Source organism: Paenibacillus sp. B2(2019) (assembly GCF_008370385.1).
Taxonomy (GTDB): domain Bacteria; phylum Bacillota; class Bacilli; order Paenibacillales; family Paenibacillaceae; genus Paenibacillus_AQ.
Window position 1 is genome coordinate 1 of sequence record NZ_VTZR01000027.1, and the last position, 55,423, is coordinate 55,423.

Below are 55,423 nucleotides of genomic sequence, written 5' to 3' on the forward strand. Positions count from 1 at the left end.
ACACGACCGTTAAGCCCTCCAGCGCCGATGGTACTTGGACCGAAGGGTCCTGGGAGAGTAGGACGTTGCCAAGCACACGAAGCCATTGTTGATTTATCAACAATGGCTTTTTTGTTCCCTTTATCGCTTAATTTAAATAATGTGGATAAGTCATGGGGAAATAACGAAAAAATAAAAGTTACTAACATGTGGATGAAATAATAAAATATATTCAAAAATGAAAGTAGTCCCCAATTTATGTGGATAGAGCAGTGGTATATGTGGATACTTCAAGTAAATGCAAGGATATTTTGCATGGCAGGAGGATAAACAATGGACAACAGTAGTAATCTTGTGTGGATAGAAGATTTTTCTGTACATGCGAGCGACACGGATTATCGTTCACAGGGTAAGTTATCCTTTATTCTGGATATCATGCAATGTGCGGCAGACTTCGCAGTGGGTAATTTGGGGATAAGTGTGGAAGAAATTCTGAGTGCAGGAATGGGCTGGATGATGATTACGTTAGATCTTGATTTTAAGCGTATTCCTCGCCCAAATGATGTGCTTAGCGTACATACCTGGAGTAAAGGTACTAAAGGGGCTTTATGGCAACGGGATTATCGTATTTTCGATGCAGATCATATAGAGATTGCCACAGCGCGTTCTATATGGGCTTTAGTAGATATTGAGAAGAGAAAGATACTCAGACCGAACGCTCTTCCAGTTCAGGTTAAGCACTATAATGGCGATTCAGTAGGGGATATGCCTGTTAAGGTAACGATCCCTACTGATATTACTATGGAAGAAGCTTATCGGTATCAGGTAAGATATAGTGGGCTGGATAGCAACGGACATCTGAATAATGCCCGATACGGAGATTTATGTTGTGATGCACTCAGTTTAGCGGAATGGGATAATGCAGAGTTCACACGCTTCCGGATTACTTATCTACAAGAAGCTAAGTTTGGGGATGAACTGACTATTTTACGCTCAGCTGTAACGGATGATGGTATATATGTCCGTGGCCAGAATAGTGATATTGTATTTTTTGAAGCATGTATTGAGTTGAAAAACATAAATAAGTAAAAAGTTTATAAATATGGAATATTATTATAAAAGTGATTTCTCCGAGCATCAATCGGGGTAGTCGCTTTTTTTGTTGAAAAACAGATGGTGTTTATAACATATTTGGAAAAATTTTTGAGCCTGTCACAATTAAAGGGATCACAATCGTTATATAGTTGTAGTCAATAACAAGGAGGTGATTCTTTGGAACGTCGCAGCCCCGGGGTCCAAGTGAATCAAACAATAATTGAAGAGGCTATTGATCAGGTTCTTGCGGGTAACCGCGAAGCCTATAGAACTATAATACAAGCCTATGAAAGAAAGATTTATACGTATTGCTATTATATTTTGAGAAGTCATGAAGAAGCAGAGGATGCTGTGCAAGATATATTTGTAAAAGTGTATCAGGAACTCAGACGTTATGAGAAACGAGTCTCTTTTAATTCATGGCTGTATAAAGTGGCCTATCATCATTGTTTGGATCAGGTTCGCAAACGCAAACGAAGAAACCGTCTGTTGTCGCTATATAAAGAGCAGCAGCCGAAAGCCTATTATAATCCTAACGATGAGGAGCCATTGCAGAAGTTATTTATGGATGATCTGACAGCTGAAGAGAGCAATCTTCTGATTCTTAAGGTAGTAGAGCAGTACAGTTTTGAAGAAATGGGTCAGATTATGGATTGTAATTCAGCTACTTTACGCAAGAAATTTGAACGTCTACGCAAAAAGTTAGTCCGGCAAAGAATGAATGAAGGAGGAAGCCCTCATGGAGAAATGGCAAGATCCAACTGAAAGTCAGAAGATGGAGCACATTCGTCAAACATTCCAAAATCATGAAATGCCGGTAGACAGTTTCAGCGATTCAATTATGAAGCGAATAGGAGACGAGGGAATGGAAAAGCGAGCGTCAAGAAAAAGTGGGAATAAGTTTCTGAAAAAATCATTGGTGGCTGCCGCGGCAGCAGCAGTGTTGGGTGCGGGAATAATCGGTAGCGGATTTATATCCCCAGTCATGGCTGAAACGTTGAAGCAGATTCCTGTTGTAGGAAGTATTTTTAAGGGGATTGACGATAAAGGTCTAAATGCTGCTGAAGAAAAAGGATTATCTACTGCGCCTAACCAAAGCGTTACCCATGATGGAGTGACCTTGAAGGTTACCGATGCCTATTATGACGGCTCGCGGTTGGCTTTTGCGATTGAACGGGAAGGCATTGATAAGGATAAGATGATGGCAGAAATGATTATTGAACCGATTGAATTCGATCCAGCGGTAAAAGAACAGCAGTATGCGAAAGTGACAATGAACCAGTCCGAAAAAGGGTTGTTGGGTTCAGCAGAAGTGAAATTGCCGAATGGAAAGAATCTGGAGAGCCAAATGTCGTCTTTTGGCGATGTTGAGGGTAAAAAGAATGCTATTTTATACGATTATAGAAATCTAAATAATGTAGAGGCTTTGGGGAATGAATTTGAATTAAGCATCACTGTGCCGGTTACACAAATCGCAGAGCCTTTTGAAATCAAGGTGCCGGTGAAAAAAGTAACGGAAGGAATTATCAAGCTTGATCTGAACCAAACAAAAGAGGCAGAAGAATTCAGTTATACGATTACCAAGCTGGAATTAACTCCAGCCACAAGCAGATTACAGCTCAGCGAAGAAGGTAAAGCGCCAACTGTGAAAGAAAAGGATGGATACACAACCTCTGAAATGTTCTATGAAATTGTTGATGAACTAGGCAATGCATTTTCTTCGAGTGGGTCATTCAACTTGCCGGCTATAGTCTATCCCATGGTAGACAAAGATTTCAGTCGGTTCCCACAAACACCAAAAACAATTACTGTTAAGCCGTTTACTTACTCCATTGATGAGAGCCATAAAGCATTAAGAGATGAAGAAGGAAAACAAGTTAAACATTATTATCCGGAGCTTGAACAAACGATTCAGGTGGAGCAAGAGTAACTATTAATCCCATAAGCAAAAAAAGTCCGTGTCTGCATAGCAGATACGGGCTTTTCTAATGGAATGAAGATTTCACTCACTGAGTTTTCGTTGTTTAATTTATTTAGTGTATAACGGAGTGACCCGGTAAAGCCTGACGATATTTGCTAACATTCATTTAATGATATAATGAAATTTGATGTGGAAAGGGGAGCATTATGAAGACATTAGTATTGGCGGAGAAGCCGTCTGTTGCACGCGAGATCGCACGAGTCATGGGATGTAATAATAAACAGAAGAGCTATATTGAAGGTCCAAAATATGTGGTTACCTGGGCACTGGGTCATTTAGTCGGCCTGGCAGAGCCTGAAGATTATAATAAAAAGTTTGCAACTTGGGCCTTGGAGGATTTGCCGATTTTGCCGGAGAAGACCAAGCTGAAGGTGCTGCGTGAGACCAACCAGCAATATAAAGCTGTTCAGCATCTAATGAAGCGTCAGGACATTGAGGAGCTTATTGTTGCTACAGATGCTGCCCGTGAAGGGGAGCTACTGGCTCGCTGGATTATGAATATGGCAGGGTGGAAAAAGCCGTTCCGGCGGCTGTGGATATCCTCGCAGACTGATAAGGCGATTAAAGAGGGATTCGCAAAGCTCCGCCCAGGTCGCGATTTTGATCGTCTGTATGAATCTGCACGTTGCCGCGCAGAGGCGGATTGGATGATTGGACTGAATGTCACGAGAGCTTTAACATGTAAGTTCGGTTCGCCGCTCTCCGCAGGGCGGGTACAAACGCCGACATTAGGGATGATCATGGATCGTGAACAGGAGATTACGGGTTTCCGTTCCGTTGATTTTGAGACGCTGACTGCTGATTTTGGAGATTTCCAAGCGGCATGGCGGGCCAGTAACGGCGATGGTCGGATATTTGAAAAGGATAAGACGGCAAGTCTAAAGGATAAGCTTACTGGACGCAGCGGCCGTATTATTAAGGTACAGAAGAGTGAGAAGAGCGAACCTCATCCACTCGCTTATGATCTGACTGAATTGCAGCGCGATGCGAACCGGAAGTTCGGCTTCTCCGCGAAGCAGACCTCCAGTGTGCTTCAGCGGTTATATGAGCAGCATAAGCTTGTCACTTACCCGCGTACGGACAGTCGTTACTTAACATCAGATATGACGGGCACACTCAAGGAAAGATTGGACAGTGTAGCTGTCGGCCCATATGCTGCGTTGGCACGTCCACTGCTTCGCAAACCGCTGCCGATTACGAAGCGAATCGTGGATGATAGCAAAGTAAGCGATCACCATGCTATTATTCCGACAGAGCAGACCGTTTTGTTAAATGGTCTGAGTACTGAGGAACGTAAGCTGTATGATCTGATTGTACGGCGTTTTATTAGCTTGTTCTACCCACCAGCTCGCTATGATGCGGTAGCTGTCACCGTCAATGTGGAAGGCGAAAGCTTCCATGTCAAAGGGACGACGGTAAAAGATGCCGGTTGGCGTGAAGTGTACGGCGGAGATATGAGTAACGATGACGACGAGGAGCCATCGGACGAGCCAGCAGCTGGGACTGTGAAGCTACCTGAGCTGCGCGAAGGAGCAACTGTCACGATTGGCCGCTGCATGGTTCGTCCTGGACGAACACAGCCACCGAAGCGTTATAATGAAGCTTCGCTGTTGACGCAAATGGAGAAGCACGGCCTTGGAACCCCGGCAACCCGCGCGGATATTATCGAGAAGCTGGTTAGCTCCGATACCATTGAACGCCAAGGGAATCTGCTGCATCCGACTGGTAAAGGCAAGCAGCTTATTGAGTTGGTATCCACACAGCTACGGACACCAGATCTAACCGCGCGCTGGGAAGCCGAGCTGGAGAAAATAGCGCGTGGTCAAGGCAAGCCGGAGCTCTTCTTGCAAGGCATCCGCAGTATGGCACAGGAGCTGGTAACTGGCGTCAAAACTAGTGGAGCAGAATATAAACCGCATAATGTCTCGAACAGTAATTGTCCGGAATGTGGTACAAGACTGCTGGAGAAAAAGAGCAAACGTGGCAAGCTGCTTGTATGCCCTGCAGATAACTGTGGTTATACCCGTGCCGGAGAGAAAAGACTATCGAATCGCCGCTGTCCACAGTGCCATAAGAAAATGGAGCTCAAAGAGGGTAAAGCAGGCATGTTCGTACAATGTTTGGGCTGTGGAATCACAGAAACCTTGGATAAGGATCATAAGCATGTGAATAAACGCGAACAGCAAAAGCTGGTACAGCAATACAGTAAGCAAGAAAGCATTGGTTCTAACCTTGGGGAACTGCTGAAAGCAGCGCTTGAAGGGCAAAAGAAGGATAAGTAAAAAGGTTCGCATGTATCGTAATAAAAAGGCTGCTGAGTGTGCTCAGTAGCCTTTTTTCTGTCCACGTAAGTTTTTGTGGTCTACAGATAGGCTTTGAATTAGAATGTTAAGCAAATACATAGAGCAGGTGATTAGGGTGGCAGCTGAACAACAAGTGGATCAACTAAAAGCAGCAGGTAGCCCACAGGGGCAGGGAGGCAGTAAGTTTTTCTTTCTCGTTATTGTATTTATGTTCTGGTTCTCTTCTTATATTTATGTTCCTGTGCTTTCCCCTTATGTGGAGCATTTGGGAGCATCATATTTTATGGTGGGCATGGTGCTTGGCGTATATGGGCTAATGCAGATTCTGTTCCGACTGCCAATTGGCATCGGTTCGGATTATTTGAATCGGCGTCGTCCGTTTATCTACCTGGGACTGATTGCGAGCGGAGCCAGCTGCTTTCTTTTTATGTGGGGAGCACAGCCTGGGTGGGCATTGGCAGCACGTGCAGTATCCGGTATAGCGGCTTCCGCATGGGTTGTGTACACTGTGATGTTCGCGGGATATTTCCCGAAAGAGGAAGCTGGAAAAGCGATGGGCATGCTGCAATTCACTATGGTAATCGCCCAATTGACCAGTATGATGATCAGTGGGTATATGGTGGAGCATTGGGGCTGGAATACTCCGTTTCTGATTGGTGGATTTGTAGCGATTGCGGCACTGCTGCTTGCGTTGCGGTTGCCTGAACAAAAACAGGAGAAACGGCAAAGTGCGATCCAGATCAAAGACTTAGCAGGTGTTATGAAGGAGCCACTTCTGGTAAGAGTTTCTCTGCTGTCAGTGTTGGCACACTGTGTGCTATTCATAACGATGTTCGGATATACGCCAAACCAAGCTCTGAATATCGGAGCAAGTAAAGAAAGCTTAGGCTGGCTGACGCTCGCTTTTATGATTCCGCATGCTGTCGCGACCCTCTATGGCTCACGGACATTTGGTAGGCTGCTAGGAGACCGGGGCACGCTTCTCTTAGGCTTCGCGGGAAGTGCATTGTTTACACTTCTTATTCCTTCAATGCCGACGCTAGCGACGCTCTGTCTGACTCAGGTAGGAAACGGATTTATGCAGGGACTGATTTTTCCATTGTTGCTAGGCAAGTCGGTGTCAGAAGTAGATCCGTATAAGCGTGCAACAGCTATGGGCTTCTATCAGGCGGTTTATGCAATAGGTATGTCGGCGGGGCCGTTCGTGGCAGGCTGGATGAGCGCTCTTTATGGCTTGACCGGAGGGTTCTGGCTGGGTGGAATTGCGGCGGCGCTGGCTGCGGTGTTGTCATGGATATGGATGAAGGATGCGAAGCAGTGAAAAGAAAGAGGCAGGTAGCGAAGTTATCAGAGCGTGTAAGGATGATTGGTTTTTTGTGAAAAAGAGGAATATAATAGAGATAGATAGGAAGCAAGGAGGAGAGCCCGGGAGAATGGTCAAGGTTATAATGTTGTGGTTTGTGGTAATTAATATTATCGGATATGTAGTGATGTCCGAAGACAAGAACAAAGCCCGTAAACGGCGAGAACGTGTACCTGAGAAGACACTTTTTCTGCTGGCAGCTATGGGCGGGGCACTAGGCGTGCTGATTGCCATGTATCGTAAGCGCCACAAGACGCGACATATGTCCTTTAGGATCGGAATTCCGTTACTTCTGTTGCTGAATATCTTTTTGTACAGCTATTTTTTAAGGTGATAGTCTTAATGATTACAAACTAGAAAAAGAGGTGGCGTACATGTTATTCTCTAAAATTTTACTCGCCTATGATGGATCTAAGGCTTCTAATCAAGCATTGGAGCGCGCAATTGAACTCGCAAAAGTAACTCCGGGCTCTACGATGCATGTTGTACACGCATTTGAATTTCCAAGATTTTTTATCGGAGAAGCTCTAGCACCACTACCGGCTTCAGTAAATAAAGAATATTATGATTTAGCAGTGCAGACTACGGAAGAAGTCAAGGGACGCCTTGAGGCTGAAGGCTTGAATGCTGAGGTTGAGCTATTACAAGGATCTCCCGCTGAAGTGATTTTGAAATATGCTAAAGAACATGCTATAGATGTAATTGTTATCGGCAGCCGCGGACTTGGCGGAATACGTGAGTTTGTTCTGGGAAGTGTGAGCCACAATGTAGTACAAAGCGCCCGCATTCCAGTGCTAGTAGTAAAATAATATAAAGTTAAAAGGGACGCTTATGGCGTTCCTTTTTTCAAATATAAGAAAGTATATGTTTCAAACTATACTTTATCCTTATATTTCTCGCATAAACGCTAACCGTCATACAGGGACGCCAAAGGCGTTTATACTTGATTATTAAGAAACGAAATGACTAAATTCATATCCAATAAAGGAATTATATGTATTTCCATGAAGCCTATTCTACAGTTAATATAACATCTGTTGTTAGAGCTAATAGTGTACGGAAAGAAGTCTTTATCATCAAAATAAGTGGTTATTGAGAAATTAAATACGCCTAAAAGCGAACGATTATTAATCGGAATTTACCAATGTTCGTGTTTGAGTTGACATCCTGTGTAGGGGATTGTTAAACTGATGTCATGAGCAACTCGTATAAAACCGGGGATATGGCCCGGAAGTTTCTACCCGGGAACCGTAAATTACCGGACTACGAGGAAATAGGATGATAGAATGCGGCAATGCGGTCCGGGTAACGGAATGATGCATTATGCCATTTTCCGCGCTTAATGCAGCCTAATGATAGGCACGCGGATTATTTTTTCCTAATTTCTTTACTAGTCCGATCCTCCCGCAGCAAAATGCGTCTGGTCATCGGGCTTTTTTTATTCGAATTTACAAGATAAAGATATCCATACTAGTGACTGGAAGGTAGGTCGAATCATGACTGTGCAGGTAGCTGTTATCATGGGCAGTAAATCGGATTGGGATACGATGGAGCACGCTTGTGCGGTGCTTGAAGAGCTGGGATTATCTTATGAGAAGAAGGTAGTATCTGCGCACCGGACGCCGGACTTGATGTTCAGCTATGCGGAGGAAGCCGCGGGCCGGGGTATTCGCGTCATTATTGCAGGAGCGGGTGGTGCAGCGCATTTGCCGGGTATGGTGGCTGCAAAGACGATCCTGCCTGTGATTGGAGTGCCAGTGCAGTCGAAGGCGCTTAATGGGCTGGATTCGCTTCTCTCCATCGTGCAGATGCCAGGAGGCATTCCAGTGGCAACGGTAGCCATTGGTAAGGCAGGAGCCATTAATGCAGGCCTCCTGGCTGCACAGATTATCGGAGCATTCGATCCAGAAGTGCAGCAGCGCGCGCAGCTGCGGCGGGATGCGATCCGCGACGAAGTCCTTGAAAGCAGCGACAGCTTATGAGACCGGAGGAGCTGAAGCTGCAGGAGGCTGGCGGCGTTACTTCGCCAGCCGCTATGGATGCGTCCGGCACGGACACCGTCCGGACGCTGCTGCCCGGCGCGACCGTCGGCGTGCTCGGCGGCGGGCAGCTCGGGCGCATGATGGCGCTGGCTGGCAGCGCCATGGGGTACCGCTTCGTGGCGCTGGACCCTGCGCCGGATGCGCCTAGCGGTCAAGTCACGCCGCAGATTACAGCGGCGTATAACGACCGGGACGCGGCGCGGGAGCTAGCCCGCCGCTCGGACGTCATCACGTACGAGTTCGAGAACGTTGACGCGGGCGTTGCCGCGCTGCTGACGGAGGAATCGTACGTGCCGCAGGGCAGCGCGCTGCTGTATACGACGCAGCATCGGCTGCGCGAAAAAGCCGCCATCGAGGCGGCAGGCGTACCCGTCGCCCCGTACCTGAAGGTAGACAGCCTTGCGGAGTTGAAAGTGGCGGCGGCTGAGCTTGGACTACCTTGTGTGCTGAAGACAGCCACAGGCGGTTATGACGGCAAGGGACAAGCCGTGATCCGTCAGGAAGAAGAGCTGGAAGAAGCCTTCCGGCAAGTAGCACCCGGAGCCGTTGTGCCGGAGCTGGTGCTTGAGAAGTTTGTAGCTTATAAGTGTGAAATATCCGTTGTTGCTGCACGCAGTGCTTCTGGTGAGGTTAAGAGCTTCCCACCGTCGGAAAATATTCATGTGAATAATATTTTGCATCTGTCCATTGTGCCTGCAAGAGTGGCAGAGGACATTCAGCGGAGAGCATGCGAATTGGCAGAGACATTAATCGCTGGACTTGATGCGGTTGGACTGCTGGCAGTAGAAATGTTCGTCACAGAGGACGGACAATTGTACGTCAATGAGTTAGCACCAAGGCCGCATAACTCCGGGCATTACACCATGGACGCTTGCGCGACTTCACAGTTCGAGCAGCATGTCCGGGCGATTTGTAATCTGCCGCTAGGCGATACAACGCTTTTGACACCTGTAGTTATGGTAAATGTGCTAGGCCAGCATTTGGATGGCGCGATTAAAGCGACCTGTACACAGGACGAAAAAGATAATAAGCTGGGTGTTGTACCTAAGCTTCATATATATGGCAAGACTGAGAGTAAGACCGGCCGCAAGATGGGCCATATCAATCTGCTCTGCAAGGATACCGGAGACGGCTTGTCCTGGGTGGAGCAATCTAAACTTTGGAGGAACTAAAGAATATGATCGAACGTTACAGCAGACCTGAGATGCGAGCTATTTGGACGGAGGAAAATAAATTCAAAGCGTGGCTGGAAGTTGAAATTTGCGCTTGTGAAGCATGGGCTGAGCTGGGAGTCATCCCGCACGAAGACGCAGCTAAACTGCGTAAAGACGCTAAATTCGACATCGCACGCATTGATGAAATAGAACAAGAGACACGTCATGACGTTATCGCATTTACACGCGCGGTTTCCGAAAGCCTAGGCGCAGAACGCAAATGGGTTCACTACGGTCTTACTTCTACTGACGTGGTAGATACGGCGCTAGGTTACTTGCTGCGTCAAGCGAATGAAATTCTAGAGAAGGATATCATCAACTTTATTGAGATCCTTAAAGATAAAGCTATTGCTTACAAGGATACGCCGATGATGGGCCGTACGCATGGTGTTCATGCCGAGCCAACTACCTTTGGTCTGAAAATGGCTCTATGGTACGAAGAAATGAAACGTAATCTGGAGCGTTTCCGCCATGCTGCGAACGGTGTGCAGTTTGGTAAAATCTCCGGTGCCGTTGGTACGTACGCGAACATCGATCCTTTCGTAGAAGAATTCGTGTGCCGCAAGCTCGGCACAAGCCCAGCTCCAATCTCAACACAAACGCTGCAACGTGACCGTCATGCTGAATACATGGCTGCTCTTGCTTTGGTAGCGACATCGTTAGACAAATTCGCTACTGAAATCCGCGCCCTGCAAAAGAGTGAGATTCGTGAAGTGGAAGAAGCCTTTGCCAAAGGTCAAAAGGGTTCCTCCGCTATGCCTCACAAACGGAACCCCATTGGTTGTGAGAACATTTCCGGTCTGTCCCGCGTCATTCGCGGACATATGGTTACAGCTTACGAGAACGTGCCACTCTGGCATGAACGCGATATTTCGCACTCCTCTGTGGAACGTATCATCCTTCCGGATGCGACAATGCTGCTTAACTATATGCTGAACCGTTTCGGTAACATCGTGAAGAACCTGACTGTATTCCCAGAGAATATGAAGCGTAACATGAACCGTACGTTCGGTGTTCCTTTCTCCGGTCGGATCTTGACTAAACTGATCGACAAAGGCCTTAGCCGTGAGCAAGCGTACGATACCGTTCAACCGCGTGCTATGCAAGCATGGGAAGAGCAAAAACAATTCCGCGATATCGTGGAAGCTACACCTGAGATCACTAACGTTCTTACCCCAGAAGAAATTGAAGATGCATTTAACCCTTCTTGGCACCTTAAGCATGTGGACACCATCTTCCGCAAGCTAGAGCTTATCTAAAAAATAGGTGCGTTAATGGTTGGGTCGATAAGGAACGAATTCCTCGGAATGAGACCTTAGAGATCCTAAAAAGATAAGTTAGTGGTGAACTAAGGAACGCTGCAATAAATGCAAAGCTGGATGGGGGAGCACTGTAGAGGAAGTTTGGAACTGTAGAAGCGTAGCGTTCGCCTTTATCCTTGGATTTCTACCGCGAGAAGCGGTTCAAATCAAGAAATCTGAGGATAACAGCGATCGGAAGTCCAAACATTCCTCGGAAGTGCTTCCTCCTAGACCAGCCCAACTTAGGAAGATCATTAGTTCAAGGGAGGAAAGGTCATGACATCGTCGGCCGTATCCACAGCCGTGGAACTCATCAATGCGCCGCTGCTCTATAAAGGGAAGGTTCGTGAGCTATACGATTTAGGGGAGAATGTACTGATCGTCGTCACGGATCGGATATCTGCTTTTGACTATGTGCTGGACCCAGCGGTACCTGAAAAGGGCAATGTGCTTAACCGTCTGAGTGCGTTCTGGTTCGGAAAGACCAAAGAGCTAATGGAGAATCATGTCGTTCATATCGATGTGGATCTGCTCGGAGATATCGTTAAGGACAAGGAAGCTCTCAGAAACCGTGTTATGGTAGTACGCAAAGCGGAGCGCATCGATATCGAATGTGTTGTGCGTGGGTGCATCACCGGTGGGGGCTGGAGACAATATCAAGAAACTGGCAAAGTGAATGGTATTGAGCTTCCTAAGAACTTGCGCAAAAATGCGCTGCTGGCCCAGCCAATCTTTACCCCTGCGGCTAAAAACGATGTAGGTCATGATGAGGATATTCCTTTTGAAAAGATGCAGGAGCTAATCGGTGCTGATCTGGCACTCGAGCTGCAGGAGAAGAGCTTGCAATTGTTCTCTTTTGCCAGAGAGTATTGTGCTGAGCGGGGAATCATTCTAGCAGATTGCAAATTTGAATTCGGCTTGCTGGATGGCAAGGTGATTCTGATTGATGAGATTTTTACGCCGGATGCTTCACGTTTCTGGGCCAAGGACAAATACGCTCTTGATATCGAAATTGATAGTATGGATAAAGAACCTGTTCGTACGTATCTATCTGCATCCTCCTGGGATAAAAATAGCAAACCTGATCCACTTCCACTAGAAGTAGTTGAAGAAACAACGCGCCGTTATCTGGACATTTATCATCGTCTTACTGGCAAGTCTTTATAGCTCAACATTGTGTGTTTACTCATGGGAATAAATGAAGTGTATGTTTTTAAAGCTAGAGTTACTTTTAGTAGAGTTTCAGCTTTCAGAAAGTATATACACATAAAAATTTAGGAGGAACTACAAGCATATGTTAAAAGCGACGGTATATGTCACCATTAAGAAGAGCGTTCTCGATCCACAAGGTGTAGCAGTGCAAGGAGCACTTCATTCGGTAGGTTTTCAAGAAGTTGAAAGTTTGCGTATTGGGAAATATATGGAGCTGACTTTGGATACGGATAACCGTGCTGAAGCAGAAGTGCGTCTCAAGGAAATGTGCGAAAAGCTACTTGCCAACACGGTGATCGAGGATTACCGCTACGAATTGGAGGACTAAACGACATGAAATTTGCTGTACTTGTCTTCCCAGGCTCTAACTGTGATATTGATTGCTACAAGGCGGTAGAGGACAGTCTCGGCGAACCAGTCGATTATGTGTGGCATACAGCGACAGATTTGTCGGCGTATGATTGCATTTTGGTTCCAGGCGGATTCTCATATGGTGATTACCTGCGCTGCGGCGCGATTTCAAGATTTGCTCCTGTAATGGCTGAAGTTGCTAAAGCAGCAGAGCAAGGTAAATTCGTGCTAGGCATTTGCAATGGGTTCCAAATTCTTACTGAGGCTGGTTTGTTGCCAGGCGCGCTGCGTCGTAACATGTCCATGAAGTTCCGTTGTCATGATACAGTGCTTAAGGTTGTTAATAACGAAACCCCATTTACTATTGATTATGCTAAGGATGAAGAAATCATCATCCCAATCGCTCACGGCGAAGGAAACTATTACTGTGATGAAGAGACTTTAGCAGAACTGAAAGCTAACAATCAGATTGTGTTCACATATAGCGATAATCCTAACGGCTCTGTAGCTGATATTGCGGGTGTTAGTAATGTGCAGGGGAATGTAGTCGGCATGATGCCTCACCCTGAGCGTGCAGCTAACAGCTTGCTCGGATCTGAAGATGGCAAACGAATGTTCACATCTATACTGAAGACTTGGAGGGATCGTCATGATGCAGCAAGTATCCGTTAAGGAACCGACCGCAGAACAGATCGCAGAGCAGAAAATTTACAGCCAATTCGGTGTGTCGGACAGCGAATATGAGCTCATCAAGTCTTTTATGGGACGTTTGCCGAACTATACTGAAATCGGCGTATTCAGCGTAATGTGGTCCGAACACTGTGCATACAAGAACTCTAAGCCATTGTTGAAACGTTTCCCAGTTACTGGACCACGTGTCCTGATGGGACCTGGCGAGGGCGCAGGGATTGTAGATATCGGAGACAACCAAGCGGTTGTGTTCAAAATCGAAAGTCATAACCACCCCTCTGCGGTAGAACCTTTTCAAGGAGCGGCAACAGGTGTAGGTGGTATCATTCGTGATATTTTTTCCATGGGCTCAAGACCTATCGCACTGCTGAATTCCTTGCGTTTCGGCAAGCTGGAAAGCGATCGCGTGAAATATTTGTTCGAGCATGTCGTGTCTGGTATTGCTGGTTATGGTAACTGTATCGGGATTCCAACCGTGGGCGGCGAAATCATGTTCGATGATAGCTATGACGGTAACCCGCTTGTTAACGCAATGTGTGTCGGTCTGATTGATCATGATAAAATCCAGCGTGGTGTCGCTAAAGGTGTAGGGAACCCAGTCTTCTACGTAGGTCCTCCTACTGGACGTGATGGGATTCATGGGGCTACTTTTGCATCCGTTGAACTAAGTGAAGAGTCAGAAGCTAAACGTACAGCTGTACAAGTAGGCGATCCATTTATGGAGAAGCTCGTTATGGAATCTTGTCTAGAGTTAATCGACAGCGGCATCGTTATTGGGATTCAGGATATGGGTGCGGCTGGACTTACCTGCTCTAGTGCAGAGATGGCAAGTAAAGCTGGTAATGGTTTGGAGCTGTATCTTGATCAGGTGCCACAACGTGAAGACGGCATGACCCCTTATGAAATGATGCTTTCGGAATCGCAAGAACGGATGTTGTTTGTAGTAGAGCCGAAGGATGAAGCTCAAGCGCAAGAGATTTTTGATCGCTGGGGTGTAATCTGCTGTAAGGTCGGTAAAGTAACGGATGATGGTCGCTTGAAGCTGTATCATCACGGTGAGGTTGTTGGCGACATGCCTGTAACAGCGCTCGTGGATGAGTGTCCAGTGTATAACAAACCATCTGAGGTTCCTGCTTATTATGTAGAAAATGAATCGGTAGATACGCTTCGTTACGCGGAAGTTACAGATCTGGGCAGCGCACTGCGTACAGTGCTTGGATCACCAACCGTAGCAAGCAAAGCTTGGGTATACAACCAATATGATTACATGGTTCGGACTAGTACGGCTGTTCGACCTGGATCTGATGCGGCTGTAGTTACCATTCATGGTACACGTAAAGGACTTGCGATGACCACGGACTGTAACGGGCGTTATGTTTATCTTGATCCTGAAGTGGGTGGACGGATTGCAGTCAGCGAAGCGGCTCGTAACATCGTTTGTTCGGGTGCTGAACCGCTTGCTATTACCGATAACCTAAACTTCGGAAACCCTGAGAAACCTGATGTGTTCTGGCAAATGGAGCGTGCGGTTGATGGTATGGCTGAAGCTTGCCGTGTGCTGGATACTCCGGTTATCGGCGGGAATGTCAGTCTTTATAACGAAAATACGACGGGATCCATCTACCCAACACCGGTTGTCGGCATGGTTGGTTTAGTAACGGATACGGATCATATTACGACTCAAGGCTTCAAACAAGAAGGAGATTCCATCCTTTTGCTAGGCGTAACAAAAGCTGAGCTTGGTGGTAGTGAATTTCAATATGCCGTTCATGGTGTAACGGAAGGCCGTCCTCCAGCATTGGATTTGGCTACTGAGAAAAAACTGCTGAGCGCAGTGCTTAGCTCGATTCGCGGTGGTCTGGTGCGTTCGGCACATGACTTGTCCGAAGGCGGCCTTGCTGTAGCACTTGCAGAGAGCTGTATCAGCGGTGGCGTTGGTGCGAACGTTGAACTATCTGCTAATGGACTTAGATCCGATGTAGCATTGTTCAGCGAAAGCCAATCACGTATCGTGCTGACGGCAGCGCCTGAACGTGCGGAAGAGCTGAAAGCAGCGATTGCTGCCAGCGGCGTTCCAGTGGAAATCATCGGAACTGTAGGTGGAGACAGACTGCGCGTAAATCTGGACGGTGCATCCGTATTAGATGAAGCTGTAGCAGAATTGAAATTCGTTTGGGAGGATGCTATTCCATGTCTTATGAAATAAAGACCGGGAAAGAGCAGGAGACTCCTATCCTGTGGACTGGTGACTTTTACAATGAAGGAACGGGCTCGGGAGATATTTTTGACACATTAAAAGAAGAATGCGGCGTTTTCGGGGTCTTCGGACACCCGGAAGCGGCGTCCATGTCTTATTACGGCTTGCACGCCTTACAGCACCGTGGGGAAGAAAGTGCGGGCATCTGCGTAGCAGATGGTCGTGATTTCAACTATCACCGCGGGATGGGGTTAGTAAAAGAAGTATTCGACAAGGACAAAATTGCCTCACTGGTTGGAGACATGTCCATCGGGCATGTACGTTATTCCACCAGTGGAGACAGCCGCTTAACTAATGCACAGCCGCTCGTATTCAAATATCGTGACGGTGATTTGGCGATTGCTACGAACGGTAACATAGTAAATGAACCGTTGATTCGTAAACAGCTTGAGCAAAGCGGATCGATCTTCCAAACCACAAGTGATACAGAAGTGCTGGCGCATCTGATTGCGCGTTCGTCTAAGGATTTTGTTGAAGCGGCTAAGGATGCGCTAAAACAACTGGTTGGCGGATTTGCTTTTCTGCTTATGACGAATGACAAATTAATTGTCGCTTCGGATTCCCATGGTTTGCGTCCGCTTGTAATGGGACGGATCGGCGACGCCTATATTTTTGCTTCCGAATCTTGCGCCTTAGAAGTTATCGGAGCACAGTTAGTCCGCGATATCGAACCTGGCGAACTGCTCGTGCTTGATAAAAATGGCCTGTTAGAGGACCGTTTTACCGAGCCAAAACGTAAAGCGCTATGCGCGATGGAGTATATTTACTTCTCTCGCCCAGACAGTGATATGAATGGCGCTAACCTGCACACCGCCCGTAAGCGGATGGGTAGCCGAATGGCATTAGAAGCTTTCGTAGATGCTGACCTCGTAACTGGTGTACCGGATTCTAGTATCTCGGCAGCGATTGGATTTGCGGAGCAGACGGGCATTCCTTATGAGCTTGGGCTCATCAAGAATAAGTATACAGGCCGGACCTTCATCCAGCCGAGCCAAGAGCTGCGTGAGCAAGGTGTGAAAATGAAGCTAAGCGCCGTGCGCAGTGTGGTCGATGGCAAACGTGTTGTCATGATCGATGATTCCATCGTGCGTGGAACAACTTCACGGCGGATCGTCAATTTGCTCCGCGAAGCGGGAGCCGTAGAGGTTCACGTGCGGATTACATCGCCACCCTTCAAGAATCCTTGCTTCTACGGCATTGATACCCCAGACCGCCGCGATCTCATCGCGTCGTACAAGTCCATTGCGGAAATGTGCGAAGAGATTAATGCCGATTCCTTGGCATTCTTGTCACCGGAGGGCTTAATCACTTCCATTGGTGGTCACAACAAAGATGATTACAAAGGCGGGCTATGCCTTTCCTGCTTCGATAATGATTACCCGACGCAGGTTGATTTTGGCGGGGCGGAGAAAGATGGCTGCAGCTGCTAGTTAGGGGTCATCCCCCTAAGTCCCCCTTGCAAAGTGTGGGTACTCGCTTGTTTCGCTAGAAGAGGTTGCATGGCGCAGCTCATGCACCGAGGTCTTGAGGTCCGTGTGAAAGGCGCGCACTGCGGCTTGCAGTAGGGTGAAAGCGGTGGTTGGAGGGAGTTATGGAGAGGAAGTTTGGAACTGTAGAAGCGTTAGCGTTCGCCTTTATGCTCGAATTTCTACCGCTCAGCGGTAACAAATTCAAAGGAATTCGAGCATAACAGCGATCGGAAGTCCAAACATTCCTCGCAATAACTCCAATAACCACCACTGGTCCCGAATGCGCCCAAACGCGCTCTAAACTATTAAAAAGATGAGGTGTCCCAAGTGTCGGAAGCTTATAAAAACGCCGGAGTGGATATTGCGGCTGGTAATGAAGCGGTAGAACGCATGAAAAAGCACGTAAAACGTACTTACCGTCCAGAAGTAATGACGGATCTTGGTGGGTTCGGAGCGCTGTTTGGCCTCAATAAAGATAAATATGAAGAGCCAGTGCTCGTATCGGGAACTGATGGTGTAGGCACGAAGCTTAAGATCGCGTTTGCTGCGGATCGCCATGACACGATTGGGATCGACGCTGTAGCTATGTGCGTGAACGACATTGTAGTGCAAGGCGCGGAGCCGCTATTTTTCCTCGATTATCTGGCTTGCGACAAAGTCGTACCGGAGAAAATCGAAGCGATCGTAGCAGGAATCGCAGAGGGCTGTCACCAAGCAGGTTGTGCGCTGATTGGCGGCGAAACGGCTGAAATGCCGGGCATGTATTCAGCGGGTGAGTATGATATCGCTGGATTCACAGTTGGCGTTGCTGACAAAGCGAAGCTGGTAACAGGCGCTAACATCGCTGCTGGAGACACAGTGATTGGTTTAGCTTCTAGCGGCGTGCACAGCAACGGCTTCTCACTGGTGCGTAAGCTTTTGCTTGAGGAAGATGGCTATGGCCTGAATGATGTGCTTCCGGAGCTTGGAGCTCCGCTTGTGGATGTACTTCTTGCACCAACTAAGATTTATGTGAAGCCTTTGCTGGCGCTCTTGGAGCAGCTTCCGGTGAAAGGGATGGCACATATTACGGGTGGCGGATTCATCGAGAATATCCCGCGCGTATTGCCTGACGGTGTAGATGTGGAGATTAATTACGGATCGTGGCCGATTCTGCCGATCTTCGGATTGATGCAGAACAAAGGAAACGTAAGCAACCGTGATATGTTTACTACTTTTAATATGGGAATTGGACTTGTTCTGGTAGTAAGTAGCGCTGATGGAGAACATGCTCTTGAACTGCTCAAAGCGAGCGGAGAAGAGGCTTTTATCATTGGTAAAGTGACAGAAGGGGAACGCAAAGTAACCTTTACTGGAGCTGAAGTGTGATGCAATGGAGTCGAATCGCTGTTTTTGCTTCTGGGCAAGGCAGTAATTTTGCTGCACTGATCGATGCACAGAGAGCTGGCTTGCTTGGTGAGGGCAATATTGAGTTGCTTGTATCCGACAAGCCAGAGGCACCTGTAGCTAAGCGTGCAGAGGATGCGGGCATTCCCGCCCTCTTGCTGCGGCCAAAAGACTTCGCCAGCCGTGAACTCTACGAAGCAGAGATTGTAGCAGAGCTTCAGCGGCGGGAAATCGGGCTGGTTGTGCTGGCAGGATACATGCGTCTTATTACGCCAGTGCTTTTAACGCCGTATGCTGGACGAATTATTAACATTCATCCATCGCTGCTGCCTGCTTTTGCAGGAAAAGATGCAATCGGACAAGCGCTGGATTATGGCGTGAAGCTGACGGGTGTTACTGTGCATTTTGTCGATGGAGGTATGGATACCGGGCCTGTTATTGCTCAGCGCAGCGTAGCCCTGCAGGATAACGACACGGCCGATTCATTGGCAGAACGTATTCATAAGGTTGAGTATGAGCTGTATCCCGAAGTGGTTGGCGCTTTTGCCAGCGGGAAAGTGGAACTGAGTGGAAGAAAGACGATTATCCGCGAAAAGTAAGCTGCACCGCAGCCATTCGAAGTTTTGGATCGACATTTGGTGACAGACCGAGATGTTTCAGGGTATTTCTCGGGAAATATTGCATAAGCGGCGTTATGTGTCGCGTTGTGGGTTTTCTTCATATTAAATCGCACGTACAACCTGAAGGAGGACTATTCAAAGTGAGTATCAAAAGAGCGCTAGTCAGCGTATCGGATAAACAAGGTATCGTGGATTTTTGCCGCGAGTTGTCTGCATTAGGCGTAGAAATTATCTCTACAGGTGGAACAAGCACGCTTTTGGCTAAAGAAGGTGTTCCAGTTATCGGGATTTCCGATGTGACAGGATTCCCAGAAATCATGGACGGACGTGTCAAAACCTTGCACCCTGCTGTACACAGTGGATTGCTTGCGGTTCGTGATAACGAGGAGCACACGCGTCAAATGAAGGAGCTTGGTCTGGACTACATCGATCTGGTTGTTGTGAATTTGTATCCGTTCGCGGAAACTATCGCAAAACCTGACGTATCCTACGAGGAAGCCATCGAGAATATCGATATCGGCGGACCTACGATGCTGCGTTCTGCGGCGAAGAACCATGCTTTTGTGAGTGTAGTGGTGGATGCTAATGACTACGCTACTGTACTTGAAGAGGTTCGCGCAGGTGGAGATACAACGCTAGAAACACGCAAACGTCTTGCGGCAAAAGTGTTCCGTCATACGGCGGCTTACGATGCCTTGATTTCCGATTATTTGGCTAACGTTACTGGCGAGCCTCTGCCAGAGCGCTACACCGTGACTTATGAGAAAATTCAGGATCTGCGTTATGGCGAGAATCCGCATCAAAAAGCAGCGTTCTATCGCAAGCCATTAGCGGCACTGGATACACTCACTGCGGCTGAACAATTGCACGGCAAAGAGTTGTCTTATAACAATATCAACGATGCTAACGCAGCACTGCAAATCGTGAAAGAATTTGAAGAGCCTGCTGTCGTAGCGGTTAAACATATGAACCCTTGTGGTGTAGGTGTGGGTCAAAGTGTATACGAAGCTTATCAAAAAGCTTACAACGCAGATCCAACTTCTATCTTTGGTGGGATTGTAGCAGCAAACCGCATTATTGATGCAGACACAGCGAACCTGCTGAAAGATATTTTCCTAGAAATCGTGTTGGCACCAGGCTTTACGGAAGAAGCACTGGAAATCCTTACGAAGAAAAAGAATCTCCGTTTGCTTAAAATCGGTAATCTTAGTACGGCTAGTGCGCGTAAGAGCAGCTTCGTAGTAACCTCCATCGATGGAGGAATGGTTGTACAGGAGAGCGATGTGCACTCTGTGAATCCAGATGATCTACAAGTCGTTACGGACCGTAAACCAACCGAAGAAGAATTGAAACAATTGTTGTTCGGATGGAAAGTAGTTAAGCATGTGAAATCTAATGCGATTGTGCTGGCTGCTGATGATATGACTGTTGGCGTAGGTGCAGGACAGATGAACCGCGTTGGTGCAGCTAAAATTGCAATCGAACAAGCCGGTGAAAAATCTAAGGGAGCCGTACTCGCTTCCGACGCGTTCTTCCCAATGGGCGATACGCTTGAAATGGCAGCAAAAGCAGGAATCACTGCAGTGATTCAGCCAGGCGGATCCATTAAAGACGAAGAGTCGATTAAGGTCGCTAATGAGTATGGTATTGCTATGGTCTTCACAGGCGTCCGTCATTTCAAACACTAGAGCACTGGGAGGATCATATTCGGATGGATATTTTGGTAGTTGGCGGCGGCGGCCGGGAACATGCGATGATTTGGAGTCTATCCCAAAGCCCCAAGGCAGGTAAAATCTATTGCGCACCCGGCAACGCCGGGATTGCGCAGTTAGCCGAATGTGTGCCGATCGGAGTATTTGAGTTCGATCGTCTGACGGCTTTTGCGAAAGAGAAGGAAGTAGGTCTTGTTGTAATCGGTCCAGATGATCCACTCGCTGCTGGGATTGTGGATGCTTTTGAAGCACAGGATATTCCTGTGTTTGGCCCACGCAAGAATGCAGCGGAGATCGAAGGCAGCAAAACCTTTATGAAGGATCTTTTGCATAAATATAATATTCCGACAGCAGCCTATGAGAAGTTCGACGACTATGAAGCTGCGCTAACTTATTTGCGGGAACAGCCGCTGCCGATCGTAATCAAGGCAGATGGTCTGGCTGCAGGAAAAGGCGTGACGGTTGCTTATTCGTTGGAAGAAGCAGAGCAAGCGCTCGCTGATATTATGGTCACTAAGGTATTCGGTGAGGCAGGCGCTCAGGTTGTTATTGAGGAATTTCTAGCTGGACAGGAAATGTCGATTCTGGCTTTTGTCGATGGAGAGACGGTACGTCCTATGGCTGCTGCCCAGGATCATAAGCCCGTATTTGATGGGGATAAAGGTCCTAATACCGGCGGAATGGGTACCTATTCGCCTTTACCACATATTGATGAGGCTATTATCCAAGAAGCGATCGAGACCATCATTAAGCCGACGGCAAAAGCTATGGTGGACGAAGGTCGTCCCTTTAGCGGTGTACTATTTGCGGGACTGATGATTTCTCCTGAAGGGAAACCAAAGACGATTGAGTTTAATGCTCGTTTCGGTGATCCTGAGACTCAGGTCGTGTTGCCTAGACTCAAGAGCGACTTGCTAGAAATCTTTCTGGCGGTCACAGAGGGCAGACTTGCAGATATCGACATTGAATGGAGCGACGAAGCGGCTGTATGCGTAGTTCTCGCTTCGGGAGGATATCCAGGCCCTTATCCAAAGGGTGTACCGATTGAAGGTCTTGAAGACAGCCAAGGAGGGCTGATCTTCCATGCTGGTACGGCGCGTGGTGAAGACGGAAGCTGGGTGACGAATGGTGGTCGGGTACTAGGCGTGGTAGGCCTAGGTGCTACGATTGCTGAAGCTCGTGTTGCAGCTTACGCTAGAGCCGAAGGAATTTCTTTTTCCGGAAAACAAAGCCGCAGCGACATCGCTATGAAAGCTTTGGTATAAGGATAAAGAACTGTATCTAGCATTTTTTGCGCTTAAAGTCCTAAAAAAGGACTGACAAGTGATAGAAGAAGTGCTATAATACTACACGTACGGGGGAAAATGTGCGGATATATACAGATAAGGGTCTTTCCGATCATGGGAAGGCCCTTTTAAATCGGAGTCCTTCAGACTTTGTGAAGTAACCTTATAAAGGATGCCTCGTGCCTGGAAATGATGATACTTATAGTGCATACTAGCGATACGCTTATGGCGAATGGCTACTCACAGATTTAAGGAGGAATTCGTTTTGAGTAAGATTGGAAGAAATGACTTGTGTCCTTGCGGAAGCGGGAAAAAATATAAGAAATGCTGCCTTGGTAAAGAAACTTCTGCAGTAGAGTCCATCATGCAACTTGTAAACAAGGAAGAAGCGGCAGCTAGCGAGACTGTGGCTGAGAAACAGGAACCCGTAGCACAACCTGAAGTGAAGCTAACTCTTGCTACGCTCAGAAAAAAAGTGTCACGTGATCTGAATTGGGAGCATCCAGCACATGAACAATTGGCGCTGCACCTTATTGAGAGCATGAGAGAAAGCTATGATAGAGAGCTTATTTGGGAAGCTCTAGTTCTGTGGAATGGTTATTCCCGTAAGACTAAGCCTGCTGTGAAGAAAATGGGCTCTTTCTGCGCGGCGATCGAATTTATTTTGTCTGAAGAATATGGTTTCTCCCTAACACAAGCGGATCTTGCTACCAAACATGAGGTTACTACGCCTACCATCTCTAGAAAAGTCAAAGAGATGCTCAATTACATTGAGGAATACGGCATGGGTGGTGCGGAAGAAGAATTACTTTTGCTGAATATCTCAGGCAGTCCGAAGGATCAGGAGCAAGCACTATTACAAAAGGCTATGCAAACCAATTCATCCAACCGCCGGATACAGTTAGCTGAAGCCGCATTAGAGGTTTATCCGGACAGTCCGGATGCTTATCTCATTTTGGCTGAGGAAGCAGAGAATGAAGCAGATGCTCGTGCTTTTCTAAAAGCAGGGATGGATGCAGGTGAACGTGAGCTTGGAGAAGCCTTTTTCGCTGAGAACAAAGGACATTTCTGGGACCTCCACGAGACTCGTCCATACATTCGAATTTGCAAAAGCTACGCCGACTCTTGTTGGTTTAGCGGAAATGCAGAAGAAGCACAAAAAGTACTTGAGCACATTTTAGAGCTGAATCCTGAAGATAACACTGGTGCGCGTTACCTTTTAACGGCTGCGTATCTCTACACCAACAAGCTCAAGAAGACAGAAAAGGTGCTGGAAAAGTTCGGCAATGATGCAGCGGCGACAGTAGCTTACGACCGGATGGTCTTAGAATATAAGAAGAATGGGATTACTTCCCAACTGAAAATGTTGTACCGCGTAGCGCGGAATGTGAACAAGCATGTGCCGGATTATTTGTTAGGGATCAAAAGATTGCCGCATAACCTTCCGGATTTTGTGGGAATGGGCGACGCTAATGAAGCTATCGAATATGTGATTGTACACTCGCGTTTGTGGACAAGCCTACCTGATCTGCTGAAGTGGATGCTGAAGCAACAGGATTAGTAGAATTCAGATCTTGGACGGACATGAACTTAAAGAGGCTATGGGAGATTCCTGTAGTCTCTTTTTTTTAAATATAAGAATTTATTTGTTCCACGTTATAAATTACCTTATATTTCTCGCATAAACGCTTACCGTCCTTATAGGGACGATGAAGGCGTTTTTGCATGTATAAGAAAGTATAAGATTTGCATCAATAATTGTATTGCATACAGCGGACAATGCTTGAAAAAATGTCTTTGGGAGAGTATGTTTACAAGAAGTAGAATGAATAGATGATAGTGAGGCGAGAGGGTTATGAGAGAAGAGGAAGACCGAATCGTAGGAATGGAAGATATCGTACGGGCTCATCACGTACTGCGGGAGGTCATCATCCGGACTCCACTACAGCGTGACGCCGTACTATCGGCCAAGTATGATTGCGATGTATATTTGAAGCGCGAAGATTTGCAGATTGTCCGTTCTTTTAAAATCCGCGGAGCTTATAATATGATTCGTAGTCTATCCGCAGAAGATAGAGCCAAAGGTATTGTCTGCGCGAGTGCAGGAAATCACGCACAAGGTGTAGCCTATTCCTGTAAGGCACTTGGAATTAAGGGCAAGGTCTATATGCCAAGCACAACACCTAATCAGAAGGTCAAACAAGTACGGCGGTTCGGTGGCGAGTTTGTTGAGGTCATTCTGAAGGGCGATACCTTCGATGATGCTTATGATGAAGCTCTGCAAGCTTGTATAGACCATGGTATGACGTTGATCCACCCGTTTGATGAGCCGAGAATTATTGCAGGCAATGGAACGATAGCGATGGAAGTGATGGAGAACCTGGATCACCCTGCGGATTTTATGTTCGTAACGATTGGTGGGGGCGGTTTGGCAGCAGGAATAGCCACTTATGTGAAGACGGTGAGTCCATCCACTAAGTTGATTGGTGTGGAACCGCTTGGTGCTGCTTCAATGACTGAAGCGATCAAGCTTGGAGAAGTGGTAACGCTAAAAGAAATTAACAAGTTCGTGGATGGAGCGGCTGTAAAGCGCGTTGGCGGACTGACTTATGATATTTGTTCCCGGCATCTGGATGACATCGTGATGGTGCCTGAAGGCAAGGCTTGTACCACCATTCTGGAGCTGTATAACGAGAATGCTATAGTGGTTGAGCCAGCGGGATCCTTACCTATCGCAGCACTTGATCAGTACCGTGATCAAATCCGCGGGAAGACGGTCGTCTGTATCATTAGTGGGGGTAACAACGATATTGACCGTATGCAGGAGATCAAAGAGCGGTCACTGATTTACGAAGGCTTAAAGCACTACTTCATGGTGAACTTCCCACAACGGGCAGGTGCCCTGCGTGAGTTCTTGGACGAAATTCTCGGTCCAGAGGATGACATTACCCGTTTCGAGTACATCAAGAAGCATGATAAAGAGAATGGTCCCGCGCTTGTAGGCATAGAGCTATTGTCCATTGAAGCTTATGAACCACTTATCGAACGGATGCAGCAGAAGGGTGTAGATTATGTAGAAATCAATAAGGATTCCAATCTCTTTAACATCCTTATTTAATTTCTTTCATCACTTTAATCATTTCGTTAATGAATATAGAAAGGCCCGTCCCAGAATGAATGGGGACGGGCCTTTTGTATATCATACTAGAGAGGTAATTCAGTCTTACGGTATTGCTCGACTTCATCTGTTAATTTATAATCTTTGTCCTTCATCAATTTCATGAAGCCATCTAGTTTCTGCAGGAAAGGACTGTTGTCTTTATTCTTGGTGAGAATGCTAGAGTAGGCTTTCTGCGCCTCCAAGTCCATTTCAAGATTGTCATAATGGAAAAGGGGCGTGTTATTCTGGCCGTAAAACGTATTGTTAACATAGATAGAATATAAGGATTTCACGGCTGAAATTCGGTTCGATTTCGGATGATTTTGAATAAATTGCTCTTGAGATAGTGCTCGCGCAGCTACATCGGTCCAACCAATGACCAGCCCGTTATCCTTGGAGGAGGGCAGATCAGACTCCGTAGCCATAATGGATAGATACGCGCTGATATCGTCAGTGACATAAAGCTTATATTTGCGGTAAGCCTCATAATCGATCACCGGGAAAAAAGTGCCTTCCGCGGTCTCCAGTTTATATCCATTTTCGCTGGCACTCTTCAGCAGTGTGCGCAGAGTGAGATCTTCTGTGGCATCAGCAAGGGTCTTCATACTAGCGCCAGCCTTATAGATAGTGGTGAGCTTCCGCTGGACATTGCTGGTACTGAATTTGCTCTCCCACGCCGGAAGCGCCGCCTTGTGCAAATTCTCAAGCTTCAGTGTCATTATCGTGGCACGATACGAACCTACCGCATACATATTGGCGTTCAAATATTTAATAGCTTCGGGTAACTTGTTAGAGGAAGACAACAGCGGCAATGCTGCTTTATAGATAGCCTCCGCATGATTATTGTTTGCTGTCATAGGATTTGCCTTAGTGCCTCCCACAGGAGGGCTGGCAGCGCCTTCAGCTTGAATCGTTCCTATAGGTACCGCGCCTAGTCCCAATGTTACTGCTAGAACAGAATAGAGAATATATTGCTTCTTATTCATGAAAGTTCCCCCTGTCTATCGGATGAAATATGGGTGGAGCATGACTTTTATTTTCTAAAAAATATAAACTTTAGTCCAATTGCCCCAATCAGGGAAACAATTAAGCTTACCCACGGGGATAAAGTAATGACCGGAAACAATCGGTCGAGGTACAAGCCAATGAATACGGCAACTACGGCGATTCCGATATAGACGCCAAGGCCTTTGATATCAAAGGGTTTGGCTTTAGGTGCATCCCCCTCAGACAAGGAGGTTAACCATTTCATAATAAGTTCGATCAAGATAATGGAACCTGCCCCCACAGCGAAGAGTGTGAAGAGGCTAATCTCTCCGAACATCCCAGGTGATCCGTTAGTCCATTGCAAGAAGAGTCCACCTATAGCAAAGATCCCGAACAAACAGGTTAGAGCCGCGCAGGGAATCATCAAGTAATAGTTCCATTTGCTGCGTGCTGAGCGTGTGGGAACGCTGTCTATGATTTCTTTAAAATAATCATCCGGATTCTCGCCAAACACCTGTTTAGCGTTTTTACCTTTTTTCTGTTCTTTCAGAAGCAGCTTGGCTGCATCCAGTAAAAGTTCTTCAGCACGGAGAGCCTCTACCCTACTGGCGCGCATCGTCAGGATCATATCTTCAAAATAGGATCGATTGAAAGGCGTCATCTGCTCGCGCAGGGCGTTATTTTCCTTAATCATATCTTTCACTTTCATAATAGGGATGTAAACCTCCAGTAATGTTAATCGGTATAGTCTTTAACCTAGAGTATACGTTTGCCTGACAGGTCAGCGCAAGGACAAGCATTTCTATTTTCCTATGCATAATCCTTTTATAAGAGTGAACACTGATAATGTTGTTGCTTGATCAATATAGCTTTGGGAAAGGTTGGGAGCTTTATGGAACATGAGAACAAGAAAGAACAGGAAAGAGTCATGGGCAACGGTTTCGAGCCTACGCCCAATCATTCAATGGGGGATTGGGGCGGCTCTGATGGATTCAGCATGTGGAATTCCACAGAAGAACCAGCAACAGAGGGTGCGCTTAAGGATTGGGAAGGCAGTCAAGAAACCCATGAGATGTTTAACGACAGCTATGATTGATTGACGACCCTGGAAGCTCATCATGCGATTGAAAAACAGCCAGTCTTCATTATTTTGGAGACTGGCTGTTTGACGTTCCGGTTTATACTCCGAATTTGCTCTTGCAAATTACTAAGATCTGTCCCGTTCCTGTTGACAATATGAACGAAATCTTTATAATAAGAATATAATTCACACTAAGTTAATCGGAATTCTAATAAATTAAAATAATGATTAAATATAGGAGGTTACGGCAATGGAACGGAATATTGTAATTCGGCATAACGGCGAAGAATTGACAGCGAGCATCCATTATCCGAGTAAAGAGAAGGGAACTTCCACACGTTGCAAGGACAGATTGCCATTAGCTGTAATCTGCCATGGATTTGTGGGTAACCGGATTGGAGTCGATCGGATATTTGTCAAAGCAGCTCGTGAGCTGGCGCAAGATGGGTATATGGTCATTCGATTTGATTATGCGGGCTGCGGTGAGAGCAGCGGTAATTACGGCGGGGAGGATATGGAGTCGATGATCGCTCAGACTAGAGCGGTGCTCGATTACGGAATTAGCTCTGCCGATGTGGATCCACAGCGTGTGACGCTTATTGGCCATAGTCTGGGTGGGGCGGTTGCGCTTCTGACAAGTATTCGTGATCGCCGCGTGAAGAATCTCGTGCTGTGGGCCTCCGTGGGTTACCCCTTCAATGATATTGTGAAGATCGTAGGGCGGGAGGCTTATGATCGATCGGTGAAGAATGGATCGGCGGATTACGTGGGCTACTCGTTCACACCGGTATATTTCAATTCTTTGGCGGCCTTCCAGCCTTTCCAAGAGGCTAGTAAATTCAGCGGTGATGTGCTCGTCATTCATGGTACGTCTGACGATGTCATCCCCGTGGATTATGCATTCCTTTACCAGAAATTATTCTGGACACGTCCTGAGGGACGATGCGATAAAGAGATCATTTTTCAAGGTGATCATACCTTTTCTTCTGGGCCAGCACAGCAGCAGCTGCTAAAGCGGACAAGAGAGTGGATGAACGAACAGGAGCATGTGCAGACAGAGTGGCAAAATTGGATGATATAGGTGATGGACTTTACTCGCAATAACTTGAAATTAGCGGTAAAATAAAGATGCACACCATATACTGGGTTATGGAGGTTGGCATCCTATGAAATTACCGTCATTTTTTATCGCGCACGGTTCTCCGCTCCTCGCACTGGAGGATAACGAGTATACCCGTTTTCTGGAGCGGCTTGGTCAAGAACTAGAAGCACCACGGGGTATAGTAGTATTCTCAGCGCACTGGGATAGCCCAGAACAGCTACTCACCATGGATGAGAAGCACGAAACACAACACGACTTCTACGGATTCCCTGAAGAAATGTATACGCTGACCTATCCAGCCCCAGGCGATCCAGCTCTAACCAAGCGGATTTCCGAGCTCTTTAAGGGTAACAATCTTTCACATCAGCCCGTTCTGGGGCGAGGACTCGATCACGGAGTCTGGGTAATACTGAAAAAAATGTTTCCGAAAGCCGATATTCCGGTAGTCGCTTTATCCGTCGATTCACTACGTTCTCCCAAAGAACAGTACAATATCGGGCGGATGTTAGCCCCTCTGTGTGACGAAGGTATACTGCTGATAGGAAGCGGTGGACTTGTTCACAATTTGCGGATGCTTAATGAAAGTGATCAGCCTGAAGAGTGGGCGCTTGAATTCGATGCGTGGATTGCCAAAGGGTTAGAATCTTGGGATCTACCTTCACTGTTTGCTTATGAGAAAAAAGCTCCGCATGTTCGAGATGCGGTTCCATCTTACGGAAGAGAGCATTTCGCACCTCTCTTTTATGCGATGGGAACAGCGGATGGCAGCAGGAAGGCAGAGCGAATATTTCAAGCGTATCAATATGGGACATTAAGCCTCAATTGCTGGAAGCTAGACTAAATGGATAAGATACACGCAGGGTACAGCCGGAGATCGGCTGTGCCCTTTTTTAATGCAAGCGGATCAAGACAAATGGGACTGGCTGTGATTAAATGGAAGAAACCAGTTAAGATACATAAAACGTTTAGGAGGAACTACAAGCTTATGAAAGTAAACTGCTCTTCTTCCCGTCTATTATCTGCCATTGTACTAAGTACCCTATTGCTCTCCGCTTGCGGAACAGAGAGTGCAAATAATGTAATTGCCCCGACACAGCAACCTACAGCAGATCCCGCGCCAATTGAAACGATCCAGCCATCGCCTACAGTAGATCCATCTGCTGAACTCGTTTCCGGATTAACAGGTCTTCCCGTTTCTGAAAACAGTCTCCCGCGTCCCTTAGCTGTTATGATTAATAATGCTCCGGCGGCCCGGCCACAGTCGGGGGTGAGTGAAGCGGATATTTTATATGAGGTCCTTGCTGAAGGTGGCATTACGCGGTTAATTGGTATTTTTCAAAGTCATACCGGAGTGGTCAAAATCGGACCGATTCGCAGTATTCGCCCTTATCTGCTCGATATTGGCGAGAGCTACGGTGGTGTGACGGTGCATGCCGGGGGGAGCCCCGCGGCTTATGCCATTTTGCAAAAAGAGAAAAAAGCAGATATGGACGAAATCGGTCGTGCCGGAGCCTATTTCTGGCGGGACAAAGCACGTAAAGCCCCTCATAATCTCTACAGTAATGCAGCGAAGCTTCGGGAAGGTGCCGAGAAGCTGGGTTATGAGAAAAGTGTGAAGGTGCCAGGGTATCTTTTTAATAATCCAGATTACATACCAACAGCCGGAGAACAGGCCGCTGAGTTTAGCGTAAACTTCTTACTTAAAAGCTATAAAATTGACTATAAATACGATACTCAGCTCCAGACCTATCAGCGTTACGTGAATGGTAAACCACATTTGGATTTGAATAACAATAAGCCAGTAGAAGCTGCAAATGTGATGGTGATGGGTTCCGATCATAAAGTACTTGATGATGTTGGAAGACTTCAGGTTGACGTGGAGCTTGGTGGTGAAGCGCTGCTCTTTCAGCGGGGACAGGTCACAAAGGGCAGATGGTCGCGTGAGCCAGGTGATGTGATTCGGTTTGTGAAGGATGGTAAAGAAGAGCTAATGTATCCAGGAATCACCCATATTTTGGTTGTCCCTAATGCACCTTCATTTAGCAGTCATGTGGTATACGGCGGAGCAGATAGTGCAACCTAAGAAAGTCGGAATATCCAGTGTTATACAGATTTGTGTTCGGAATTATGGGTAAGTGTTAATAGAGTGTAAAAAAGTTCATTTCTATAGCTTCTATACCTTCTACGGATATGTTAAGATAACAAGGGTTGTCATTCATTTTCATGCTTTTTACATATGGGTGGCTCTGTACTCACGGTAATATTATGTAAAGGGGTTTAAAACAATGAAGTTGAGAAAAAAGGACATATTCTTTGAGACGCTAGAAAATATGGCGGATACCATTGTCCAAGCAGCAGACTATTTTGCTCAGAATATCACTGATCTTCAGAATAATGTCGATAATTTCGCTGCAGAGATGAAGAAGTACGAATCCCAATGTGATACTTACACGCACACCGTAATTAAGGAATTGAACAAGACGTTTATTACGCCACTTGAGCGTGATGACATTATGGACTTGATTACAAGCATGGATGATGTCATTGATGGCTTGGAGGCATCTGCCTCACGTTTCTATATGTACAACCTGTTAGACCCGGATGAATACATTGTACAATTCGCCGAAATTCTTCGCCAATGCGCCTATGAAATTCAAAAAGCAGTTCATTTGCTCTCCCAGAAGAAGCTACTGGCCATTCGTGAATATACGATCCGTCTGAATGACCTTGAGAATCAAGGGGACGAAGTCCTTCGTATTTGTACCAAAGCTCTATTTGAAACCGTTAAGGACCCGATTGAGCTGATTAAGCGCAAGGAATTATATGAGCGACTCGAGACCACTACAGATAAATGTGAAGATGTAGCCAACATGTTGGAATCGATCATCATGCGCAACTCATAAGGGGTACTAGAATATGGAAACATCGATATGGATTCTTGGAATTGTTATATTTCTCGCGCTTGCGTTTGACTTTATTAATGGTTTCCATGATACGGCCAACGCGATTGCTACCTCTGTCTCTACACGTGCGTTAAAACCTCGAACAGCTATTATTATGGCGGCACTGATGAACTTTGTCGGAGCTTTGATGTTTACAGGTGTAGCTAAGAAAATTGGTGGAAGTATCACAGACCCCACGTTGCTGGAAAATGGTCTGGATATCATAATAGCCACGCTGATTGCTGCGATTATTTGGAATTTGATCACCTGGTGGCTCGGAATTCCGTCCTCCTCCTCTCATGCACTGATCGGCGCTTTGGCTGGTGCAGTATATGTGGGTGCAGGTTCGTCGCATATTAACTGGGGCGGATTTGTGGAAATTGTCGAGGGCTTGATCTTCTCGCCAATTATTGCATTTGTTATCGGTTATATCATCATGACAGTCCTGAAATGGATTTTTGCAAAGCGTAGTCCACATACGGTTAATAAGGGCTTCCGTTCCATGCAGGTTGTGACGGCGGCATTACAGTCGTTTACTCATGGTACGAATGATGCGCAGAAGGCGATGGGGATCATTACCTTTGCCCTCGTTACATCAGGACGCCAAGAGACTATGGATGTAATCCCTCTATGGGTTAAGGTTGCTGCGGCTACGGCTATGGCACTCGGTACCTCCATTGGTGGTTGGAAGATTATCAAGACCATGGGTACGAAGATTTTCAAAATCGAGCCGATCAACGGCTTCGCGGCTGATATTTCCGCGGCTTCCGTTATTTTCTCGGCAACACTGCTTCATTTGCCAGTCAGCTCCACACACGCGATCACTTCAGCGATCCTGGGTGTTGGCTCCGCAAAACGCTTCTCTGCCGTGAAATGGGGAGTAGCTGGACGTATTGTAGTTACTTGGTTTATTACGATTCCAATCAGTGCGGTATTAGCCGGTCTGATTTTCAAAATCATTTTTTAAATCCCTTTAATAAAAAGATGTCAGTTAGCCTTTGGCTGCGGACATCTTTTTTTGTTGTTTGGGTGGTGAGGGGCGGGAGTGGTATAAATCCCGTAGAATTGACGGGATTCGGCGATTGGAGGAGAAAGAACGGTATAAATCCCGTAGAAATGGTGGAATTGGGCGATTGGAGGAGAAAGAGCGGTATAAATCCCGTAGAATTGACGGGATTCGGCGATTGGAGGGGAAAGAGCGGTATAAGTCCCGTAGAATTAGCTAAGTTACGTCGAAGAAGCATAAAGAGGGGCATAAATACCCCAGAATTGGCGAAATATCGTCGAAGAAGCATAAAGAGGGGTATAAATACCCCAGAATTGGTGAAATAGCGTCGAAGAAGCATAAATAGGGGTATAAATACCCCAGAATTGGCGAAATATCATCGTATAAGCATAAAGAGGGGGATAAGTGCCCCTGAATTGGCGAAATATCATCGTATAAGCATAAAGAGGGATATAAATGCCCCTGAGTTGGCGAATGATGTCGAAGAAGCATATATAGGGACATAAAAGCCCCAGATTTGCAGAGTCTAGCTCGTATAACCGAGAGTGGTTAAAGCTTGGATAAGGTGCGTATGAGCTTATGTCTGGACGTAGCTATTTGGCATCTGTCGAATCTAAGCGGCGGGTTAGAATTTAAACTAACTAATCATTAAACAAATCACTTGATACGATTTGATTAAGTACGGTGACAACCCAACCCAACCCAACCCAACCCAACCCAACCCAACCCAACTCAACTTACTCTATCCATTCTATCCCCGCCATCTGAGGAGCATCGTTATATACACAATGAGCCGAATGATCAGAGGGAGAAGAGGATGAATGATACTATCTAAAGAGTATTCCATCCTTTCCGGAATGGGACGCTATAGAATAATGGAACCTCAGAGCTACGACTTCTCGGCTGAGATTCTTTTTTGTTATTTTTGGAAGACTCCACTTCTTGCGGTACAATAGATGCGTGGAAGAAGATGAAGCGGAGGAACATTTATGATACGTACACTTGCGGTGACGCATACAGGTGAGGTGCTGACAGACATACCTTTGCAGGATATCCGGCGGGAGGATTATGCATGGATATGGGCAGATTTTGCTACACCTACGGCAGAGGAGACGCTGCTGCTGGATCACTATTTTCATTTTCACCCTTTGGCGATTGAGGACTGTATGCATGTGCTACAGCGGCCGAAGCTGGATCATTATGAGGAAGTTCAGTTTTTTGTGCTGCATGCGCTGAATGAAGAGACGCTGGATGCTGAAGAGATTGACCTTTTTTTGAGTGCAAATTACCTCGTGTCCTATCATCATCAGGAAAAAACAGAGATGAATGAAGCTTGGGAGCAGGTGAAGCGTGAAATACATAGTCGTAAAGGCTGGTCGGGTGGTCCGATGGCGGCTGCATATACTGTAATGGACAAGCTGGTAGATAAGTATTTTCCATGCCTCTACAGTTTAGAGGACGAGCTTGCAGATCTAGAGAGCAATGGCGGCAGTGAGTCGGTGGAGGATTTGATGAGCCAAGTGTTTAATGTGCGCGGAAGGCTGCTCAAGATGCGGCGGACGATTGTGCCGATGCGCGATTTGATGTACCGGATCGTGAATTCGCAGCATGTCCAGAGCAACGGTGAGGAACGGATTTATTTTGGCGATATCTATGACCATTTGTTAAAACTGTCGGATATGATTGAGGCGGATCGAGAAATGACTGCGGATCTACGTGACAGCTACATTTCTCTTAACTCCAACCGGATGAATTCGATCATGAAAACACTAACAGTAATCACCACCGTATTCATGCCGCTGACGCTGATCGCCGGAATTTATGGGATGAACTTTGTAGTGATGCCTGAACTCGAATGGAAGTATGGGTATTTTGGCGTTCTGCTGTTTATGCTGGTGGTGGGTGTTAGCATGTTCAGATGGTTCCGGCGTAGTGGATGGTTTAAGTAAAAATAAAACGTCACCGCTATTTGCGGCGACGTTTTCCGGTAGAGGGAGTAGAGCGCCGGCGTGTGGTTGTAGTAGATTTACGACGCCCGGAGGTGGAGCGTCTTTTTTTGCGCCGACTCGGGCTGTACAGTGCGGCATCCTCTTCGGCTGCCAGTGCGCCTGCTGCTCCTTTTCCTTTGCCGAAGCTACCCATGAAGAGCTTAACCATCGGAGCCATCTGCTGGAAGCCGGACATCACCTTCTGCACTTTACCCATGGAGTTTACGATCCCGTCAATACCGCCCATTCGGTCGATGATACCTTTGATTTGCTCCATATTCCCACCGATTCCGCCCCCGCCGCCTAAACCGCCTAAGCCGCTAAGCAATCCGGCAAGCCCGCCGCTTGCCTTTGTTGTAGCTTCAGCAGCAGGAAGCGCTAGAGCTGTTTCAGTGGCAGCTTCTGCTCCTAAAGCGGGAAGGATTCCGCTCTCTCCTGGGGGGGATGAAGGCGCATATGGACTGAGCCCGGGGTAAGCAGATGCATTATAAGTATCGGTCAGTGAACGCTGGTTCCGGCGGGAATGATTATAGTAATGATCAGGCATAATATCACATTCCTTTGTTAGTGGTTTGCTATACTGTATGTCATGGGCGAACATACGGTATAGACGAATGCCCGGGTTACCCGTGATAGGAGCGGAAAAGGGCGAATGCCTATAATCGTCTTTAAGAAGTGAAAAAAGCGTGTACATGCTTGATTTTCGGCGCTTATGTAGTACTATAGTGTAGGTGCTATTTCTTATGTAGGAAGAAACAAACGTAGTTTGATACATATTGAGTGTGCGCCACGGGTGGACGTTTGTCCATCGATTTCACTCTTTACAGCGTGAAATCGTTAATGCTTGAAAAATGCGCTCCAGTGCAATATAGTAAAGGCAGGATAGTCGCATGAGGTTTATGTTTCCGGAGCTAGTTTTGTACGGAGCTTAATTAGAGAAACTAATGCTGATAGAACTTTTAGGGGATGAAAAGCTGATGCAACTTAAGAAGTTGAATGATAAAAGTATCGACCAATTATTTGAAGCTATTTTAACGTTAAAAAATATGGAAGAATGTTACGTGTTCTTTGATGATTTGTGCACTGTGAACGAGATTCAATCGCTGTCGCAGCGACTGGAAGTAGCGCGTATGCTCGGCAAAGGCTCCACCTACAACCAGATCGAAGCAGAGACGGGCGCAAGCACAGCTACGATTTCCCGTGTAAAACGTTGCCTGAACTATGGCAATGACGGATATAAATTAACGCTGGAACGTTTGGGACGCTAATTTATGGTACCGGGCGTACTTATTATCAGTCATGGCTCTCGCGATGAGGCTTGGGTGTCAATCGTAGAGGAAGCCGTAAGCGGATTATCGCTAGGTGAAGAGATTCCTGTTGTGGTCTCTTTTTTAGAGCTGGTAGAGGGCCGTCTGATTCAAGATGGAATAAATGAGCTGGAACACGCAGGGATCACAGATATTATTGTGATCCCATTGTTCGTTTCCTCAGGAAGCACACATGTCGATGAGATAGAATATGCACTTGGCGCCAAACCTGAGCCTGAACGTGAGACGGATTTAGCGCTGTTCTCAGTGAAGGCTAAAGTTCACTACGGTTATCCTATCGACGATGATCCGGACATCGCTGTAATGATCTGGGACAAGCTACGTGAGCTGTCTACGGAACCGAAGCGAGAGACGATTTTGCTTGTGGGTCATGGTAGTGTATATGATGGCTTCCGGCAGCGCTGGCAGAAAGGTATATCTTCGCTGGCGGGACGTGTACGTGAGGTAAGTGGCGTAGCGGCGGCCGACTATGGTCTGCTGAGTCCGGATAATATAAGAAGCAAGGTAGAGTATTGGCAGGAGCAGGGTCACGAGGTTCTGGTGGCGCCGCTTTTTTTGAGTGAAGGCTATTTTACTAAGCATGTGGTTCCGAACAGACTTAAAGGGTTAACCTATAAGTATTCTGGTCAAACGCTTCTGCCCCATCCCCTTCTTCCGCATTGGATTGAGAGACAGGTAGAGATACTCCTCGAACAGATTCGAATGAAACGATAAAGCACCTACCCTTGAACACACTTAATCATAAAAAAGTGCCCATATCCGTGGATAATACGGGATTTGTTGCATACACATATAAATAGTTGTTTTTCTCTAACTTAGTGTCATTAATTGCTGTATAATGGAATATTTGCATGAAAGGGCCTTTAACATTGATTGTAGTGGTCCGAATTAGGTATAATCAATTAGGTTATTCTATTATAAAAACAGGTGGCGTTCCGGTAATGAAAACTGCGAGATTGATTTATAATCCCACTTCTGGACGGGAAGAAATGAAGAAGCGGCTCGCCGATATTTTGGACCGGCTGGATATTGGTGGCATTGAAGCTACCTGCCATGCAACAACCGGAGAAGGCGATGCTATGCTAGCTGCTGCAGATGCAGTAGAACGCGGTTATGATTTGATCATAGCAGCCGGTGGCGATGGCACTTTAAATGAGGTTATAAATGGTATGGCGGAGAAGCCTAATCTTCCCCCGCTCGGCGTTTTGCCGCTTGGTACTACTAATGATTTTGCACGTGCAATGGGGATCCCGAAGAACTGGGAAGATTCCTGTGATCTGATCATTCGCCAAGAGACACGTCCGATTGATATCGGTAAGGCAAATGACCGTTATTTTATTAATATAGCAGGCGGCGGTAGTCTAACCGAACTGACATATGAAGTTCCTAGTAAGCTGAAGACCATGATTGGGCAGCTTGCGTACTATTTAAAAGGTATTGAAAAAATGGTCAGCCTATCTCCTCAGGAACTAATCATTCGTGCCAATGGGCAGGAAGTTATTCATGATGAGTTTATGCTGTTCCTGATTGCAAATACGAATTCTGTTGGCGGCTTCGAAAAGCTTGCTCCCGGCGCTCGGATCGATGACGGTCTATTAGATGTTATAGCGGTTAAAAAATGCAACCTAGCAGAGTTTGTCCGTTTGGTCAGATTGGCTCTTCGTGGCGAACATTTGAATGATAAGAAGGTTATTTATTTCCGTACGGATGCGATGGATGTAATCTCTCCAGGACATGTCCAATTGAACTTGGATGGCGAACTGGGTGGAGAATTGCCAGGGCGATTCCGGATTTTGCCACAGCATTTGCGGATTTTTGCTGAAAATAACTAAGCTAAGAGCGATTGTAGATGATTGTGGGATATATAGTTATGATAATGAGTGAAGGCATTTAATTGGGTTTATACAGCGATGATAATGAAAGAAGTGAACTATAAATAATGAGTAAACACCGCAGTGGACGCAGCACCAGCCGCCCAGTCGGCAAGGCGCCTGTCGCCGGACTGCCTGTGAATAAAAATGATGAGGTTATGCTCGATATTATCGGCATGACCCATGAAGGTGAAGGGGTAGGCCGCGTAGAAGGCTTTACCCTTTTTGTGCAGGGAGCCCTTCCCGGAGAGAAGGTCCGGGCAAAGGTGCTCAAGACCAAGAAGCAGTATGGCTACGCCAAGCTGCTGAATTTAGTAGAGGCGAGCAGCGCCCGCATCGCGGCGCCTTGCGAGATCTATGACCAATGCGGCGGCTGTCAGCTGCAGCATATGGACTATGCGGCTCAGCTGGCGTGGAAACGGCAGCTGGTGGTGGACAACCTGGAGCGGATTGGGAAGCTCCGGGTGAGTGGTGGTGGCGGAGACGCTGGAACGGATCAGGCAGCGGGCATTCTCGTCCGCCCAACACTGGGCATGGACGAGCCTTGGCGTTATCGCAACAAGGCTCAGGTGCCGATCGGCGTAACAGAAGGCGGCCTTGTGGGGGGCTTTTACGCGCGGGGAAGCCACCGGATCATCGATATGGAAACATGCTTGATTCAGCATGAAGATAACGATGACGTTGTGCGCAAGGTGAAAGAAATCGGACGGAAACGCGGCATTACTGCTTACGACGAAGAATCCGGCAAAGGCTTACTGCGTCATGTCGTAGTGAAGAAAGCCTTCCGTACTGGTGAGATGATGCTCGTACTCGTCACTAATGGCGAACGTATCCCACATCTGGACGAATGGATCACTGAGATTCGTCGTGAAATCCCAGCTGTTACAAGCATCTGCCAGAACGTGAATACTAAGCAGACGAACGTAATCTTCGGTGATACAACACGTACCCTTTGGGGGAACGACGTTATTTACGATTATATCGGCGATGTGAAATTTGCAATCTCCGCGCGTTCTTTCTATCAGGTTAACCCGGCTCAAACCGAGGTTCTCTATGGTAAGACGGTGGAGTATGCTGGACTTACTGGCAACGAGACTGTTATAGATGCTTATTGCGGTATCGGGACGATTTCATTGTTCCTTGCACAGCATGCTAAACAGGTCTACGGTGTAGAGATCGTAAGTGAAGCGATTGAGGATGCACGGGCGAACGCCACTTTGAATGGTATGGATAATGTAGTGTTTGAGGTAGGCGCATCTGAGGATGTAATCCCTAACTGGAAAGAGCAAGGGATTACGGCAGATGTTATCGTAGTCGATCCTCCGCGTAAGGGCTGCGATCCACGACTTTTGGAGACGATTCTGGCGATGAAGCCGGAACGTGTGGTGTATGTGTCTTGTAATCCGTCGACACTGGCAAGAGACTTGCGGGTGCTCGAAGATGGAGGGTATAAGACAGTGGAGGTAACTCCGGTGGACATGTTCCCGCATACGGTGCATGTGGAGTGTACAGTGTTACTAAATTTGAGAGGGACTAAAGATTAAGCCCCTCTTTTTTCTATAAGCCTAACCGTTTGTGGCTGGGCGATGTTGTAATGAATTGTTTTTACAGTACCGTCTTCATTGACTTCAATCTTTTGAATGAGTCTTTGAAGTACCTGCTTCAAAACTTGTTCATCCTCGATGTCTAGTTTAGCGAAGCGGGATATTTGCCGCTTAAAGGCATGGACTTGGTGGTCCGTGTCTTTTTTCGCATGTAATATATATTCAAATTCTGACTTGCTTTTCGAAAGTCTTGTTTGTTCATCTTGAATGTACTCGTTTTGTAACTTAAATTGCTCAATGTCGATTACCTTTTCGGAAAACAGCTGTAAGAGGCTTTGAAATTCTTTGTTTAGCTGACTAAGCTGCTTGTTGATTTTCACCAACTCTTTAGTGTAGCTGCTTAGTTGTTTATTAGCTTTCTCGTTAGCCGCCCCATATAGCTTTTCTAGCTTAACGTTATCCGCTATAAGCCCCTTGAGGTCGTCTTTTACGGCTTGTAATAATGTTCCTGACTCTATGATGTGAGATGAACAGTAAGACCGTGTATGCTTAACATACCCTCCACAAACATAAGCCCCGTTCTTCCGTCTGTCGTTGCGAAATACCATCCCCTTTCCGCAATCAGAGCAAACAGCTATATGAGCAAATAGACTTTCCTGCCCGTTGCTTTTGTTCCTAGCTTTTTGCTTCATCTTTTCTTGCACTGCGAGGTACTCGTCCATTGAGATGATCTCAGGATGGGCATTTTCATAAACAATTTGCTGATCAGGGGTTACCCGTTTTCTCTTTTTGGAAATGAAATCCTTTGTTTCTTCTCGATGGTGAACAAGTGTCCCTGTATACACCATGTTGCTTAAAATTAGTTTTACCGTGCTTTGGTGCCATAATTGCCCAGCATTACTTCCGCCTGATACAGTTCTTGGGGTGGGAATGCCCCTTTCAATAAGATGGTTGCTTATTTTGTACATGCCCCAATTTTTATAAAGATAAAGATAAAAAATTTCTTTAACAATAGGGGCATAATCTTCATCCAACTCCAAGCGCTTATTTATCAGATCACGCTTATACCCAAAGGCAGGGAGGGATGCCTTATAAATTCCTTGCCTTGCACTTGATCTTAACCCTAGCTTTATTCGATCTGACAGCTTAGCACTTTCCTCCTCCGCAAGTACTGCTTTTAGGTTAAACATCAGCTTGCTAGTGCTTGTCTCAGTGTCATAGTTATCCTCAGGCAGAATTAAACGAATCCCAGCAGATTCAATTTCATGAGCAGTCTGCAAGTTCTCTACAGTGTTCCTTCCTAACCTTGATACAGACTTCGCAATAATGGCGTCGAACTTTTTCTTTTTGCTATCACCAATCAAGCGCAGCGCATAATACCATCTCGCTTGTTCCTAGTTGCGCCGGTTATTCCATCGTCGATGTATTGCCCGACCACAGTCCAACCATTATGGGCCGCTAAAGTCATAGCATAAGATACTTGGTTTTCAAGGCTATTTTTTTGCGCATCCCGCTTTGTGCTGACACGTGCATAGATTAGTACTTTAAACATGTTTTTCCCCCTTCTTTATCCATACAAGAATGGGGAGTATTCGCTTTATCGCTATCGTAAGCGGCAGATATAATTTTGTCAATTTGACCATTCAATATAGAAATCAACGCTTCTTCCAAAGTGTATTTTCCGTTAAATAATCTTTCTAACTTACTCATTGTCATCCCCTCCACCCTCCCTATCGAAATGGGTGAGGGGTTAGTTGTGACGAAATATAACCAATCAGTGGGAGATATTGTTGGAATTATAGTCAGGTGCCATCTTTTTTATGCTGGAATACTATATGCTTGCTTCCTCACTAAACCATCTATATAGAACGAAGTGTAAAATTAATATCGCAACTTTTTGAATTCCTTTTCGATAGGGAGGGTGAAAATCAAATTCTATGGTCAATTGACCGGAAGGGTGATCCACTATGACTAATAATTTTTTGGAATTGTACAGTGAAAACCAGTATGCGTTTCCGATCCATGCTCATATGCTAGACTTTTCTAAGAGGATAGCTCCTAGCAATGAGGAAATAAGGTGGTTGCTGAATACAGGATATTCTCCATTTCCTCATGCGCTGCGAAGATGTATTGGTGTTACCCCAACTGAGAAGATATTGTTTGATGAGATTTGTTATACATTAGGCAATGATTTAAGTTCCTCTGTAACCAATAGCTACCTTGCCGAAGTATTAGGTATGAACAAGGATACAGTGGCCAGTAATCTGGATAAGTTGATGGTAAAACAATTTATTGAGATAGGGAAGTTTGGCACTAGACAATTTTTCGTTCCTAAAGACCTTTCGAAAAATGCCTACCTAATCATGTCGGAAACTACTCATCGGATCAGAAAGTATTTTAAGGTAGTCAATGTTCCAAAAAAATTATGTAAAGATGGAGTGATAAAAACGATTGAGATAATCACAAAAGGGGAGGAGTATCTAGGATTTATCAAAGAGATAGACTCAGCCAGTGATTCTGAGATCACTGTTTTGTTAGATAGTTATTTTGATTTCGTTTTTCAAGCAGTTCGGGAAAGAGTAAAGGTTGAAATATTTATTGAATAAGAGATTTTCTATATCTATTCCGAAAAACTCGGAGTAAAACTGTAAGAAGCCGCAGGAGTTTAAGCATAACCCTGCGGTTTTTTATATTAATTCTTTGATAGTATATGGAAATTTATACTCAAGGAATAAATATATAAAGAAAAGTATAAAAACTCAAGAAAAACGATTAATCCAAAATATATAACTAACTCTCGCCACCTACGGAGGCGAGGATGAGTTGAACCTTAATAGATATAAAAAAACCTGCATTTAAGCAGAGGTTCTAAGTTAAGTCTATTCACTATCAAGTGTAAGTTCGAACGTAGTGGCGAACTCTTGTAGATCATCGATGTGAATTCTCGACCTACCTCCGTATCTTTTTGCAGGTAGATAACCTCATTCAATGAAACTTGTAACAGCTGAAATACTTACATCCAATTTCTCTGCTGCTTCTTGAACAGTCAAAAGTTCTGAGAGTGTGCTCATGTGTTTTTCCTCCTAGAAAATATTTAACGTAACAATGAGATTCTTACGTCTCACCCTCCCTATCGAAATTAGTACATAAAGAGTTGCGAAATAACAAAAAATTAGAGGATGCCTTCCAGAATCTGTCGAAATTAGTATAGTGTCAAACATAAATGCCTTGGAGGTTTACAATGTCTAAAATAAATCAAATTCAAAATAGAATTCGTGAATTAAGTGGGGATGTATTTCAGAAGGTTGCTGACGCTTATCTGCATGTGAAGGGTTATAGCGATATTAATCCGTTAGGGTCAGTCATTGGTGCTGATAAAGTTAGAAAAGGTACACCTGACTCATTATGCACACTTACTAATGGAAAATATGCTTTCTTTGAGTACACAACACAGCAATCAAATTTATATAAGAAAATTATTGTAGATTTAGAGAAGTGTTTTGATGAAGGTAAAACAGGTATAGCTGTCGATCTAATCGATGAGGTTGTTTACTGTCATACTTCTTCACTTTCGACAGAAGAAGAGAAAGGTATAAGAAAGTTATGCCAAGACAAAGGTGTAAATATTAATATTTTTGGAATAGGCCCCCTTTCTTTCGATTTGTATCAAAAGTATCCAGGTATTGCAAGGGATCTGTTAGGCATTGAAGTTGACACTGGTCAAGTCATTACAATAGAAGATTTTGTTTCAACCTATAATAAAAGTGCAGTAGCGACTCCGTTAGACACCCAATTCCACTTTAGAGAAGAAGAAGTAAATACCATAGTAACTGCACTTGAAACTACAGATTTAGTAATGATCTCTGGACGATCAGGTGTAGGGAAATCAAGAATAGCCCTAGAGTGTTGTCATAAATTCAAACAGATTCATTCAGATTACGAAATAAGGTGCATTTTTAACAGAGGGGTTAGTATTTTTGAAGATTTAGCTATTCACTTTTCTGACTCCAAGCCCTTTTTAATCTTTGTTGATGATGCTAATAGGTTAAACCAACTTGATTATGTACTCCAATGGATACACAAGCAGGAATTCGGTCGAAAAATAAAAATAATTGCTACAGTGAGGGATTACGCAATAGAGAAGATTCAAAATATTGCCCGCCAGTACGGTGGAGGTTATGAATTAGAAATTAATCCGTTGAATGATGAGCAGATTAGTAATTTAATCGAAGAAGAGTTCGATATAAAAAACGGTCATTACTTAGAAAGAATATCTGAAATAGCGAAGGGAAATCCACGGCTTGCTATTATGGCTGCGAAAGTAGCAAAAAGGGAAAATAACCTTCAGAGTATTAGAGATGTAACTATGATTTATGAAGAATATTATGAGTCAATAAAAAGGGATATTGATGCGTTAGATGATGTGAACATAAAGAAAGCCGCTGGAATAGTTTCTTTTTTACGTACTATAGATTTCTCAAATAACGAACAAATGACCTCTATCGAGGAAGTATTTTCAATTTCTAAGTATGAATTTTGGGAAGCCGTAAAAAAATTACATGATATTGAAGTGTTTGATATGTACGAAAACGAAGCAGTAAGAGTTTCGGATCAGGTTTTGGCTACATATCTATTCTATTTGACGGTTTTTAAGGAGAGCATAATCGATTTTTCAGTCTTACTAAACAACTTCTTTCCGAAAAGAAAACAGTTAATAATTGATGCTATTAACCCTGTGTTAAATTCCTTAAATACCAAAGATATTATGGAGAAAATGAGTTCTCACGTTAAGAATGCATTAGCTATTGCAAAAGAAAACGGTGACGGGGAAACAACTCTTGAACTTTATAGTGTGTTTTGGTTTATAGATCGAACATCAACACTTTTATATGTAAGAGACAGTGTGAAGGGGCTAGAATCAGAGGGATTCGATTATAAGGATTTCCAAATAAAAAAGGATAATAACATACCTAAACCATCTCTTCTTAGTATATTGAGTTCTTTTATTTCGTCGGAAAAAGAGATGTTCAAAATGGCAAATGAACTACTTTTATCATTGTTCGATAAACGCCCAAGTCTAGCCTCCTATGTCTATACGATATTAACAGAGGCATTCGGTTTTGATGTAGATTCCCATTTGTTCGAATATGAACACCAACACATTGTAGTAGATGTATTGTGGAATAAAATCCAAACAAATAAAAATGATGCTTTGATAAAGTTATTAGTTAAAATTGCAGATAACTACCTCAAAACAAAATTCGAAAGTACGGATTACCAAGGGAAATCAGTACGATTTAGAAATTTCGAGTTATACAATTCAGACTCTCTAAATCAATTAAGGACAAAAATATGGAATTATATATTTGAGTTGTACAAAAATAAGGAATTACGTAGCGAAGTACTTGAAATGATTTATAACTATAGTTCGTCACGTTTAGACGTATGCACTACAGAAATAATACAAAGTGATTCCATCGTCCTTTTTCCATTTGTCGTGAATTCTTTCGATAATGAAAGCTATTTGGAATGCAGCATTTTACAAGAATATTTGGATTTGTTAAAGGATCATAAAATTGAGTTCGACATAAAGTTGCAGGAGAAATTTAAAAATGAAACGTATACTCTATCCGAGTTGTTATTTGGGGAACCAGAAGAGTTAGATGGAGGGGAGTTTGACTACAGTAAAATAACAGAGATGAGAAATAAAAAAATTAGAGACTTTTTTAGAGAATATACCCAGGTTGATTACCTAAACTTCTTTAAGCAATGTATCGATATTAAAACGAGTGGCTTTCTTAAAAATCGAGATGAGTATAGGTTTCACGAAAGTTTGTTTGAGGTTTTCGGTGCACTATTAGATCGAGATGTTACTCTGGGTATAACGGTCTTTAATGAATACTTGAATCTAAACGATCCGTTATCCATTAATCCGATATCCTTTTTGGCAGTATTCACTTCAAGAGTGGAAGATTATAAATCACTGTCCAGTATTATTAACAATTCGCATGTTAACTCGATAAATAAATGGCTATATGGATACTTGTTCCATTTACCGAAAAATAATATCACAGAAGAAGATGTTGGTTTATTACTCACTCTTTACAAAGAAGCTAGCCCTGAGCACATGCCATATCAAACAGATTATCTTTTAAAATATATGGACAAAAATGAAAAATTGATTACCACAGTTATTGCAATACTTTTAGAACGGACCAATGTTAACAAACAATTTGCCGGGGCATTTGAGATGATGTTTAATCCTCATACAGAAATCAATAAGAATCTTATAATGCTGTTTAAGGCCGATATTAGCCTTTTGAAACGGGCTTATTTAGTGGTTCTTGAGTGTAGTCATCATCATGTTGATTACGATGGTTCAAACCTGGATAAAATTCTTAAATTAGAACCTAAATTTATGCTTGAATTTATAAAAATGTACGAGGATTTGAAGAATCGCCGATACCATGATCACAATGATTATTCTTGTGTTTGGCTGCATGAAGAATATGATGAAATCATGGAAGACGTAGTACTCTCTATATTTGAATATGAAAAAACTAGATATTCATATAGAGAACCTCTATTAGAAGCTATTTTCTTACATAACAGAGAGGAAAATGTCTTAGTTATAGAGAGGCAAGATAAATTTTTGAAGAAGATCATTCCAAGGCAGAATTCAAACATAGAACTAATGAGAATGATTTTCCATATTGTTTCACACTTCTCTACGGAAAGAAGATTGTCCTTACTTCAAGACTTTTTATTATATAATCAAGATTATAGTCATTTCAAAAAACTACCGCTTGAGGAAAGTTCAAGAAGTTGGTCGGGAAGTGAGGTGCCTATTCTTCAACAAAGAATAGCTTATTTTGAATCGGTATTAGGACTTTTAAATTCTGTTGACTTACTTGAACATAAACATGGAATAGAAGGTCAAATAAGTTATTTGCGGGATAGAATAGAGCAGGAAAAGAAGAGGGATTTTCTAGACGACTGAGATCAACGGAATTTAGCGGCGGATGTTATTTCCTTTACCCCACCCAGTATCGAGTGAATGATATAACTAGGACTTTATTGATATAACCTTGATTACATATGTGGTAAAAAACTTCTAAAGTGAAGTGCGTACAAATGTAATTTTAGAAAAGCTGATACAGCTCAAAAAAATAGGAGGCATATATTTTGAGATATCCAGATTATATTGAAAAAAGATTGTCCGAAATCGAAAAAATTGTTAGTAAGTGGCCTGTGAAAATGAATATTGATAATGTTGTTCAATGGATGCTTCAGTTTGAACCGGAAGATCACGACTTACCATTTCGTGTAATTAAGAATTTAAATGTATTGAGTTTCGAGGAAGTAAATACAGCACTCGAAATTGCTTTTAGTAAGTTAAATCAGCGAGCTGCAAGAAATAGTAATAAAATTACACATAAAAATACGTTGTTCGCAGGAGTTGGACCAGCAGCAAAAAGTGGCTCTATGATTTCATATCATTTTAGAGTAATTAACGATATTTCAGAAGATAATTTTATAGACTCATCGACCATTCATTTAATTAAAAACAAAGACGTTAAAAATATTGTACTAGTTGATGATGTAATTGCTAGTGGAGATACAGTAATAAAAGAGATTAACCGATTAACTGAACTAGTAGTTCCACTAAACCCAGAAATCAAGATATTTGTATTATCAATATGCGGATTCCGAAAGGCTATCGAACGAATTAACGAAGAATCAGCAGCACATGCATTTTGTGCATACCAATATTCAGAAGAAGATACTGTGGTATCACTTGATTCCAGCTTCTATCAATCATTAGCACATGAAAAGAGGCAATTACTTAGGGATAAGATAATTGAGTATGGGAAAATAACCAATAAGAGTGGGCTGGGGTATTACGGAATTGGGGCATTAATTGTATTTCCTTATAATACACCGAATTGCACTTTGCCAATAATTTGGGGGGACAGAAACGGCTGGATCCCGCTCTTCAGAAGAGCTGGGAGAATATCAGGTATTACTGGGATTTTTGATGAATTAGATAAAACTGTTGAAGAAAAGAAGGTCGAAGCACGTTATCCGAAAGAAAAAGAGAAAGATGATCCTGCTACAAGGTTGTTACATATGTATGTAGAGGGAAAAACGGATGAAAGATTTTTTGATTACATTATCGAAAGATTTAATATAGAAAAAGCATTGGGATATAGTCAAATCAAAGTAATATCATTAGGTGGGGCAGTCTTCTCTAGCAGGTTAATTGAGACAATAAGTATCGTTGATAACGATAACGTATTTGTTTTGGATGGAGATTGGCCAGAAAAGACTTTAAGTGATATTAAAAAGAATTTAGGAGATTATCCTATATATCTTTTGAAGCCAAGTATTCTTCAATTCCTAGATCTAAAGAAAATATTTGCTATACAAATTTACCAAAATAAACTTCATGAATTTACACAATATATTGACGATATTCAAAACGACATTAAACTTCCTGATCAAGTGATAATGAAAATTGAACGGATTATTCTAAAAGGCCCACGTATGCGGAGCCAGGAGCAATTTATTTTATTCATTGAAGAGTTTCTTAAAATTGAGTTAGTTGAAGAGTTTATTAATCATCTCATCAATCTGTTAAAAGGTGAATGAAATTGTATTAATAATGTAGTTGTATCAGCGAATACTCCCAAATCAAGTGGACATTAAAAAATGTTGTCACTGTCTACTCCTCACATGTGGAGTGCTGTTCACTGTTGGTCAGGAAAGATTGATAATTGAGATGTATTGGCGGTTTAATTAGTAAAGAAGTGGGAAAAATCCCGCTTCTTTTTTTTGACTATAAGTTCAATTTGTAATTGGAGGACAATGCTACCTTTGTTATAGTAATCCACAATCTAGTGACATGGAGTGTTCCTTAGTGATGCTAGAGCTTGTCATATCCTGTGATTTTTTTTGAAAGGCTTCAACTTTCAAAAAGAGATAAAACTTAATCTGTTGAGGCAAGGTAGAAAATAAGAAGTTCATGTACCCAGAAGTAACCAAGTGGTAGGTAATTATTCACTATTCAGAATGAAGACTTAAGAAGGATATTTACAATATTTTGTTGAAGTATGAAGAAGTATAGTGAGTATACAAATCTCTTAAAGGGAGGGATTAAGGTGGAATCGCAAAGGAGAAGAAATGGATTCGAATGACTCCTAGCGTGATAAGAATTAAGAAGGGTGGATAACATTGCAACTAGATCTTAATAGCACAATAGATGAATTTCTTTCCAAGAACGAAGTGAATGATTCAGAAGAAGAGTATTTAAAAGATTTCAAAAAGAAGGTAGAGCAGTTTTTAGGTCAGAGCAAAATTAGCGAAAATACAGATGTAGGTAATATTTTGTTAATAATGCTAAGCGACTATCACTACTATTCAAGGTTAAATATAGAGAAAATTTTCACCAACTTTCACAGCTATTTGGTTCCAAGGATTAGGGAACCCTATACAATTTATAGTCCTATTTCCAGTGAAAAAGATGTTACGAGAATGAACAGCTCATACTTTTATTTGCAAAAGTTTCTTGAAATTAATGGGCTATCCAATGATCAGGCCATAAATTTAAGCTCTCTGTACTTAGAAGTTAACAATAAGCACTTAAGAAAAAAAGTGAATTACTATGATGAAAAGAGATGTGCGCTTACCCAGCAAGAAAAGGAATTAAAAAAAACATACAGCAAGTTGAAATATATAGATACAGTGGTATTCATCGATGATTTTTCAGGTACTGGGGACACCATAAGAAGTTTTCTGAAAAATGCAGCTGAGATGGTGAAAGAGAAGCAAGTGATAGTATTTGTTATTCATATTACTGAGAAAGCGAAACAAGCTATACATAACGCCTTTCAACAATTTGGTTACATAAATGCCTATCTGAAATACGAAAAGAAAAGTAATGGTTATTTTGAAAAAAATAAGGATCTGGTTGATGAAAGAAACAAACTTTTGAGGTTCGAACAAGAGATCCTAAAAAGTGAACATCCTTTAGGTTTTAAGGAATCGGAAGCTCTCGTAACCTTTTATAGAAATTGTCCTAATAATACGATCAGCAGTTATTGGTGGAATGAGAATAGCGAATGGCAGGCGCTGTTTCAAAGAAAGAATAAAATATTAGATTTCTTTGGTGATAGGAAACACAAGGAGATCTATGAGGCGGTACTCTATAATTTATCGCTGATCATCCCCGCTCCATATCTAAAGAAGTATGATATAAAGGAAGTTCTATATTTATTATACTTGAAGGAGTTTCCTAACGATAAAGAGGACTTTGAAATAAAGAAAATATTAGGGTATAATAATGATCAATTATTGGAACATCGTAATCGATTATTAAGCAAAGACTGGATCGATAATCAGGATAATTTGTCTTCAAAGGGGAGCAGTGTCATAGAAGAATTGGGAATAAATGAATCTTTTTTTTCGGATTTGACTAAACCTAAGTCTTTAGTGGCCGGGTCTGACAGTCTATCTTTTGAAGATGAATATATACCGATTCGGTTGTGTAAATTAGGGTCAAAGAAAGGCGAGTCGTCTTTCGAAAAGTTAACGGTTCAAAACTCAATTTAGTGTAAGAGTCAATGGTATACCGGAAATATCAGTAATTTATTTCTTTCTTAATAATAGGAGTGGGATGAAAAAAAGTGGATTTGGACCTTTTGAAATCGAAATTAATTGAGAAAAATATACCACTAAATGATATTGAAGCTACAATATCCTATGCCCAAACTTTGAAAAATAACGGTGTTCCAATAATTTTTGATATGCAGCATTTAAGAAGATTATTAAAGCTAACGGAATCTGATTTTAAAAGATTGTATTATGCCAGAGATTTGCAGTACAGAACAATAGAAATTCCTAAGAATAATGGGTCAGGCACCAGAACGTTATCCCTCCCATCGATAGATTTAAAGTACATCCAACGATGGATACTGGACAATATCTTATATAACGTACATGTTCATGAGTATGCAATTGGTTTTGTAACAGGGAAATCAACTGTTTTAAATGCTAGCCACCATATTAACCAAGAATATGTTTTGAAAATGGATATTAAGGATTTTTTTCCAACGATATCAGGTGGCAGAGTATATGGTCTATTTAAGTGCTTAGGTTATTCATCAAGTGTGGCATTAACCTTGACTAACTTTTGTATTTACCAAAATTCATTACCGCAAGGTGCCCCGACAAGTCCGTATATATCTAATTTGGTTTGCAGAAAGCTAGACCAGAGATTAGAGCTTTTATCTCGGAAGAGAAAACTAAAGTATACAAGATATGCAGATGATATGACTATTTCGGGTGGGAGAAAGATAAAAAAAACCATTCCCTATGTGAAACAGATTATTGAAGAGGAAGGCTTCCGCTGTAATGAAAGTAAGACAAAATTGATTTATAAAAGCAATAGGCAACAAATTACCGGAATAGTGGTTAATGAAAAACTATCCATCCCCAAAAGTATGTTTAAATCTTTAAGACAAGAAATTTATTATATGAAGAAATTTGGAGTATCCTCTCACTTAGACAAAAAAGGCTTGAAGCATAAGTCGCACGTTAAGGAACATTACTTCGGATTAGCTAATTACATTATGAAGGTCGATCGTGAAAAAGGTAAACAAATTCTGAATGATTTGAATGCTATTGATTGGATATCCAAATCTCATAAGGGAAATAAGCAATTTACAGCTCAGGAGAAAAATAAGGATATATACGAATAATCAAGTAGGGTATCTGATCTTCTTAATGTGAAATCAGGCACCCTTTTTATTTGTGAACAGGGGAAGAACAAAGTGCTTTCGATGGTGCGGAGATTCTAATTTGAAGTAACAAAACTTGTGTTTATTTAGTGTGAAATTAGTACTGTTGATAAATTATCCCGACCACCCAAAACGACCCGAATGGAACAAAATGCGAATGCCAAAATTCCAATGAATCAAGGGCTCTGCGGACTATAACAGATTAAAACTTAGCCGCGGCGCAATCCGTATATGGTGCATGTGGAGTGTTGCTCACTGTTGGTTAGAACAAACTAATAGTTGAGGTGTATTGGCGTATACAGCAACGGAGCGGGTAAATTGCCGCTCCTTTTTTTGACTAAATGGGTTCGATACCTAGGACCCTATTTAATAAAGGGGCGGAGAATGCTAAAACAGGGTTAAGCCCGCAGTAAATAAAGTTATTATAGATCAGATTAGACAACAACTAAAGGAATGGAAGAAAGGAACACCTACGTTCTGTATAATTGAGGGTCGTGTATTGACTCGTGACCCGTGGGGGGACCGTATTGAGGTGTACTCGGAGAAGTTAGAAATTAAGAGTGTTCCTTATATTTTTCCACACTCGTTTGCTTTGATCTTCTAACGCGGGGGAGGTAAAGCCTTAGCATTACAGAAATACTTGGTCATACAGACCTTAACATAACAAAGCGATACGTAAAATCTTGCTGAGAGCGATCTTAAGGAGCAACATGCTGTGGCATCGCCTCTAAATAGGCTGATGCTTGTCAAGAAGCGTATAAGTAAACTAAAGATTAATGATTACGCTCCAATTAATAATATTTGGGGTGTTTTTTTGTATGCATAGCAGTATATTTGACAAAAAAATTTGTAGAAATATAACGAGGGTTAAGTTTACTGTAAAAGGAGATTTGTGATCATTCGGCACTGGGCGGGCCTAACAGATAGCGCTGTGGGGAATGAACCAAGTCAGTTTCGATAGTTTCAGTAACTTACTTGATACTGATACGAATAACTTAAGTGAGTATTGTTAAATCACAAAATTCACCTAAATAAAAGCCACTTGAAATAGAAGCGAACCAATTTGCAAAAGAATTTCTACTTCCCGAACAAATGGTCGAGTCTATACCTATGTCAGCACCATTTGATTTCGATACAATCAAAGCAATCAGTAACGAATTCATAGTATCGAAGCTTGTAGCCGTATTTCGAATACTTGATTTTCATTTAGGAAATTATGCTATTATTGGTTCTAAGCATGGTGTAATCACTCATCTTGGAATGTCAAAGAGTCTTGTTGGTAAGATTAATCTCTTGAAATTAGGTGCTTCTATTCATAAGAAATCATTTGCCAACGAGTGTTTGATTTCAAGTTTTCGAATGTCTGGGTACTCATCTATTGATCCTAAAACCTGGATCACAAGAAATAAGTTAGGCTCAGCAATTGAAAAAATATCAAGAGCAGATAAGAGGTCCGGAAAGTGTCTTAACTCTTCTTAACGTGATTTTTTTGTAATTCGATATTTGTGAATGGGCATAGAAGGGTAAGATGTCACACTATCAATTGATAGGCTAGCGATAAAAAGAACTCATTTTTAAGTAGTCAATAAATTGTAATAATGAAACCGAAGAACCTATTCTATTCAGGTCTTCTGATTTAAACATCAAGGTAAAGACGCTTAGTTAATTTTTTCTATACAGTCGCAAAAAATCGGTAGTCAGACGTTATTTAATGGGGGCAACACATCGTATAATAATTGTTCACACGGAGCACTTGATACATGTAGTATCGGTTTGTTTGTTGATAAATTAGGGTTTGAATTAAGCGTATAAGATAACTGGATATGAATTTGGGACGCGAATTTTCGCGTCTCCATTTTTTTCATCTTTAATTGAGGTTTTCCAGATATACATCTACATTCGATTCACAATAATAATTGTTCCGAGTTACTTTTTATGAATTTATATAAGTAATAACTTCATCTAAGATTGATCGGTATTTGGTTATATTGACAGTTTTTTTAAAAAAAATGTTTGTGTTAAGGAAAGCCTTGAGGAGAGTTACTTTAGAATTTTAAAGTTATGAGCATCCCTTAAAATGAAGACACTACCATACTTATCTAAAACCCCTTCTACTTCTACCAATAGCTCTTGGTCAAATGCAAGACATGCATCAATAAAATCCTTGAAATTAAGCGGTACGGAAACCGCTATGTTTTTAATTATATTTTGGTGCATTATATAAATTAAATAAGAATTTGATTTATTTGATTCAACACGATTAATAAGTCCTTTAATAGTTATGATCTTTTTAAGATTCTCTGTGTGCTCTTCAAAAGGTGATTCAAGAGTTTTATTTGCTAGACGGTCAAAGTTCGCGCTGGCCCTATATTCGTTTTCAAAAACTTCTCGCAATCGCTGGGCTGCGTGTTCAAGAGAACGAAATGTTCTAGGGTAAAGTGTGGCACTATTAATAATATCTAAATCCATAGGGTATTTGATGCACCAATCCACTTTACAATCAACACGTGTCTCTAATTCAGATGTTTGATTTAACTGTAACAGTGCTTCACACATGTTAGCATTAAGCCCTTCTTCAAATCTTGGAAAAAACCGTTCCTCCTTAATTAGTTCCATATTATTGATTCCATTTATTATTCTTAAAAGAATCTTTCTGTTGAAGGGAGTGCTATCGAATAAGTTATAATAAAAATCTTTGTTAGTATTTTCTTGGTATATCGGAGCTTCAATAACAAATACAAAACTTCCAAATTCTGTTTGGCCTAGACGAAAGAAATCTGCAATTTGAACGGCTCTTTTTTTAGGTTTGCGGTAAAAGGGACGGGGATCAATCTCGTTATCAATAGTTGCGATAATTAATTTTTTTATTGCATCAATACACTGTTTAGCATATGGAATTGAAAGAGAACCTTTTTCGGAATCCATGGAGCTAATTTTAATTTTCAATCTGTCTGTCTGAGGATTAAGTAAATCGAAAAATATTTCATTAGTAGACCTGTTTTCAATTGAGCATAAGTTTTCGATAAATTCTATAAACCGTGCTTCGAAATCTTTATAAAGTTTTGAAGCTGGAATAACAATTGTATCTGATACTTCATGGAGAGGATCCTTCCTTTCGAAAACTAAAGAATTTAGAGATTCGCTTTTAGCTTCCCAGCCTGTTGAAATTAGGTATATATTAATATTCTCAAGTGTTATATTAGTGAGCAAGGGTTTTAATTCAGAGTGATGCATAGAACCTTCCCCCTCTAATATCTCTAATAATTTTTTGTAGGGCGGAAACATCGAATAGCTGGTCACGGGGAATCTGAACTGTTTTTTTGCTTACATTTCTTGTTGGAGTGTTACCATAAAGACATGTCCACCATGCACAATGTTTAAGAACTAATTCAGATTCAGATAGGTTTAACCAATGATTCCTATCTCTAGGGAGGTAAAAGACAATTAAAATACGTGGTGTTCCAATTTCGGTCTCGACTAAATCATTATAGTTCTTTGAGTCTAGATTATAAGTAATATATTTCGAGTCCATACTTAAATTAACTGTTGACTTTAATTGGAATTCAACTTTAAAACCGTTAGGACATCTTCTTCCATCAGGTCTTACTTTGATTTCGCTGATTGTTCCATCAATTCCATAATCAAATTTTGGTTGTGTGTAATCCATTCCTGCCATGTGAGCTACAGCGCTAACATAAGCAAGGCTTAGCCCTTCCTTTATGTGTTCATCAGTTAACATATTACACCAGTCCTATTATAGATTTTCACATCATCTATTCGCTATATTAGGACAAATTCCTTCTAATTTGTTTCCAAATTTCTTCTACTATGTACAAAATTAAAACTACATTTGAGAGATGTGTATATAAATGGGCGTAATCAGTATCTTTGATAGATGGTCAAAAAATGGTTTTAGATATACAAATATATTATCAGATGTAAGTCCACACTAGTTAATGCTACTTTCGGTATGTCCATATGAATACATGTCTGAGTAATCTATTTGAGGAGCAACTAGCTTTTAATAGATTAACTGAAGCATTTTCGAAACAGGTCATTTGCTCAATGGATTCTTCTCTGCTCTAGTCGGTCATCTTCAATATTGAGAAGCAGTAAATTCAGTATTTGTTTTTAAAGGTTGGATGTTATTGTCCAGTTCTTTTTCTTATTAAAATGCTTTAGGCGGAATGAAAATTAATAAAAACACTAGAGGACAAGATGACTTGAGTTAGGCCAGACAAGGGTTAAGGTCATTTAAATAAAAAGACGAAGCCAATTTAAACTGTACCCTATCGAGTAGACACTTTTAAAAAGTCTCTCGGTAGGGTATTTTTGTTTATAACGAAGAAGATAGG

47 protein-coding genes, 1 rRNA gene and 1 riboswitch are annotated in these 55,423 nt (G+C 43.2%); of the genes, 40 read left to right on the top strand and 8 right to left on the bottom strand.

The annotated features are described in order from the left end of the window. The 22 genes from rrf to ilvA all read left to right on the top strand — a co-directional run. Positions 1-74, top strand: a 5S ribosomal RNA gene (gene rrf, locus PAENI_RS33205); the annotation flags it as partial. Between the two features lie 238 nt (positions 75-312). After that, a complete protein-coding gene (locus PAENI_RS28065) occupies positions 313-1,068 on the top strand; it encodes an acyl-[acyl-carrier-protein] thioesterase (RefSeq protein ID WP_149647558.1) in 756 nt (251 codons plus the stop codon). Positions 1,069-1,251: 183 nt separating this feature from the next. Then, the gene (locus PAENI_RS28070; protein WP_042184728.1) at positions 1,252-1,839 is read left to right on the top strand and encodes an RNA polymerase sigma factor; all 588 of its coding nucleotides are present in this window, start codon (positions 1,252-1,254) and stop codon (positions 1,837-1,839) included. Continuing rightward, the gene (locus PAENI_RS28075) at positions 1,814-3,004 is read left to right on the top strand and encodes a DUF4179 domain-containing protein (protein WP_188114727.1); all 1,191 of its coding nucleotides are present in this window, start codon (positions 1,814-1,816) and stop codon (positions 3,002-3,004) included. Before PAENI_RS28070 ends, PAENI_RS28075 begins: the two co-directional genes overlap by 26 nt. 197 nt (positions 3,005-3,201) lie before the next feature. Continuing rightward, positions 3,202-5,337 (top strand): DNA topoisomerase III, encoded by a 2,136-nt coding sequence (locus tag PAENI_RS28080; RefSeq protein ID WP_149647560.1) that lies wholly within the window; start codon positions 3,202-3,204, stop codon positions 5,335-5,337. A gap of 136 nt (positions 5,338-5,473) precedes the next feature. Continuing rightward, the gene (locus PAENI_RS28085; protein ID WP_262495764.1) at positions 5,474-6,679 is read left to right on the top strand and encodes an MFS transporter; all 1,206 of its coding nucleotides are present in this window, start codon (positions 5,474-5,476) and stop codon (positions 6,677-6,679) included. Positions 6,680-6,791: 112 nt separating this feature from the next. Further along, positions 6,792-7,055 carry a DUF1294 domain-containing protein gene (locus PAENI_RS28090; RefSeq protein ID WP_042193264.1) on the top strand — a complete coding sequence of 88 codons (264 nt, stop codon included), beginning with the start codon at positions 6,792-6,794 and terminating at the stop codon, positions 7,053-7,055. A gap of 40 nt (positions 7,056-7,095) precedes the next feature. Continuing rightward, positions 7,096-7,530: a universal stress protein gene (locus PAENI_RS28095; RefSeq protein WP_042184737.1), complete on the top strand. Its 435-nt coding sequence runs from the start codon at positions 7,096-7,098 to the stop codon at positions 7,528-7,530. 375 nt (positions 7,531-7,905) lie between these two features. Beyond that, a riboswitch (purine riboswitch) is annotated at positions 7,906-8,007 on the top strand. A gap of 210 nt (positions 8,008-8,217) precedes the next feature. Beyond that, positions 8,218-8,703 carry a 5-(carboxyamino)imidazole ribonucleotide mutase gene (gene purE, locus PAENI_RS28100; RefSeq protein WP_149647562.1) on the top strand — a complete coding sequence of 162 codons (486 nt, stop codon included), beginning with the start codon at positions 8,218-8,220 and terminating at the stop codon, positions 8,701-8,703. 53 nt (positions 8,704-8,756) lie between these two features. Continuing rightward, the gene (purK, locus tag PAENI_RS28105; protein WP_149647583.1) at positions 8,757-9,935 is read left to right on the top strand and encodes a 5-(carboxyamino)imidazole ribonucleotide synthase; all 1,179 of its coding nucleotides are present in this window, start codon (positions 8,757-8,759) and stop codon (positions 9,933-9,935) included. Positions 9,936-9,940: 5 nt separating this feature from the next. After that, on the top strand, positions 9,941-11,236 hold the full coding sequence (gene purB, locus PAENI_RS28110) for an adenylosuccinate lyase (protein ID WP_042124027.1): 1,296 nt from the start codon (positions 9,941-9,943) through the stop codon (positions 11,234-11,236). Positions 11,237-11,554: 318 nt separating this feature from the next. After that, positions 11,555-12,445 (top strand): phosphoribosylaminoimidazolesuccinocarboxamide synthase, encoded by an 891-nt coding sequence (locus PAENI_RS28120; RefSeq protein ID WP_076286947.1) that lies wholly within the window; start codon positions 11,555-11,557, stop codon positions 12,443-12,445. Positions 12,446-12,572: 127 nt separating this feature from the next. Then, a complete protein-coding gene (purS, locus tag PAENI_RS28125) occupies positions 12,573-12,818 on the top strand; it encodes a phosphoribosylformylglycinamidine synthase subunit PurS (protein ID WP_036680912.1) in 246 nt (81 codons plus the stop codon). A 5-nt stretch (positions 12,819-12,823) separates the two neighbouring features. Continuing rightward, positions 12,824-13,513 carry a phosphoribosylformylglycinamidine synthase subunit PurQ gene (gene purQ, locus PAENI_RS28130; protein ID WP_042124034.1) on the top strand — a complete coding sequence of 230 codons (690 nt, stop codon included), beginning with the start codon at positions 12,824-12,826 and terminating at the stop codon, positions 13,511-13,513. Next, a complete protein-coding gene (gene purL, locus PAENI_RS28135; RefSeq protein WP_149647564.1) occupies positions 13,491-15,737 on the top strand; it encodes a phosphoribosylformylglycinamidine synthase subunit PurL in 2,247 nt (748 codons plus the stop codon). The genes purQ and purL overlap by 23 nt, the downstream gene beginning before the upstream one ends. Beyond that, complete coding sequence (purF, locus tag PAENI_RS28140) at positions 15,722-17,218, top strand: amidophosphoribosyltransferase (RefSeq protein WP_076286945.1); 1,497 nt, start codon at positions 15,722-15,724, stop codon at positions 17,216-17,218. The genes purL and purF overlap by 16 nt, the downstream gene beginning before the upstream one ends. 366 nt (positions 17,219-17,584) lie before the next feature. Continuing rightward, positions 17,585-18,625: a phosphoribosylformylglycinamidine cyclo-ligase gene (purM, locus tag PAENI_RS28145; RefSeq protein ID WP_042184751.1), complete on the top strand. Its 1,041-nt coding sequence runs from the start codon at positions 17,585-17,587 to the stop codon at positions 18,623-18,625. Continuing rightward, the gene (gene purN, locus PAENI_RS28150; RefSeq protein WP_076286942.1) at positions 18,625-19,242 is read left to right on the top strand and encodes a phosphoribosylglycinamide formyltransferase; all 618 of its coding nucleotides are present in this window, start codon (positions 18,625-18,627) and stop codon (positions 19,240-19,242) included. The genes purM and purN overlap by 1 nt, the downstream gene beginning before the upstream one ends. A gap of 161 nt (positions 19,243-19,403) precedes the next feature. Beyond that, a complete protein-coding gene (gene purH / locus PAENI_RS28155; protein ID WP_149647565.1) occupies positions 19,404-20,951 on the top strand; it encodes a bifunctional phosphoribosylaminoimidazolecarboxamide formyltransferase/IMP cyclohydrolase in 1,548 nt (515 codons plus the stop codon). Positions 20,952-20,974: 23 nt separating this feature from the next. Beyond that, complete coding sequence (gene purD / locus PAENI_RS28160; protein ID WP_076300197.1) at positions 20,975-22,240, top strand: phosphoribosylamine--glycine ligase; 1,266 nt, start codon at positions 20,975-20,977, stop codon at positions 22,238-22,240. A 286-nt stretch (positions 22,241-22,526) separates the two neighbouring features. Then, positions 22,527-23,822, top strand: a complete 1,296-nt coding sequence (locus tag PAENI_RS28165) for an SEC-C metal-binding domain-containing protein (protein WP_188114728.1) — start codon at positions 22,527-22,529, stop codon at positions 23,820-23,822. 294 nt (positions 23,823-24,116) lie between these two features. Continuing rightward, positions 24,117-25,379 carry a threonine ammonia-lyase IlvA gene (gene ilvA / locus PAENI_RS28170; RefSeq protein WP_042184762.1) on the top strand — a complete coding sequence of 421 codons (1,263 nt, stop codon included), beginning with the start codon at positions 24,117-24,119 and terminating at the stop codon, positions 25,377-25,379. An 86-nt stretch (positions 25,380-25,465) separates the two neighbouring features. Here the strand turns inward: ilvA and PAENI_RS28175 are convergent, their stop codons facing one another. Both PAENI_RS28175 and PAENI_RS28180 read right to left on the bottom strand, forming a co-directional pair. Continuing rightward, on the bottom strand, positions 25,466-26,407 hold the full coding sequence (locus tag PAENI_RS28175; RefSeq protein ID WP_149647567.1) for a hypothetical protein: 942 nt from the start codon (positions 26,405-26,407) through the stop codon (positions 25,466-25,468). A 47-nt stretch (positions 26,408-26,454) separates the two neighbouring features. Next, positions 26,455-27,117: a DUF1129 family protein gene (locus PAENI_RS28180; RefSeq protein WP_076286938.1), complete on the bottom strand. Its 663-nt coding sequence runs from the start codon at positions 27,115-27,117 to the stop codon at positions 26,455-26,457. Between the two features lie 183 nt (positions 27,118-27,300). Between PAENI_RS28180 and PAENI_RS28185 the strand changes: the two genes are divergently transcribed. The 8 genes from PAENI_RS28185 to corA all read left to right on the top strand — a co-directional run bounded on the left by PAENI_RS28185 (position 27,301) and on the right by corA (position 34,488). Continuing rightward, positions 27,301-27,504 (top strand): hypothetical protein, encoded by a 204-nt coding sequence (locus PAENI_RS28185; protein WP_149647568.1) that lies wholly within the window; start codon positions 27,301-27,303, stop codon positions 27,502-27,504. A 235-nt stretch (positions 27,505-27,739) separates the two neighbouring features. Continuing rightward, on the top strand, positions 27,740-28,570 hold the full coding sequence (locus PAENI_RS28190) for an alpha/beta hydrolase family protein (RefSeq protein WP_042124053.1): 831 nt from the start codon (positions 27,740-27,742) through the stop codon (positions 28,568-28,570). Positions 28,571-28,655: 85 nt separating this feature from the next. After that, positions 28,656-29,432 carry a DODA-type extradiol aromatic ring-opening family dioxygenase gene (locus tag PAENI_RS28195; RefSeq protein ID WP_149647569.1) on the top strand — a complete coding sequence of 259 codons (777 nt, stop codon included), beginning with the start codon at positions 28,656-28,658 and terminating at the stop codon, positions 29,430-29,432. After that, positions 29,433-30,674: a DUF3048 domain-containing protein gene (locus PAENI_RS28200; protein WP_316502977.1), complete on the top strand. Its 1,242-nt coding sequence runs from the start codon at positions 29,433-29,435 to the stop codon at positions 30,672-30,674. A 202-nt stretch (positions 30,675-30,876) separates the two neighbouring features. Further along, a complete protein-coding gene (locus PAENI_RS28205) occupies positions 30,877-31,494 on the top strand; it encodes a DUF47 domain-containing protein (protein WP_149647570.1) in 618 nt (205 codons plus the stop codon). Between the two features lie 13 nt (positions 31,495-31,507). Beyond that, the gene (locus PAENI_RS28210; RefSeq protein ID WP_042184776.1) at positions 31,508-32,500 is read left to right on the top strand and encodes an inorganic phosphate transporter; all 993 of its coding nucleotides are present in this window, start codon (positions 31,508-31,510) and stop codon (positions 32,498-32,500) included. A 115-nt stretch (positions 32,501-32,615) separates the two neighbouring features. Continuing rightward, a complete protein-coding gene (locus PAENI_RS32385) occupies positions 32,616-32,759 on the top strand; it encodes a hypothetical protein (protein ID WP_223179025.1) in 144 nt (47 codons plus the stop codon). A 769-nt stretch (positions 32,760-33,528) separates the two neighbouring features. After that, positions 33,529-34,488, top strand: coding sequence for a magnesium/cobalt transporter CorA (corA, locus tag PAENI_RS28220; RefSeq protein ID WP_042184779.1), 960 nt, complete (start codon positions 33,529-33,531; stop codon positions 34,486-34,488). 16 nt (positions 34,489-34,504) lie between these two features. Here the strand turns inward: corA and PAENI_RS28225 are convergent, their stop codons facing one another. Continuing rightward, a complete protein-coding gene (locus PAENI_RS28225) occupies positions 34,505-35,074 on the bottom strand; it encodes a tyrosine protein kinase (protein WP_149647572.1) in 570 nt (189 codons plus the stop codon). Positions 35,075-35,504: 430 nt separating this feature from the next. On the opposite strand from PAENI_RS28225, the gene PAENI_RS28230 reads away from it, so the two are divergent. The 4 genes from PAENI_RS28230 to rlmD all read left to right on the top strand — a co-directional run bounded on the left by PAENI_RS28230 (position 35,505) and on the right by rlmD (position 39,270). Next, positions 35,505-35,795 carry a YerC/YecD family TrpR-related protein gene (locus PAENI_RS28230; RefSeq protein ID WP_019913624.1) on the top strand — a complete coding sequence of 97 codons (291 nt, stop codon included), beginning with the start codon at positions 35,505-35,507 and terminating at the stop codon, positions 35,793-35,795. A 3-nt stretch (positions 35,796-35,798) separates the two neighbouring features. Next, a complete protein-coding gene (locus PAENI_RS28235; protein WP_149647573.1) occupies positions 35,799-36,569 on the top strand; it encodes a sirohydrochlorin chelatase in 771 nt (256 codons plus the stop codon). Between the two features lie 227 nt (positions 36,570-36,796). After that, positions 36,797-37,687, top strand: coding sequence for a diacylglycerol kinase (locus PAENI_RS28240; RefSeq protein WP_042184783.1), 891 nt, complete (start codon positions 36,797-36,799; stop codon positions 37,685-37,687). A 107-nt stretch (positions 37,688-37,794) separates the two neighbouring features. Next, positions 37,795-39,270, top strand: coding sequence for a 23S rRNA (uracil(1939)-C(5))-methyltransferase RlmD (rlmD, locus tag PAENI_RS28245; protein WP_149647574.1), 1,476 nt, complete (start codon positions 37,795-37,797; stop codon positions 39,268-39,270). Here the strand turns inward: rlmD and PAENI_RS28250 are convergent. Genes PAENI_RS28250 through PAENI_RS32085 form a run of 3 tightly spaced genes read right to left on the bottom strand, consistent with a single transcriptional unit; the run spans position 39,267 to position 40,980 of the window. Beyond that, positions 39,267-40,634, bottom strand: coding sequence for a recombinase family protein (locus PAENI_RS28250; RefSeq protein ID WP_262495765.1), 1,368 nt, complete (start codon positions 40,632-40,634; stop codon positions 39,267-39,269). The two genes, rlmD and PAENI_RS28250, sit on opposite strands and share 4 nt — an antisense overlap. Next, positions 40,631-40,822 carry a recombinase family protein gene (locus PAENI_RS32805; protein WP_262495766.1) on the bottom strand — a complete coding sequence of 64 codons (192 nt, stop codon included), beginning with the start codon at positions 40,820-40,822 and terminating at the stop codon, positions 40,631-40,633. Before PAENI_RS32805 ends, PAENI_RS28250 begins: the two co-directional genes overlap by 4 nt. Next, positions 40,807-40,980, bottom strand: coding sequence for a hypothetical protein (locus PAENI_RS32085; RefSeq protein WP_188114729.1), 174 nt, complete (start codon positions 40,978-40,980; stop codon positions 40,807-40,809). Before PAENI_RS32085 ends, PAENI_RS32805 begins: the two co-directional genes overlap by 16 nt. Before the next feature lie 257 nt (positions 40,981-41,237). On the opposite strand from PAENI_RS32085, the gene PAENI_RS28255 reads away from it, so the two are divergent. The 6 genes from PAENI_RS28255 (at position 41,238) to PAENI_RS28280 (ending at position 52,547) form a co-directional block, all read left to right on the top strand. After that, positions 41,238-41,876: a hypothetical protein gene (locus PAENI_RS28255; protein WP_149647575.1), complete on the top strand. Its 639-nt coding sequence runs from the start codon at positions 41,238-41,240 to the stop codon at positions 41,874-41,876. Positions 41,877-42,511: 635 nt separating this feature from the next. Next, positions 42,512-46,270: an nSTAND3 domain-containing NTPase gene (locus PAENI_RS28260; protein WP_149647576.1), complete on the top strand. Its 3,759-nt coding sequence runs from the start codon at positions 42,512-42,514 to the stop codon at positions 46,268-46,270. Positions 46,271-46,455: 185 nt separating this feature from the next. After that, positions 46,456-47,922 carry a phosphoribosyltransferase-like protein gene (locus tag PAENI_RS28265; RefSeq protein WP_149647577.1) on the top strand — a complete coding sequence of 489 codons (1,467 nt, stop codon included), beginning with the start codon at positions 46,456-46,458 and terminating at the stop codon, positions 47,920-47,922. Between the two features lie 582 nt (positions 47,923-48,504). Continuing rightward, entirely contained in the window at positions 48,505-49,881 is a 1,377-nt protein-coding gene (locus PAENI_RS28270) for a phosphoribosyltransferase-like protein (RefSeq protein WP_149647578.1), read from the top strand. 89 nt (positions 49,882-49,970) lie between these two features. Further along, entirely contained in the window at positions 49,971-51,029 is a 1,059-nt protein-coding gene (locus PAENI_RS28275; RefSeq protein WP_223179026.1) for a retron St85 family RNA-directed DNA polymerase, read from the top strand. 1,149 nt (positions 51,030-52,178) lie between these two features. Further along, positions 52,179-52,547 carry a hypothetical protein gene (locus PAENI_RS28280; RefSeq protein WP_149647580.1) on the top strand — a complete coding sequence of 123 codons (369 nt, stop codon included), beginning with the start codon at positions 52,179-52,181 and terminating at the stop codon, positions 52,545-52,547. Between the two features lie 561 nt (positions 52,548-53,108). On the opposite strand, the gene PAENI_RS28285 is transcribed toward PAENI_RS28280, so the two are convergent. Together PAENI_RS28285 and PAENI_RS28290 are read right to left on the bottom strand one after the other, a co-directional pair. Further along, positions 53,109-54,302, bottom strand: a complete 1,194-nt coding sequence (locus PAENI_RS28285; protein ID WP_149647581.1) for a hypothetical protein — start codon at positions 54,300-54,302, stop codon at positions 53,109-53,111. Further along, positions 54,289-54,807 (bottom strand): DUF4365 domain-containing protein, encoded by a 519-nt coding sequence (locus PAENI_RS28290; protein WP_149647582.1) that lies wholly within the window; start codon positions 54,805-54,807, stop codon positions 54,289-54,291. Before PAENI_RS28290 ends, PAENI_RS28285 begins: the two co-directional genes overlap by 14 nt. Positions 54,808-55,423: the final 616 nt, after the last annotated feature.

Coding starts and splice junctions, on each gene's coding strand:
- PAENI_RS28190 (WP_042124053.1), top strand. CDS start 27,740: ATGGAACGGAATATTGTAATTCGGCATAACGGCGAAGAATTGACAGCG.
- PAENI_RS28225 (WP_149647572.1), bottom strand. CDS start 35,074: ATGCCTGATCATTACTATAATCATTCCCGCCGGAACCAGCGTTCACTG.
- corA (WP_042184779.1), top strand. CDS start 33,529: ATGATACGTACACTTGCGGTGACGCATACAGGTGAGGTGCTGACAGAC.
- PAENI_RS28240 (WP_042184783.1), top strand. CDS start 36,797: ATGAAAACTGCGAGATTGATTTATAATCCCACTTCTGGACGGGAAGAA.
- PAENI_RS28185 (WP_149647568.1), top strand. CDS start 27,301: ATGGAACATGAGAACAAGAAAGAACAGGAAAGAGTCATGGGCAACGGT.
- purK (WP_149647583.1), top strand. CDS start 8,757: ATGGATGCGTCCGGCACGGACACCGTCCGGACGCTGCTGCCCGGCGCG.
- purB (WP_042124027.1), top strand. CDS start 9,941: ATGATCGAACGTTACAGCAGACCTGAGATGCGAGCTATTTGGACGGAG.
- PAENI_RS28075 (WP_188114727.1), top strand. CDS start 1,814: ATGGAGAAATGGCAAGATCCAACTGAAAGTCAGAAGATGGAGCACATT.
- PAENI_RS28230 (WP_019913624.1), top strand. CDS start 35,505: ATGCAACTTAAGAAGTTGAATGATAAAAGTATCGACCAATTATTTGAA.
- PAENI_RS28285 (WP_149647581.1), bottom strand. CDS start 54,302: ATGCATCACTCTGAATTAAAACCCTTGCTCACTAATATAACACTTGAG.
- PAENI_RS28210 (WP_042184776.1), top strand. CDS start 31,508: ATGGAAACATCGATATGGATTCTTGGAATTGTTATATTTCTCGCGCTT.
- ilvA (WP_042184762.1), top strand. CDS start 24,117: ATGAGAGAAGAGGAAGACCGAATCGTAGGAATGGAAGATATCGTACGG.
- PAENI_RS28280 (WP_149647580.1), top strand. CDS start 52,179: ATGTCAGCACCATTTGATTTCGATACAATCAAAGCAATCAGTAACGAA.
- purD (WP_076300197.1), top strand. CDS start 20,975: ATGGATATTTTGGTAGTTGGCGGCGGCGGCCGGGAACATGCGATGATT.
- PAENI_RS28290 (WP_149647582.1), bottom strand. CDS start 54,807: ATGTTAACTGATGAACACATAAAGGAAGGGCTAAGCCTTGCTTATGTT.
- PAENI_RS28065 (WP_149647558.1), top strand. CDS start 313: ATGGACAACAGTAGTAATCTTGTGTGGATAGAAGATTTTTCTGTACAT.
- PAENI_RS28200 (WP_316502977.1), top strand. CDS start 29,433: ATGGATAAGATACACGCAGGGTACAGCCGGAGATCGGCTGTGCCCTTT.
- PAENI_RS32805 (WP_262495766.1), bottom strand. CDS start 40,822: ATGTTTAAAGTACTAATCTATGCACGTGTCAGCACAAAGCGGGATGCG.
- PAENI_RS28090 (WP_042193264.1), top strand. CDS start 6,792: ATGGTCAAGGTTATAATGTTGTGGTTTGTGGTAATTAATATTATCGGA.
- PAENI_RS28260 (WP_149647576.1), top strand. CDS start 42,512: ATGTCTAAAATAAATCAAATTCAAAATAGAATTCGTGAATTAAGTGGG.
- PAENI_RS28120 (WP_076286947.1), top strand. CDS start 11,555: ATGACATCGTCGGCCGTATCCACAGCCGTGGAACTCATCAATGCGCCG.
- PAENI_RS28255 (WP_149647575.1), top strand. CDS start 41,238: ATGACTAATAATTTTTTGGAATTGTACAGTGAAAACCAGTATGCGTTT.
- PAENI_RS28195 (WP_149647569.1), top strand. CDS start 28,656: ATGAAATTACCGTCATTTTTTATCGCGCACGGTTCTCCGCTCCTCGCA.
- PAENI_RS28175 (WP_149647567.1), bottom strand. CDS start 26,407: ATGAATAAGAAGCAATATATTCTCTATTCTGTTCTAGCAGTAACATTG.
- PAENI_RS28180 (WP_076286938.1), bottom strand. CDS start 27,117: ATGAAAGTGAAAGATATGATTAAGGAAAATAACGCCCTGCGCGAGCAG.
- purS (WP_036680912.1), top strand. CDS start 12,573: ATGTTAAAAGCGACGGTATATGTCACCATTAAGAAGAGCGTTCTCGAT.
- PAENI_RS32085 (WP_188114729.1), bottom strand. CDS start 40,980: ATGAGTAAGTTAGAAAGATTATTTAACGGAAAATACACTTTGGAAGAA.
- PAENI_RS28235 (WP_149647573.1), top strand. CDS start 35,799: ATGGTACCGGGCGTACTTATTATCAGTCATGGCTCTCGCGATGAGGCT.
- purL (WP_149647564.1), top strand. CDS start 13,491: ATGATGCAGCAAGTATCCGTTAAGGAACCGACCGCAGAACAGATCGCA.
- PAENI_RS28080 (WP_149647560.1), top strand. CDS start 3,202: ATGAAGACATTAGTATTGGCGGAGAAGCCGTCTGTTGCACGCGAGATC.
- PAENI_RS28095 (WP_042184737.1), top strand. CDS start 7,096: ATGTTATTCTCTAAAATTTTACTCGCCTATGATGGATCTAAGGCTTCT.
- PAENI_RS28205 (WP_149647570.1), top strand. CDS start 30,877: ATGAAGTTGAGAAAAAAGGACATATTCTTTGAGACGCTAGAAAATATG.
- rlmD (WP_149647574.1), top strand. CDS start 37,795: ATGAGTAAACACCGCAGTGGACGCAGCACCAGCCGCCCAGTCGGCAAG.
- purE (WP_149647562.1), top strand. CDS start 8,218: ATGACTGTGCAGGTAGCTGTTATCATGGGCAGTAAATCGGATTGGGAT.
- purQ (WP_042124034.1), top strand. CDS start 12,824: ATGAAATTTGCTGTACTTGTCTTCCCAGGCTCTAACTGTGATATTGAT.
- purF (WP_076286945.1), top strand. CDS start 15,722: ATGTCTTATGAAATAAAGACCGGGAAAGAGCAGGAGACTCCTATCCTG.
- purN (WP_076286942.1), top strand. CDS start 18,625: ATGCAATGGAGTCGAATCGCTGTTTTTGCTTCTGGGCAAGGCAGTAAT.